Consider the following 56,523-nt stretch of genomic DNA (forward strand, 5'->3'; position numbering starts at 1 on the left):
TCTTAAAATTTCTCTAATAAATCCCAATTACAGTTGTATTCAGCATACCTTTTCATTATAATGCCGCTCCCGAATTGAGCCGAGTCAATAGCATTCAGGCCAATAGGGTCTCTTAATGGCACTAAATTTAAGAGATTTAGCGGCGGGCACAAGCACCAGCCACTACAACCGACCTAATTTTGGTCGAAAAGAATTTAAACCGCACTCCTGAGAAAGGTTAGGAGGGGCGGGTTTTATATGTTTAATTTTTAACTTTGGAGATTCTTTGCATGGCTAAGCAGCGAATCCGAATCCGCTTAAAGTCGTTTGATCACAAGTTGATTGATTTATCAACTGCAGAGATCGTTAACACAGCTAAGCGTACCGGTGCACAAGTTCGTGGTCCAATTCCATTACCGACACGCAAAGAGCGTTACACGGTTCTGATCTCTCCGCACGTAAACAAAGACGCGCGAGATCAATATGAAATTAGAACTCACAAGCGAATGGTAGATATTGAAGAGCCTACAGAAAAGACAGTAGATGCGTTAATGAAGCTGGATTTGGCTGCGGGTGTTGATGTTCAAATTAGCCTTTCATAAGGTAATTTGAGAATCGATTTAAGGTTGGTTTCAGCGAGTTAAACTGCTGAGGTTGACACAAAGAGTTTGTTACATAGTTAAACATGTAACGTTTTTAGAGGGTTTTTAAAATGGCAATCGGAATCGTTGGTCGCAAATGCGGCATGACCCGAGTGTTCGATGAGAACGGTGTATCAACACCGGTTACTGTCATTGAAGTAACGCCTAATCGAATTACTCAGGTTAAAACTGAAGAAAACGACGGTTATCAAGCGATCCAAGTGACTGCAGGCGAGCGCAAATCAAATCGCGTAACTAAGCCAGAAGCAGGTCACTTTAAGAAAGCTGGTGTTGAAGCTGGCCGTGGTCTGTGGGAATTCGCTACAGATTCGCTTGAAGGTTTTGAAGCTGGTGGTGAAATCAAAGTTGATATCTTTGAAGCAGGTCAAATCGTTGATGTGACTGGTACTTCGAAAGGTAAAGGTTTCCAAGGTGGTATCAAGCGCTGGAATTTCCGCACGCAAGATATGACTCACGGTAACTCATTGGCTCACCGTGCAAATGGTTCTATCGGTCAGAACCAATCGCCAGGTAAAGTTTTCAAAGGTAAGAAAATGTCTGGTCACATGGGTGCTGAGCGCACAACTACACAAAATCTTTCTGTAGTTCGCGTTGACGCTGAGCGCAATATTCTTCTAATTAAAGGCGCTGTACCTGGTGCTACTGGTGGCGACGTAATTGTTCGTCCAGCAGTTAAGGTTTAGGGGAGAATAGAGAATGGAAATTAATTTAGCTGTAACTGGCGAAAAGAAAGGTTCTGCATTGGAAGTTTCTGATGTAACTTTCGGCCGTGAATTCAACGAAGCTTTGGTTCACCAAGTTGTTGTTGCATACATGGCTGGCGCTCGTGCTGGTACTCGCGCTCAAAAGACTCGCAGTGATGTGAGTGGTGGCGGAGCTAAGCCTTGGCGTCAAAAAGGTACTGGTCGAGCACGTGCTGGTACAATCCGAAGCCCAATCTGGCGTACTGGTGGCGTAACTTTCGCTGCTCGTCCACAAGATCACTCACAGAAAGTTAATCGCAAAATGTATCGCGGTGCGATGCAATGCATTCTTTCTGAACTGATTCGTCAAGATCGTTTACTTGTTGTTGATTCATTCAACGTTGATGCACCAAAAACTAAAGGTTTGGTTGCTAAGCTAGCTGAGTACGGTTTAACTGACGCGCTTATCGTGTCTACTGAAGTTGAAGAGAATCTTTACTTAGCAGCACGTAACCTACACAAAGTTGACGTTCGTGATGTTAACGGATGCGATCCAGTTAGTCTTATCGCTTTCGACAAAGTCATCATGACAGTTGACGCTGTGAAAAAATTCGAGGAGATGTGGGGATGAACCAAGAAAGAATCATGAGCATCTTACTTGCTCCGCATATTTCTGAAAAAGCAAGTATCGCTGCTGATAAAGGCGAGTTTGTTTTTAAAGTTGCTAAAAACGCGACAAAGTTGGAAATCAAGAAAGCTGTAGAAGCGATGTTCGAGGTTAAAGTCGAAAAAGTGACTACTGCTGTTGCTAAAGGTAAAACTAAGCGTACCGGTATGATTTCTGGACGTCGTTCCGATTGGAAAAAAGCCTACGTGTCTCTGCAAGAAGGGCAGGACATCGATTTTGTAGGCGCCGAGTAAGCGAAGGGGTATTAAGATGGCTCTAATGAAAGCTAAACCAACTTCTGCAGGACGTCGCTTCGTCGTTAAGGTAGTTAATCCTGACCTGCATAAAGGTGCTCCACATGCGCCTTTGTTGGACAAAAAATCAAAAAGCGGTGGTCGTAACAACAATGGTCGAATTACAGTTCGTCACATTGGTGGTGGTCACAAGCAACACTACAGAATTGTAGATTTCAAGCGTAACAAAGACGGCATTCCAGCCAAAATTGAGCGTCTTGAATACGATCCAAATCGTAGTGCAAATATCGCATTAGTATTGTATGCCGATGGTGAGCGTCGTTACATTCTTGCTCCAAAAGGCATTCGTGCGGGTGATGCGATTCAATCAGGTGAAGATGCGCCAATTAAAGTTGGTAACACTTTACCGATGAGAAATATTCCAGTAGGTACTACTGTTCACGCGGTTGAATTGAAGCCTGGTAAAGGTGCTCAAATCGCGCGTAGTGCAGGGACTTACGTTCAACTAGTTGCTCGTGACGGCGCATACGTTACTTTACGTTTACGCTCTGGCGAAATGCGTAAAGTATTGGCCGAATGTCGTGCGACAGTTGGGGAAGTTGGTAACGCTGAACATATGCTACGTTCACTCGGTAAAGCGGGTGCAACAAGATGGCGTGGTGTACGACCTACTGTTCGAGGCGTTGCTATGAACCCAGTCGACCATCCACATGGTGGTGGTGAGGGACGTACCTCAGGTGGTAGACATCCTGTAACTCCATGGGGTGTACCAACTAAGGGCAAAAAGACTCGTAGTAACAAGCGCACAGACAAGTTAATTGTCCGTCGCCGTAACCGTAAATAGTCTTAAAGACTAGAACATAGAGGATAAAATCGTGCCACGTTCACTTAAAAAAGGCCCATTTATCGACCTTCATCTTTTAAAGAAAGTTGAAGATGCGGTGGCCTCAAATAACAGAAAGCCGATTAAAACCTGGTCACGTCGATCAATGATTTCTCCGGAAATGGTTGGATTGACTATTGCTGTCCATAACGGTCGTCAACATGTACCTGTCTTAGTTAACGAAGACATGGTTGGTCACAAGTTGGGTGAATTCGCTCCAACTCGTACCTACAAAGGTCATGTTGCAGACAAGAAAGCTAGACGATAGGAGATAATGATGGAAACTCAAGCTGTTTTACGTCACGCACGTATCTCTCCTCAGAAAGCTCGTTTGGTTGCTGATCAAGTTAGAGGTATGCCGGTAGAGAAAGCTTTGAATGTGCTGAAGTTCAGCAATAAGAAAGCTGCCGACATGATTAAGAAAGTTTTAGATTCTGCTATCGCTAATGCTGAGCATAATGATGGTGCAGATATCGATGAACTTAAAGTATCAACAATTTTTGTTGATGAAGGCCCAACGCTTAAGCGTATCAAAACGCGTGCGAAGGGTAGAGCGGATCGCATTTTCAAGCGGTCTTGTCATATCACCGTTAAAGTTTCGGATAACTAGGAGATAGATCCATGGGTCAAAAAGTACATCCAAATGGTATCCGTCTTGGCATCGTAAAAAAGCATAGCTCTATATGGTATGCAGAGAGCGGTGAATATGCGGATTTCTTGGCAAATGACATTCAGATTCGTGAATGGTTAATGAAAGAATTGTCTCGCGCGTCAGTTTCTAAAATTGACATCGAACGACCAGCCAAGGCGTTGCGCGTTACCATCCACACTGCCCGTCCAGGTATCGTGATTGGTAAAAAAGGCGAAGACATTGAGAAACTACGTAAGAAAGTTTCACAACTTGCTGGCGTTCAAACTCAAATCAATATTGAGCAAGTGCGCAAGCCTGAGTTAGATGCCCAATTGGTTGCTGACGGTATCGCACAGCAATTAGAGCGTCGTGTTATGTTCCGTCGCGCGATGAAGCGCGCAGTACAAAACACAATGCGCGTTGGCGCGGAAGGTATCAAGGTTCAAGTAAGTGGTCGTTTAGGCGGAGCGGACATCGCACGTGCTGAATGGTACCGCGAAGGTCGAGTGCCATTGCACACATTACGTGCTGACATCGACTATGCCACTGCAGAAGCAAGCACTACTTACGGAATTATTGGTGTTAAGGTCTGGATTTTCAAAGGTGAGGTATTTGGTGACCAACCAGCAGTAGCGGTTGAAGAGAAGCCAAAGAAAAAGCCTGCCCGAGCTAAGAAAAAGTAGGGGATAGACCATGTTACAACCAAAAAGAACGAAATTTCGTAAACAGCATACCGGTCGTAACCGCGGTGTTGTAAACCACAAAGTGAGCTTTGGTGAGTTTGGTCTTAAGGCAGCTGCACGCGGCCGAATGACTGCTCGTCAAATTGAAGCTGCTCGTCGTGCCATGACGCGTCACATGAAACGTCAAGGTAAGGTATACATCAGAGTATTCCCTGACAAGCCAATCACTAAGAAGCCTTTAGAAGTCCGTATGGGTAAAGGTAAAGGTTCTGTGGAATATTGGGTAGCACAAATTCAGCCAGGACGTATGTTGTTCGAAGTTGAAGGTGTGTCTGAAGATTTAGCGCGTGATGCATTTGCATTAGCTGCAGCTAAACTTCCTTTTAAAACAACTTTTGTTAAGCGGACGGTACTATAAATGAAAGCTTCAGAGTTGAGAGAGAAGAGCGTTGAAGAGCTTCAGGGCGAATTGCTTGAGCTTCGTAAGGAACAATTTAACTTACGCATGCAAAAAGCAACTGGTCAGTCTGAACAGACTCACACGCTAAGAAACGTACGCCGCGATATTGCACGCGTTAAAACGATTTTGAACCAGAAGGCGGATTCGTAAGATGAGTGAGCAAAAAGTAATCAAGCGTACTCTGACTGGTAAAGTCATCAGCGACAAGATGGATAAAACCATCACTGTCAAAGTTGAGCGTCAAGTTAAGCATCCTATCTATGGTAAGTTCATTAAACGTTCTACCAAGGTACATGCTCACGATGAAACCAATGAGTGCAAAATGGGCGACACTGTCACGGTTATTGAAAGCAGACCGCTTTCAAAAAGCAAGTCATGGCAGTTAGTTGAGGTAGTTGAAAGAGCTAAATAATCATTCGGCAAAAAAACCGAATATTTTAATTAGCTGATTCAATTGAATGATGGTATACTCCCGCTCCTTTTGCGCGGTGCCGGATAGATTTTGGCCCCAAATTAGAGCGGGAATGATTGGAGAAGACCAATGATCCAGATGCAAACTACACTTGACGTCGCTGATAACAGCGGTGCTCGTCGAGTACAGTGTATTAAGGTTCTTGGAGGTTCACACCGCCGTTATGCAAATATCGGTGATGTGATCAAAGTGAGTGTTAAAGAAGCAATCCCTCGCGGTAAAGCGAAAAAGGGTGATGTTCTTAATGCTGTAGTTGTAAGAACTCGTAAAGGCGTTCGTCGTCCTGACGGATCTTTGATCCGCTTTGACGGTAATGCTGCGGTTCTTCTTAATGCCAACTTGCAGCCTATCGGGACACGTATTTTCGGACCTGTAACTCGTGAATTACGCGGTGACAAGTTCATGAAGATCGTATCTTTGGCTCCAGAAGTACTTTAAGGAGTAACTGAACATGCAAAAGCTAAGAACTGGCGATGAAGTCATCGTCCTTACAGGTAAAAGCAACGGTCAACGTGGCAAGATCACTAAAATGATCACTGATAAAGGTCGCGTTGTTGTGGAAGGTTTGAACATGATGAAAAAGCACGTTCGTCCTAACCCACAAGCAGGTATTCAAGGCGGAATCCAAGAGAAGGAAGCCCCAATGGATATCTCTAATGTTGCGATTTTCAATCCTAAGACCGGCAAAGCTGATCGTGTAGGATTTAAAGTTGAAGACGGTAAGCGCGTTCGTATTTTTAAATCGAACGGCGAGCTAGTCGATTAATTTAATTACTAATTAATTGGTGTAACAAATGGCGAAACTGCAAGACCACTACAAAGACAATGTAGTATCAGCCTTAACTGAAAAGTTTGGCTACAAGTCAGTCATGCAAGTCCCTAAGATTACCAAGATCACATTAAACATGGGTCTGGGTGAAGCTGTTGGGGATAAGAAAGTTCTAGAGAACGCTTGCAATGACCTTACAGCAATCTCGGGCCAAAAGCCTGTTGTCACTAAAGCGCGCAAGTCAATTGCGGGCTTTAAAATTCGTGACGACTACCCAATTGGCGCGAAAGTCACATTACGTGGTGAGCGTATGTGGGAATTCATGGAGCGTTTGGTAGCGATTGCTATTCCTCGTATCCGTGACTTCCGTGGTTTGAATCCTAAGTCTTTTGACGGCCGTGGAAATTATTCTATGGGTGTTAAAGAGCAGATCATCTTCCCTGAAATTGATTATGACAAGGTTGATAAGATCCGCGGTATGGATATCACCATCACGACCACTGCGACTACAGATGAAGAAGGACGCGAGCTTTTGAACGCGTTTAACTTCCCGCTTAAGAGCTAAGGGGTAAACAATGGCTAAAGTATCAATGGTACAGCGCGAAGCAAAGCGCGCTCGCACAGTAGCAAAATACGCTGCAAAACGTGCCGAGTTAAAAGCAATTATTGCTGACCTCAACAAAAGCGACGACGAGCGATGGGAAGCTCAGGTAGCACTTCAAAAGTTACCTCGTGATGCAAGTCCTGTTCGTCAACGTAACCGTTGTCGTGTTACTGGTCGTCCTCACGCTTATCTCCGTAAGTTCGGTTTATGCCGCAACAAATTACGCGAGCAAGCAATGAAGGGTAATGTTCCAGGCTTAGTGAAAGCTAGCTGGTAATTGTTGGGAGAATCAATATGAGCATGCAAGATCCTATTGCAGATATGCTGACTCGCATCCGTAACGGGCAAGCAGCAGGCAAGAAAGCAGTATCCATGCCTTCATCTAAGCTAAAAATTTCGATTGCTGAAGTTTTAAAGCAAGAAGGTTTCATTTCTGATCACATGAAATCAGAAGAAGATGGTAAAGCTGAACTTTCTATCGAATTAAAGTACTACCAAGGTCGTCCGGTAATCGACACGCTAAAGCGTGTGAGCCGTCCCGGTCTTCGTATCTACAAAAAATCTACTGAGCTACCACGTGTACTCGACGGCTTAGGTGTCGCTATTGTGTCTACGTCTAAAGGCGTTATGACCGACAATGCAGCACGCAAAGCGGGTCACGGCGGCGAAGTTCTCTGTATCGTATCTTAAGGAGAACCGACAATGTCTAGAGTAGCAAATAATCCAGTTGCAATTCCTTCAGGCGTAACAGTTGACCTTAAAGGTCTTAACTTAACTGTTAAAGGTTCTAAAGGCGAATTGTCACAAGAATTACACCCAGCAGTTGATGTCAATGTAGCCGACGATCAAATCACTTTTGCAGGTCGCGAAGGTGTTGATGCTGGTAAAGCAATGTCAGGGACTATGCGTTCTATCGTGAACAATATGGTTACTGGTGTTTCTCAAGGTTTCGAAAAGAAGCTGTTATTGGTTGGTGTTGGTTACCGTGCTAAAGCGCAAGGTAAGACACTTGATTTAACGCTTGGTTTCTCTCACCCGGTTAATTATGAACTACCAGAAGGTATTACTGTTGAAACACCTTCTAATACAGAAATCGTAGTTAAGGGGATCGACAAGCAAGTTGTGGGTCAAGTAGCCGCTAACATCAGAGCTTACCGTCCGCCAGAGCCTTATAAAGGTAAAGGTGTGAAGTACGCGGATGAACATATCCGTCGTAAAGAAGCTAAGAAAAAGTAGGACAGCGTCATGAATAAGAAACAAGCTAGAATTCGTCGTGCGACTAAAGGTCGTATGAAAATGAAAGAGCTAGGTGCCGTTCGTTTAGTCGTTAATCGTACACCTCGCCATATTTATGCCCAGGTTATTTCTGCTGACGGCGGAAAAGTCTTGGCGGCTGCTTCAAGTGTTGAAAAAGACTTGAAAGCTGCTGGTAAAGCGACTGGCAATGTTGATACAGCAAAAGCTGTTGGTGCATTGGTCGCTGAAAGAGCAACTAAGGCTGGCGTTTCAAATGTTGCATTTGATCGCTCTGGGTTTAAATACCATGGTCGTGTAAAAGCGTTAGCTGACGCTGCTCGCGAAAATGGCCTCCAGTTTTAAGGGTAAGAAAAATGGCTAGACAAGAAGCAAACAATACCGACGGTATGGTGGAAAAGTTAGTCAACGTCAACCGCGTATCTAAAGTGGTAAAAGGTGGACGTATCTTCTCTTTCACAGCATTAACAGTAGTTGGTGACGGCAATGGCAAAATTGGTTTTGGTCGTGGTAAGGCACGTGAAGTACCTGCTGCTATCCAGAAAGCAATGGAGCAAGCTCGTCGCAACATGGTTCAAGTTGAACTAAAAGACGGTCACACGTTACAACATCCAATCAACGCACGTCACGGCGCATCTAAAGTTTACATGCAGCCTGCGTCGCCTGGTACAGGTATCATCGCCGGTGGTGCGATGCGTTCTGTATTTGAAGTTGTTGGGGTTGAGAACGTTTTGGCAAAAAGCATTGGTTCTACTAACCCGATCAACATTGTACGCGCGACTATCCGCGGCTTAAGCGAAATGTTCTCTCCGGAGTCTGTTGCAGCTAAGCGTGGCAAGTCAGTCGCTGAAATCATGGAGTAGTAAATCATGGCTAAGAAAAAAGTTATGAAAGTCACTCAAACTAAGTCAGCGATTGGTCGTTTAAAAAACCACAAAGCTTGCTTAATGGGTTTGGGTCTACGTCGCATTGGCCACACAGTTGAAGTTGAAGATACACCTTCAACTCGCGGTATGGTCAATACTGTCAATTACATGGTTCAAGTAGAGGAGTAATCATCATGCGTTTGAATACTCTTAGCCCTGCTGAGGGCGCAAAGAAAAAAGCTAAGCGAGTTGGTCGTGGTATCGGTTCTACTCTCGGTAAAACCTGTGGTCGTGGTCACAAAGGTTTAAAATCTCGCTCTGGCGGTAAAGTTAAAGCTGGTTTTGAAGGTGGTCAAATGCCTTTGAAACAGCGTCTACCTAAATTTGGTTTTACTTCACGCAAATCATTAGTATCGGCGGAAGTACGTTTGGGTGAATTAAATAAAGTTGAAGGTGATGCAATCGACCTATTGTCTTTGCGTGCTGCCGGCCTTATTAATAAGAACATCCAGCAAGTTAAGGTTATGTTATCTGGTTCCATCGACCGTGCAGTCAATGTCGGTGATGGTGTTAAGGTATCGAAAGGCGCTCAAGCAGCTATCGAAGCTGCTGGTGGATCAGTTCAAGCCTAATTTATTTAAGTAGGATTTGCAGAAAAGATGGCTAAAGCTCCAGTAGAAAAAAAATCAGGCGGTTTATCTGAGCTCAGACAACGATTGTTGTTTGTGCTCACTGCTATTGTCATTTTCCGTTTAGGTTCATTTGTCCCAGTACCAGGGGTTGATGCTCTGGTCTTGGATCAGTTAATGGACCAACAATCAGGAACGATTTTGGCGTTGTTTAACGTCTTTTCTGGTGGTGCTTTAGAACGTGCGAGTGTGTTTGCACTGGGTATTATGCCTTACATCACAGCATCGATCATCATTCAGGTCATGAGCTTTGTTGAACCAAAGCTTCAAGAGATCAAGAAAGAAGGCGAAGCTGGGCGTCGTAAGATCAACCAATACACTCGCTACTTAACCTTTATTCTGGCAACGGTTCAGGCGGTTGGTATCGCTACTAACTTCCCGAATCTAGCACCTGGTTTGGTGCCTAATCCTGGCTTTGCGTTCTACTTTGGCGCGATTGTTAGTTTGGTAACCGGTACAATGTTCTTGATGTGGCTCGGTGAGCAAATTAATGAACGCGGTATTGGTAACGGTATTTCGGTGTTAATCTTCATCGGTATCGTTGCAGGATTGCCAACAGCAATTGGTCAAACATTTGAGCAAGCCAGACAGGGTGAAATGAACATCCTGGCATTATTATTAATTCTTGCAGTTGTGTTGTTAGTTACTGCTTTCGTGGTATTCATGGAACGCGGTCAACGTCGAATCGTTGTCAACTACGCGCAAAAGCAACAAGGTCGCCGTATGTATCAGGCGCAGTCTTCACACTTACCTCTTAAAGTGAACATGGCGGGCGTTATCCCTGCGATCTTCGCTTCAAGTATCATTCTTTTCCCGGGCACTATTGCTCAGTGGGTAGGCGCAAGCCAGGGTGATGGTATGTTGTGGTTACAGAACATTGCTCAGCAAATGCAACCAGGAAATCCTTTATATATCCTGATTTATGGTGCTGGCATCATGTTCTTCTGCTTCTTCTACACTGCGTTGGTTTATAATCCTCGCGATACAGCAGACCAATTAAAGAAATCTGGAGCGTTTATCCCTGGGATCCGTCCTGGTGAGCAAACTTCCAAATACATCGATAAGGTTATGACGCGGCTTACTCTTGTAGGTGCTCTGTACATCACTGCAGTGTGCTTACTTCCTGAGTTCATGATCTTATTTTGGCAAGTGCCTTTCTACTTCGGTGGAACTTCATTATTGATTATCGTGGTTGTAATCATGGACTTCATGTCTCAGGTTCAAGCGCACTTAATCTCTCGAGATTATGAATCAGTATTGAAAAAGGCCAATTTTAAGAACTACGGTTCAACCGGTGGCATTCGGTAGTTCCGAAAAGTTTGGAGTAAGAAGATGAAAGTTCGAGCTTCTGTTAAAAAAATGTGCCGTGAATGCAAAGTTATTCGCAGAAACGGTAGTGTAAGAGTAATTTGTTCCGACCCGCGTCATAAACAGCGTCAGGGTTAGTATAAAGACTTCCTTTATATATCTCGATCAAGAGAGATTACAAATTACATTAACAGGTTGATTTTTAATCGTTTCAAGGCTATCATGTCGCGCCTTTTTATGGGTGCTAGCTTAAATGAAGAATGTGCTGGTACTTGGAACTGAAATTTGGGAGTTAGTTAGATGGCCCGTATCGCTGGTATTAACATTCCAGTTAATAAGCATTCGGTAATTGCATTAACTGCAATTTACGGAATCGGCCGCACTCGCGCACAGCAAATCTGTGCAAACGCGGGAGTTGCGGAAGATGCCAAGATCCGAGATCTTGCCGAATCAGAAATCGAATCATTGCGTAGCGAAGTAGCTAAATTCACCGTTGAAGGTGATCTACGTCGTGAAGTTTCAATGAATATTAAACGCTTAATGGATTTAGGTTGCTTCCGTGGCATTCGTCACAGAAGAAGTCTTCCTGTCCGTGGGCAGCGCACCAAAACCAATGCTCGTACTCGTAAGGGTCCGCGTAAACCAATTAAGAGATAGACAACTATGGCAAAGACACCTCGTTCTAGAAAAAAGGTCAAAAAGCACGTAGTTGACGGAATGGCTCATATCCATGCGTCATTCAATAACACTATCGTGACTGTCACTGACCGTCAAGGTAATGCTCTTGCTTGGGCCACAGCTGGTGGTTCTGGTTTTAGAGGTTCACGTAAAAGCACACCATTTGCAGCACAGGTAGCTGCTGATCGCGTCGCAGAAATGGTTAAAGAAATGGGTATGAAGAATATGGAAGTATTCGTCAAGGGCCCTGGACCAGGCCGTGAGTCTGCTGTTCGCGCATTAAACAATGCTGGATTTAAGATTACTAACATCACTGATGTTACGCCTATCCCGCATAATGGTTGTCGTCCGCCTAAAAAGCGACGCGTGTAACTTTAGGTACTGCTGGAGATAAGACAATGGCAAGATATATAGGACCTAAACTCAAGTTAGCACGACGCGAAGGCGTAGACTTGATGCTGAAAAGTGGCGTCCGTGCAATTGAAGATAAATGTAAGATTGATCAAGCCCCTGGTTTCCATGGTGGCCGTCGTGGTCGTTTGTCCGACTACGGTTTACAGTTACGTGAGAAGCAAAAAGTACGTCGTATTTACGGTGTATTAGAAAAGCAATTCCGTAACTACTACAAAGAAGCTGCTCGCCTTAAAGGCGCGACAGGCGAAAACTTGTTGCAACTTTTAGAGTCACGCTTAGATAACGTCGTTTACCGTATGGGCTTTGGCTCAACTCGCTCTGAAGCGCGTCAATTGGTAAGCCACAAAGCAGTTCTTGTTAATGGCAAGTCTGTTAATATTCCTTCTTATAAGGTAACTGCTGAAGACGTTATTTCTATTCGTGAAAAGTCAAAAACTCAAGCGCGTATCGTCGCAGCTTTAGAATTGGCTTCACAAAAAGATCGTCCAGTATGGATTGAAGTTGATGAAAAGAAAATGGAAGGCACTTTCAAGAACGTTCCAGAGCGTACTGATTTACCTTCAGACATCAACGAAAACCTGATCGTGGAATTGTACTCCAAGTAAAACTTGAAGAGGATTATATATGGGCAATGTCACTGAGCTTCTGACGCCACGTCAGATCAAAGTGGAAAATCAGGGCGAGCGAAAAGCTAAAGTTGTTTTAGAACCATTCGAACGTGGTTTTGGACATACTCTTGGTAACTCGCTTCGCAGAATTTTACTTTCGTCAATGCCTGGTTGTGCAGTAGTTGAAGTGGAAATCGACGGCGTACTTCACGAATACACTACTATCGAGAGTGTTAAAGAAGACGTAATCGATATTTTGTTAAACCTGAAAGGTTTAGCAATTAAGTTAGAAGATAAAGATGAAGCGACGTTGATCCTTCAAAGAGAAGGCGAAGGTCCTGTGACTGCAGCTGACATTGAAGAGCAAGCTGGTGTGGAAATCGTTAATCCTGACCATCACATCGCGACATTGACTAAAAAAGGTTCTCTCAGTATGCGTCTTATCGTTAAGAAAGGACGCGGATACGAGCCAGCTGCAATTCGTAAGAAAAACGAAGACGAAGATATGGCCATTGGTCGTCTCCAGTTAGATGCATCATTCAGCCCAATTCGCCGAGTTTCTTACGTAGTCGATTCTGCTCGTGTTGAACAACGTACTAACTTGGATAAGTTGGTAATCGATTTGGAAACTAATGGCACAATTGAGCCAGAAGAAGCTATTCGACGTTGTGCAACTATTTTGCAGCAGCAACTTGCGGCGTTCGTTGACTTGAAAGATGAAAAACAAGCAGAGCCAGAGAAAGAAGAACCAGAAGTTGATCCGATTCTTCTTCGTCCGGTTGATGATCTTGAACTGACTGTACGTAGTGCAAACTGTTTGAAAACTGAAAACATTCACTACATCGGTGATTTAATTCAGCGTACAGAAGTTGAGTTACTGAAAACACCTAACTTAGGTAAAAAGTCACTGACAGAGATCAAGGACGTACTAGCCTCGCGCGGTTTATCGCTGGGTATGCGTTTAGAAAACTGGCCACCGTCAAGTATTCTTGACGACGCTTAAGTTTTCACTTGAGCCTGAATAGTTGAAGCAACTCGTTCAGGTTCAATAGAAAAATCGAGTAAAACCCTGTTCCTTGTGAATAGGGTTTTATTATTTAGCAGTACTACAAGCCCGAGGTTTCCAATCAAAGGCTTGTCAATAACACAAACTAAACAATATCAGTACTATTGCAGGCTGATAGTCACTAAAGGTAATTGAAAATGCGTCATCGTCATAGCGGTCGTCAATTAAACCGAAACTCAAGCCATCGTCAGGCTATGTTTCGTAACATGTCTGTGTCTCTTATCGAGCACGAGCTTATCAAAACTACTGTTGCTAAAGCTAAAGAGCTTCGCCGTGTAGTAGAGCCATTAATCACTCTTGCTAAAGAAGATTCTGTAGCAAATCGCCGTTTAGCTTTCTCTCGTACTCGTAGCAAAGCTGCTGTAGGTAAGTTGTTTGACGAGCTTGGTCCACGTTACCAAGAACGCCCAGGCGGCTACTTACGTATCATCAAGGCGGGTTTCCGTGCTGGTGATAAAGCGCCTATCGCTTACGTTGAGTTAGTTGATCGTCCAATTATTGACGACGAAGAAGATATCGAAGAAACCGAAGAGTAAGTTCGAGTCTTAAAGATTTTATTTAGCCGGGTTTTACCCGGCTTTTTTTTGCCTTGAATTAAGTTGTTGTATAGCCAAATAACTTAGGCCCATAAGGAACATTAACAAAGCGCCGAACTGAGATCCGGACATACCCATTAGCTTGATTGGGTTGGCTGCAACGAACTCAACGAGGAACCGACAAATCCCCCAAGTTAACATTAGGTGCATGAACATGAAGTAAGGTTTCGGTGACTTAGATTGAAGTTTTGTGAGGTAAAACCAGATTAAAATTGAATAGCCTATTTCATATAGCGGTACAGGGTGCACTGTGTCATGGGTTACTTCGATGCCGTTGGGGAAGCTCATAGCCCAGGGGAGATCTGAAGGCTTGCCATAGCAGTCATCACCGGCTAAAAAGCAGCCTATTCTGGCAATGATATAGGCAATCACTGCAGGAATTGCTGCAGAGTCCAGGAGCTTATCAAGTGAGACTTTGTTAAAGTGGGAGAAAAGGTAAGTGACTAACATAGCACCTAAAAGCGCACCTTGGCTCGAAAAACCACTCCCAGAAGTTAAACTACTCCAATCGCTGAAAGACGCTCTTTCTGGATTCTTGAGGACGAACATTATTTTTGCCCCAACAACACCGAACACGAGAAGCAAAATAATCAGTAATTCCGTATTAATAGGCTTGGAGGTTACTGTTTCTAAGCGTTTTATATAAAGATGACGTCCGGTTAAGTAAGCGATTGCTAACATTACACCATAAGTCCCTATGGTGATTGAGCTAGATTGATAGGCGTATGGAAACATATGAAGTTCTTATTATTGATAAAGGCCCAGTTTAGTGGTTGCCTTGGTCGAAGTAAACATTCACTTTAAGAGCGAGTTATTTGGCTGAAAAATAATCGATAATATTCACGAAACGGTTAATCTAACTGAGAGATATGCTCTATAATGAAAAAGTCTTGTTGAATTTGCGACAGGGTCGATTGATAGCTAGTGTAGACTGAGCTATTTTGATACCCTATATCATTATAAGAATATTGACATAAAAATATGTTATTTAATAACTAATCGAGTTGTTAGAGTTTTGCAGACAGTGGTTTTTATTCTTGGAAAAAAATCACGCTAAGGAGGGTATAAGTGAAGGTTGTTGCAATTGATCGCATTAAAGAAGCACAACAGCGATATCCAGCTGCGCAGAATCATTTGATGGGCTGGTATCAAATTGTTAGTCAAGGCGATTTTAAGAATGAGCAAGAGTTGAGGTCAACATTTGGTGATGTCCGTGGTTTTAATCATGAGTTCAAATTTCCGGTCCCGGAAACGACGTTGTTAATTCACACCTTAATCAACTTTGAGTCACAAGTTGCATTAATCGAAGAAATTAAGCCTGGTAGCCACTAGGAGGATAAGGGATGCAAGAGGCACTAGAAAAAGCAGTACAACATTGGGGCATGGTAGCGCCAGTAGTTGATACACCAAAAACACCTGAAGATTATGAAACGTTATTAGCGAATTTAAGAGATGCAATGACTTTGGTTGAAAACAGACCCAACAGTCCTTTATCTGGCTTAATTAAAGCGATGACCCGAGCTGCTCAAGAGTATGAAAATACCAAAGTTCTGGAAGAGCAAGGTGGTGCATTATTGGCGCTTCGTTACCTGATCAAATTACATGGAATTAAACAATCTGAACTGAAGGAAGTAGGCAGCCAAGGCGTAGTATCTGAAATCTTAAGTGGCAAACGAACGCTTACCTTGAGACATGTAAAAGAGTTAGCCAAGAAATTCAAAGTTTCTCCAAACGTATTCATTGATGCTTAACACAATCAAGTTGAGGATTAAGCTTGGTTAGATTGTCACTTGGTGTGGTGATCAGTTTTCAAATCGAATTGTACATTAAGCCTAGAGCATTGCACTGTTCTAGGCTTGATAAAGTCTCGTCTATATCCTAAAGCCGATAACCTAATTGTTCCCCGTCTCGCTATCAAGTATGATGAGCGGAATACCATAAATTCAATAATGATATTGTGTCAGAACCATCTAATCCCGAATCAAGTCGCCACAGATTGATCGCGCAAAAGCACAAATACCCAGACGAAACTTATCAGTCGCCGCATCGAGAAAATTGCAGCAATTGTGGCGTCAGTCTCAATGGGCCATATTGTCATATCTGCGGGCAGTCATCGAGGAGTATGATTAAGTATTTCGGTGCTTTATTTAAAGAAATTCTCGATGACGTTATCGGTTACGATTCGCGATTGCGCCACACGATTTTTCCTTTGTTGTTTCAACCGGGAAAAATTACTAATGACTACATTAGAGACAAACGTTTTTATTATGTGCTACCGATTAGACTTTATTTAATTACCAGCGTCTTATTTATCTTGTTACTTCAGTTTAATACCGATACTAAGCCGTTCGTTTCCAGTCAAAATGGAATTACTCAAGTCACCGAACAAAATGACCTAAAGCAGAGCCTACCTAATCAAAAAAAGCTGACAACTGATTTACCTCAGGCTAAGACGGCTGACACTGACTCCGATAGGCAGGACCAATTATTGTCTAACCATGAAGTGAGCGGTGGTGTATCAGAATCAATCCCTCAGCAATCGCTTAAAGATAAAAAAAGTGATGAGGATGAAGCGGTGAAAAGTCAAGACTTTGGTATTCAGATCGAGGGCGAGGAAATAAAGTTTCAGGGCGCTGAATTTGAAAAAGAGGGATTTTTAAAAGACTACGCTAATACGATTCAGATTAAATGGGAAACTTGGAAGAAAGATCCTGAGCCTCTCGTCAAGCAAGTATTCGAACTTTTGCCTTATATGATGTTCATTTTATTGCCTATATTTGCAATATTTTTAAAGGTGTTTTATCTGTTTTCTAATCGTTTTTATATTGAGCATTTAATATTCCTGATTCACAATCACAGCTTTATTTATGTTGCACTCATGCTTGATGTAGGATTTGAGTTTTTTAGTGAAAATTTTTCACAAAGTGATCACTTGTTAGTCAAGTTATTTGCAGAATTGTGTGCGCTACTAAGCGTTGTTCTGTCGGTATGGATTATTGCGTATATATACTTATCCATGAAGCGAGTTTACAAACAAGGTTGGGGCATGACGCTTTTAAAAGGTAGCCTATTAGGTGTCTGTTACTTCACTTTGATTACCATCGGATTTATCAGCATCGTTTTAGTTGGTGCCTATTTAGCGTGAACAGATTCAATCTCAATAAGGTAGGTCAAAACCCCGTAGGTCAAAAAACTATAGGTCAAAAAACTATAGGTCAAAAACCTGTAGGCCAAAAACCAGTGAACAAAATTAATTGAGTTAAAGCAGCTAAATAAAATGAATGAATCTATCCTAACTTTTATTGAACAAAATGCGCAGTGGGCGGCACTCATCATTTTTATCATCGCCTTTATGGAATCGGTTGCCATTGTTGGTTTATTGATCCCTGGTTGGTTGTTACTAGTTGGTGTCGGAACTTTGGTTGGCGCTGACGTGTTGGATTTTTATTCCGTGGTAATCGCCGCGTACTTGGGGGCTGTTATCGGTGAATATTTAAGTTTCTTGGTGGGTTACCATTATCACGAAAAAGTATTGCGTTGGCGGTTCGTTGCCAAGCATCAAAAAATCATTGATAAGAGTCATGAGTTTTTTGCCAAACACGGAATCAGTGGTGTGTTTTTGGGGCGCTTTTTTGGTCCGACACGTGCGGTTGTTCCATTGTTGGCTGGGATATCAGAAATGCCACAAAAAACATTCTTTTGGGTTAATATAATTTCTGGGATTATTTGGGCACCCGTATATTTAACCCCGGGCATTTTAGTCGGTGCTGCTGTGACTTTAGATGATGATGCGCGAAACTTTTTACTGTTCGTGATTGGTATGATCACGATTTTTTCAATTGTTGCCTGGAACTATAGTCAGAGTCTAGTTAAACAAATTCGCGAAAATAAAACTGAAGTGGTTACGGCGATGAAAGCCGGGTTAGCTTGGGCGATTGTACTGACAATCGTTATTGTTCTGATAAACTCCAACTACTGGCCTTTGGTTGGCCAGATAGTCGATGTGGTGATTTCACGGTTTTAATTCTCAAACAAGTGTTTAGTAAGAAAAGGAGTGAATGTCTATTTGGAATATTAAAGCGCGCTCTTGCTTTTACTGCTGCTTGATTTAGACCAAGAATCCATATTCTGCTCCGCAATACTTTGCATCAGGGATACAGGATTGGCCCCTAAAATCGTATTCAGTGGGCTTTTTAGACCTGCCCGTCGTTGCATGAAGTGTTTAATGCTGTGCTCTAAAAAACGGCTCATCATCGCTTGCATTGAATCACCATAAAAACGCACAAACTCTTTGAGAATTTCAGATGTTAGTAGCGGCTGACCATTGGTTTCTTCTTCTGAAATGATTTGCATCAGTGTACAACGCGTTAAGTCGTCACCTGTCTTCGCGTCAATAACCTGAAAATCACTGTAAGACATCACCAAGTCTTTAATATCGTTGAGAGTTATGTAACTGCTTATTTTTGTATCGTAAAGTCGTCGGTTGGGGTACTTCTTGATAACTCGTGTTTCAGACATGGTATTTGATCCTTATTATTGTGGCCTACCTACTGTCAGGAAACAGCGCTGAAAGCTTGAGGCAGTATTATTATTTTGCTGTTTAATTTTTGTATTTTGCTCGTCGAGTGTAACAAGAACTATTGTTGCATTACAACAAGAAATGCAGCCACATGATATAGACACTTGTCAATACCCAAAAAAAAGAAAGCGTCAGATAAATAAAACTAATTGTTATAACAGTGGTTATTTTGACTTTTACCAAGATTTATCTAGACGAGTAACTCATTGTATCTTCACAATATTTCATCCCTTTTAGTGGCCCGAAAAAGACCCAATCGACACTTTTACTGCTCCATAGTGTGATTTTGTGCACAATTTGCATAAAGAAAAACATACTGCTACGCTTAATTGACTAAATTCTGATCACAAAAATAATCCTAAATCAGACAAACAAAAAAGATGGAGTAATAAAAAATGTCTAAGATTATCAAAACGCTACCTCAATATCTGTTAGCTGTCGCATTCTTGGGGCTTATGGGATGCGGCGAAATGTATGTTCCACCACCACCACCAGCACCGATGCAAGTGCTAGCACCGCAGCCAATTGAAGGCAATGGTGGCGAGTTTCTCAGTCCATTTACATCTGATGGTGTTACCGCGAAGTGGGTCGACAAAGCGCAGTCTGCAGAGACTGGCGCAGCAGTTGGTTCTGCCGCTGGTGCTTATGCCGGACAGAAGTTAGCTGAAAACATTCCTTTCTTTGGCAGTATGCTGGGTTCGGAAGTTGGCAATGCCGCTGGGCGAGAGATTGCTATCCAAGCATCAGGTGGATGGGAATATATCAAAGAAACCAGTGATTTATCCTTCAATTCTCTTCGAGATATGGCTATTTGGATGTATGCGAACCATTCATCAAACAAGCATTATGCTGAAGTTCTCACTGCAACTCAGGCTATTTATCCTGACTTGAAAGAGTCTTACTGGTCGTATATCCGCTCTGCGCCAGTTAAGCAACCTCAGTATTAGTTTTGTTGAATAAGGGACATACCATGAAAAACATTATCCAAACATTTTTGGCGGCTTCGTTCGTGACATTAATTGGCTGTGGCGGCGGTTCATCAGTGAATTATGAGAATGAGCGAGGACGTTCGACTGTCTATGAAGATGCAGGTACAACGGGTCGAGTTGCTGGTGTTGGCATCGAGTCACAAGATATCGTCAGTATGACTGACCAGATGATGCGTGACATGTTGCAAAACGAAATGCTCATGGGGCGGGATACGCCGCCACGAATTGTTATCGATGCGGAAAGTTTTGTTAACGAGTCAATGAATCGTATTAACCTCAATATGCTTACCGACCGGTTACGTATTCAACTAAACCGTGCCGCACGTGGTCGTTTGATTTTTATTAATAATCACGTGGCCGGACGAATTGCTAAGGAGCGAGAACTCAAACGAACGGGAATGACCGATGGCGGTACGATTCGTAAGACTCAAGCCATGGCAGGGGTTGATTTCTTTTTAAGCGGTCGAATTACTTCACAAAACGCTGTTGACTCCAATTCAGGAGAGACCAGTCGCTTCACACAGATTATCTTTGAGATGACGGATGCCGAAGCTGGATTTGGTATATGGGGTGGTATGTACGACTTCAAGAAAACAGCCCAAGATAATATTATTTATCGCTAGGCATTTCTTATGAAGTTGTTAATCATGAATATTGCGGCAGCATTGACTGTCGCATTGTCGATCATGGCGTGCGGTGGTCCCGGCATTCAACGAGTCAATCCAATATCGGCGAACGAACTTGGTGAGTTTGCGGATAAGCCAGCACCGCTTCGTCCCTATTATGTCAAGCTTAAACGTTCTGGGCGTCACAACGCAGTTCTGCATAGTATGGAGTTGGGGGTGGCAGCCATGTACCTCAATGAACTTGATATTGCTGAGCAAGCGTTTGACCAAGCGTTATCGGGCATCGAAACCATATACACCGATGATAAGTTCGCATTAGAGGCAAGATCCTTATGGCATAAAGAAGGCCGTAAAGATTTTAAAGGCGAGCCTTATGAACGTTCCATGGCCTACTATTATCGCGGTTTACTGTATTTAATGCGGGGTGATTATGGTAATGCGAGAGCATCATTTGAAGGCGGCATTATTCAAGATGCGTTTGCCGAAGAGGAGCAAAACCGAAGCGATTTTGCCTCGTTGATGTTTTTGAGTGCTTGGAGCGCTCAAAAAATGGGCTCGACTAATCTTGCTGAGCAGGCTTATCAAGAAGTCGAAAGAATTCGCCCTGATTTTGTTCGTCCGAACCCGGACGATAATCTATTGCTGATAGCCGAGACAGGCAAAGGTCCAAGAAAACTCGCTGATGGTGTCGGTCATTGGGAGCTCGTTTTCAGACGCGGCAAAAAGTTTAATGACAAGTATGCCAGTTTTACGGTTAATGGAAAACCAATCGAAGCGATTCCAACCGAAGATGTTTACTATCAAGCGACCACTCGCGGTGGTCGTCCTATCGATGGTATCGTGAAAGGTAAAGCTAATTTCAGGAAAACCTCTGGCAACATTGCGACCTCGACCGCGCAAATCTCCGAATCTGCTGTTCACTACAGTGCATTAACGGGGAGCGGTGGCGCTCATAATGTCGCAGGAGCATTTGCCGCTTTATCCGTTGTTTCACTCGCTTTGTCGAGTAATGTTGAGTCCGAAGCTGATACTCGGTATTGGTCGTCTCTACCCGATGTGGTGAGTTTTGCTACGACAAAAGTTGATCCAAGTAACGTTAATATCGATGTCAGTTTTATGGATATTAACAAGCAGCCCGTACAGTTACCTAAAGTAAACCCTATTACGGTTTTTGATAATAAACAGGTCGGGATTGTTTGGGCGCCTAGTCGCGTTCGTTCAAAATTGTAAGTTCAGGAGTTGTTATGCTGAAAAAAATTTTAATGCTTTTCGTGGCGGTTTGTGTAACCGCCATGACATCCTTATCCGCTGATGAGGTCAAAGTTAATGGTCGAGACTATGTTGAGCGTGACGCGCCAACGGGTATGAATACAGTCAAGTTTATTGACTTTAGTTTGCAGAGAACGAAAGAGAAAAAACGTCGTTGGTCAAAAAAAACGACAACCAAAAAATATATTCGTATTGGTGTTGAGTCCGAAGGTATTCGAATGAACCGCATCGGCAACCCTGAAGTTTGGACACTGCTTAGAAACTATACCGACTATGACTATTTCCTCGAAGCACGCGTGCAGTTTTTTGATGCACAACAAATCCCTTCGGAGCCACAATCAGCTTGGCGAAAAATATCGATCCCGAAAAATGCTATAGGAACTTATAAAGAGTTTGGTACTAATCCGGATAGTGTTTATTACGTGGTGGAAGTACGGGAGGTACGATAATGCCTTCTAAAACATTTCTGATCAAAAGTCTGCTCGCTGCCACCATGTTTTCATCCTGTTTCTCTGTCACTGCTGCGGAGCTTCCCGGTGGTGCCCCAATGATGGTGCAACCTAAAAACCAAAAAGATGTAAAGATGCCATCAGTCGACGAAGTTCGGTCGGTGATTGGTACTGAGTTTTCAATAGCTTATGAAAGGGCTGGTACGCCTAAAATCGCGATATTTTGGAACCGTAAATTTGATGATCAATTGAGCGAATGGGATGCGATTTTTCGTCGAAGTATCACTGGCGAACAAGCGGTAAAAGCGCAAGATAAGTTTGAACCTCAAGGTGGCGATGATCCCGCTTATGAGAGAAATGTGGTCGGTGGGCAGAAAATTGTTGCAGCAGAGTACATTGAAAGAAAAGCGCCGAAACAGCGTCGATCGGGAATGAACGAATCAAATTCTTTTGAGTTTTCCAGTGGTTATGTGGAGCCTTTTTTAACTAAGAAAGTCGCTATTATTGATCGCCAAGCTATTATGCGTTTGGTGCAAAGAGATAACTCGCGTGAAGCGGGCACCGAACTTATTTCTGATTTTCAGAAGATCGAAACGGATGCGTTGATCGGTTATGCTGACTATTTAGCTGAAATTCTTCTAACGCCAGATTCGTCGGCAGATACCGGTTGGAGCTTTATGGTGACAGTGAAAGCGGTTAGTAATGGGCAAGTGGTCGCGATGTTTAAATCGGATGGTAACAACCCAATGGATCCAAACGCCAAAGCGAAATGGGTTGCTGCTGCTGAAGGTTTTAGAAAAGTCACACCACAAAGACAAATAGGCACACCGACAGACGTTGGTCGCCAGTTAGCTTACGAGACTATGCAAAAGCTATCCGCGATTTGGTAGCGGATGAGTCTCATCAGTAATCCAAGAGCCAGTTATACGACTGGCTTTTGAGTTTTTAAAACATCGGTACAGTCGTTCCGCTATATGTTTTAGAAGAGAAAATAATTCTAATAAGGGTAGTATCAATGTATCGGTTGGGTATTGATTTAGGCACCACCAATACACTTGCAGCTTATGTGAACAATAACAATACGCCGGAGCTAATCCCCGATCCGCGTTTTAGCGATGTTTACATTACACCGAGTGTAGTCCATGTCTCTGCAAACGCTTGCGTTGCAGGGGAGTCTCTCGAACGTATTCTTGCTGCAAACAATCAACTCTCTGTTACGCGAAATATAAAGCTTTCTATGGGGCAAGATCGTTCTGTATTTACTCACACTGATCAGAGTAATTGGACACCCGAAGCAATATCTAGCCTGTTATTGAAGAAAGTCAAAAAAGATGCAGAGTTAAAATTAGGTACGCAAATATCTGAAGCGTTAGTGGCTATCCCCGCGAATTTTGATAGTAGTCAAAGATTAGCGACTCAAGCAGCGTCAAAAATGGCTGGCTTTTCAAAAGTAGAATTGGTTGAAGAACCGGTCGCAGCTGCGGCGAGTTATTGCTTTAGTTCCGATCAAAAAGAACAGACTATTTTTGTTTATGATTTAGGCGGTGGAACCTTCGATGCGACAGTGATCCACTCGTCGGCAGACGGACTATACACACTCTCTACGATCGGTTCAAAAACTATCGGTGGTAAATATTTCGATGAGTTAATTGTTAATGAGCTCATCCAATTATATAAAGCAACCTTTGGTACCTCTCGGTTTTCGACCGGTGCTCTTGAGGTCTTAAGGCAGTTTGCAGAGGAGTCAAAAGCGAAATTGTCTACTCGAAAAATGCCGACTATCAGACAAAGTTTATTAATCGATGGTAATGTTCTTGATGTATGTTTTACCTATCAGCATTTAAGTAAACTCGTTTACCCTCTACTTGATCAAACCATGGAGCTTTCTCATAAATGCGTTCAAGATGCCGGTTTGAATTGGCAACAGATTGACTCAATTCTCTTAGTCGGTGGTTCGTCACAATTGCAAGCAGTAACTGACAAGCTGCACAAGCTAACCGGTAAAGACAAAGAGTCATTAATCTTATATCAGCCTCACGAAGCGATTGCTTTTGGTGCAGCAATATTAGCGAACGGTGCTCACTCTGAAAGTGGACAACAATTTGAATTAAAACAGCAAATTGCTTCTAACTACCTCGGTCTAAGCACTTACAATCCTGAAACAAAAGAAACTGACATTGAATTTTTAATTGAACGGAATACGCCGCTTCCAACGACTGTGTCGAAAACCTTTTATACGAACCGGAGGCATCAAGAAAAAATGTCGATCGAATTGCTTCAAGCCAAACAAGGCAAAGAGGATGCGGAGCGATTGGGTGTTTTTTCTTTTGGCCCTTTTGCGAATGAACAGGACAATGTTCCCATAGACTTTGAGATCACCTATGGACGAGATGGAATAATAAAAGTTGAAGCGATTGAAAAAGAAAAGCAAGTTAAGCTATCTGGCATTGCTAATGTCGAAAACAACAAAAAGTTAGATACCGAACTAAATATTGAATCAATTGGGTTTATTTAGTTTCTATAAAAACTAGGAGTCTAATGTGGCTGGTAATACTTATTCAAACTCTAGTGAATTTAATCGTGGCCAAGAGCTATTTAATCTATGTCGAAATGGCCAGGTCGATGTCTCTCATCTTTCGCCTGAAGATCGTCAGTTAGTTAATGATTACCTAATAACGGCAAAACTATCCCAAGACCAGTACTCAAATGAAGCGATAAGAGCTGTCGATGATCGGGCAGATAAGTTAGCCAAAGACTCGGACACTGTAGGAGATTCGACATTTTTGAATCAGACTCAGTCTGATTTGGATCGCGATTTAAACTTAGACAACACCAAGGAAGGATTGGAAATAACGAAGAATGTTACTGATGGAATTTATACTGTAGCGAAAAATGCTGCTGGGCCTGCTGGAGACGCGGCCGATAAAGTTATTAGTAAAGGAAAAGATGCCGCTGAACTGGCTACTTCGGATGATCCTTTAGATAAAGCGATTGCAACTGCAAAACTCAGCGAAAATAAACCATTAGAGATGAGTCTGCGGACAGCAAAATTAAACCAACAAAAACAAAGTGGGGAAATATCCGACGAGAAATATAATCGTGAAATGATGCAGATAGGTATTGATTCGACCGGTAATGATACAGCGAAAGATGCTATGTCATTGACTAACAATACAATGAATATCAAAGACTCAGTGAATAATATTCGTGACAATGAAAATTATCGTGAACAACAAACTCAGCAGATTGATAAACAAAAAGAAAAAGATGCGGAGGTCAGTCAAAAGTTAGATGATAAATCTCAGCAATTACGAGGACAAACCGATTTTCAGCGAACTAAACAAGACCTTGAATCGGGTAATGATGAAAGAACAAATAAAATCGTTGAGCAGCTAGCCAATGATCCTGAGGTTAAATCAATTTCGCCGCAACGAGAAGCTGAACTCAGAGAGGATGCAAAAAGAGCGGATGAAAATTTCCGTAACACTGCTGAGAGAGAAACTCAGCAATCCATCCGGCCATTGCCAAAAGATTCAAACCCGAATGATTACCCTATGCAAAGTCCAACCGAGCAAAGCGAGCCTGTTGCAGCGCCATTGGCGATGGATGCAGAGACAAAGATGAACCTTTCTGAAGAAGGAATGGAGCACCATAAAAACTGGATTGAAAAACATGGAACTGATGCTCGATTGGCCAGCACTGACTCAAGCATGGATGAGGCGGCGCGCCAAGCCAGTGCTGCTGACAACGAACGCTATATGAATAGCCAAGAGTACCAAGACTTTAAAAACGAAAATTTAGAGAAATATGAAAACGATGCCAATGCTTCATTGGAAAAAATCAAACAGTCAGAGCAGGATGCTGAATCACAAGTTTCCGGTTTAAATAGCCAAAAAAACGAGTTCGATCAAAAAATAAATACGACTTTGGCTGAGTCGCAAGAAAGCCAACAAAAGCTTAATGAAAATGTATCACGATCTGAAGATGCCGTCACTGCTGCAGATAATGCAAAGGCTAAAGAGAGTGAAGCCATTGCTTCGGCAGATAATGCTAAAGCAAAAGAAGATGAATCGGTAACTTCAGCTGATGCTGCTAAGACGAAACAAGATGAAGCCACAGCTTCAGCGGATTTGGCAAAAGCAAAAGAAGACGAGGCAGTTACCTCAGCCGACTCAGCGAAAACGAAACAGGAAGAGACGATTGCTTCAGCAGATACCGCGAAAGCAAAAGAAGACGAAGCGATTACCTCAGCCGACTCAGCAAAAACAAAACAGGATGAGGCGGTTGCTTCAGCAGATACCGCGAAGGCAAAAGAAGACGAAGCGATTACCTCAGCCGATTCAGCAAAAACAAAACAGGATGAGGCGGTTGCTTCTGCAGATACCGCGAAGGCAAAAGAAGACGAAGCGATTACCTCAGCCGATTCAGCAAAAACGAAACAGGATGAGGCGGTTGCTTCAGCAGATACCGCGAAGGCAAAAGAAGACGAAGCGATTACCTCAGCCGATTCAGCAAAAACGAAACAGGATGAGGCGGTTGCTTCAGCAGATACCGCGAAGGCAAAAGAAGACGAAGCGATTACCTCAGCCGATTCAGCAAAAACGAAACAGGATGAGGCGGTTGCTTCTGCAGATACCGCGAAAGCTAAAGAAGACGAGGCGGTAGCTTCTGCTGATACCGCAAAAACTAAAGAAGACGAAGCCATTGTCTCAGCGGATACCGCAAAGACCAAAGAAGACGAAGCCATTGTCGCGGCGGATACAGCTAAGACTAAAGAAGACGAAGCCATTGTCTCGGCGGATACCGCAAAGACCAAAGAAGACGAAGCCATTGTCGCGGCGGATACGGCTAAGACCAAAGAAGACGAAGCCATTGTCTCGGCGGATACGGCTAAGACCAAAGAAGACGAAGCCATTGTCTCGGCAGATACGGCTAAGACTAAAGAAGACGAAGCCATTGTCTCGGCGGATACGGCTAAGACCAAAGAAGACGAAGCGATTGTCTCGGCTGATACGGCTAAGACCAAAGAAGACGAAGCCATCGTCTCGGCAGATACGGCTAAGACCAAAGAAGACGAAGCTGTCGTTTCAGCCGATACGGCGAAAACCAAGGAAGACGAAGCAGTAGTCTCAGCGGATACGGCTAAGACGAAAGAAGACGAGGCCATTGTCTCGGCAGATACGGCGAAAACCAAAGAAGATGAAGCTGTCGTTTCAGCCGATACCGCAAAGACAAAAGAAGATGAAGCTATCGCTTCAGCTGACACTGCGAAAACGAGTGAAGAAGAATCGGTTGCTTCGGCAGATACAGCGAAGACTAAGGAAGATGAAACGATAGTCTCTGCTGATACGGCTAAGACGAAAGAAGATGAAGCCATAGCTTCAGCGGATACCGCGCAAACCAAAGAAGACGAAGCGAAGAATTTTGCCGAACTTGCTCAAGAGTCAGAAAAAGAATCTTTAACGGCAAAAGAGTCATCGCAAAAGAATGCTTCGGAATCAGAGATATCTAGCGCAAACGCGCAAGGTTTTATGCAAACGGCTGAGACGAGTTCTTCGATAGCACTTGACCATAGTGATTTGGCTATGGACGGTTCAACTAAAGTTATGGCAGCTTTAGATGAGACATTAGGTATGAAAGATGAAGTAACCGATAACCTAGCGGATACTGATGATAAGAAAAATCTTACTAATGAAGCTCAACAAGAAACAGACCTTCTAAAAGGAAAAACAGAAGGTCTAATGGTTGATACAGAAATGCTGAACTCAGAAACAGAATCAATCAAGGATGAAACTGATGTATTAAAAACCGAAACCGCATCACTTAAAGATGAAACTTCAGGCTTAAAAACTGAAACTGCGGCGTTGAAAGATGAAACTTCTGGATTAAAAGATGAGACTGGCAAACTTAAAGATGAAACTCAAGGATTGAAAGACGAATCTGAAAGGTTAAAAGGCGAAGTCGCCGATCTTAAAGGTGAAGCGGAAACCCTTAAAGATGCCATCGAAGATCTCAAAAGAGAAGCGCAAGATGCTGTCGCAGAAGCAAAACAAGCGGCATCAGAAGCACGGTCTGCAGCAGATAGCTCTAAATATAGTTAATGGGAGAACATAATAATAATGTCCATTGCGCAACATATTGAGGGAACGCTTGGAGAGTTAGCTAAGATAACTACCATACTTGAAGAAGCGAAAGCGAAAACCCCGCTTTACGATCAAGTTGGAAAAATTTATGACTTTGCTACCGATAAAGTTCTTCCTGCGATCGTCATCACTTTTGATTCAGATAGTAGGCATTATTTTATTAATGCTTTTCTACCTAAATTTCCGCCAGAGCTCAATTGCTCATCGCTCAAAATAAATTGTGGGAGAAATCGTATAGCCAATGCGAGTCACTCGAAAAACTTTTCTAGCCATCAAGAATTAATCACCCACTTGTCTGAGAATTATCAGTCACTGAAAGCAATCACGCAGCTTGAAATCGAAGTCGATCAATTAGAAGGATTAGCGGCTAACTTTTTTAAGTTTGCTGATCTGAGTAAACTACTAGAACTTGATCTAATCGAATTTAATCGTCTGGTAGACAAGACTAATGTTGCCGTAGTTGCTGCTGCGATCAACTATAAATTGTCACCAGAAAATAGAGCAACGTTACTGCAAATATTAAAACAAGTTGATTACTTGCAAATTTGCGCCTTACCAAAAATCCCTCTGGATCCCAGTGGCCCATATTGGCATCAAGAACCGGTGCCTAGCCAACTAAAAGCATTGCCACCCTGTAAACTTGATTTCACTGACAGACCAAAATTATTTGAAAGTGCTGATTCACCGATTCGTGGCCAAGTTATCCAGTCTAATCTTTTTAATCAATTTACTCATACGGCGTCATTGGTCCAGGCACAAGTTGAAGCTAAATTACACTACTTGGATTGCTGCGAGGCAGCCGATGATTTTACCCTCACATTGATTGAAAATGATCCTAATTTAACGGCGAATATTGAGAATAATAGAGAAGCATTAGACTTATTAAGTGATACGCTGGAGCGTTTTAATAAACAGCAACAGGAAGAGTCGAAGGCCTCATTAGTTGGCAAAGGAGCCTTCTATTATATGGTTGAAACAGAACTAGAGAACCTGCAAGTCAACGATATAGAGAAAGAACAGGTACATAATGTCTTCCGGCTGACTATTGCGCAAGATGCTTTATCTAGTATTGCCGAAGGTCTAAAGCAACGGATATCCGCACAGTTTAAATCCGATAATCAAAAGCTGCTCGATAAGCTTGAAGAGGAGCTTACTGAAATCAACCAAAAATTCGATGGTTTAAACGAAAAAAAATCAACGGATATTTTTACCGCTGATTTTTTAAGTGCAGGGATTTCGAATTTAGATGACCATTTGGAGTTCAAGATCCGCTACAAAGGAGAAATACCCAAAAGGGGATTGCTAAAGCGTTTGGGAGAAGGGCGTCGAGCCATGTTCATGGTATTAATGATGTTCTCCATATTTGGCGGAATGCTTGGGTTTAATTATCGGAATTACGCTTTTATGAGTGTGTTTTTTATCTTGTTATTTATAGGTGGTACGATTTATACCTATTTTACATGGAAAAAAGATGATGAGTTTAAGCTTGGTAAAGAATTGGATAAAGCTCGTGATCAACTTCACTCTGAATATATGCGAGCGGTCACTGAAATAGAGCGTTGTCGAGTGAAGCAAATCTCAGAAAGCGTATCACAGTTGATGCGTAAATATCGCCAACAGTTTGATAATTGGCAAAAAGGAACCGTAGACAAACTAAAAGCTGAGCTTCACGAAGCAAAATCCAGAAACAAAAACAAAAAACAAATGTTAAAAACAGAAATAAAGCGCTTTTCCGATTTAAATATTGAACTTACTAAATTAATTGAAGGTGAGAAAAATTTAGAAGTAGCTTTAAGACAAGTTGACGAGAAACTAGGACTAAAATAATGATGAAATTATCCGATGCTATCGAATTGCTCGGCTTATCAAGCTCATTTTCCGAAACTGAACTTGATGCATCATATGAAACAACCAGAGAAAAATTAACCAGCAGGTTAGAAAGTGCACCTGACGCACTAAAACCTAAATTTGCTAATAACTTAACTCAGCTGGATGAAGCGAAAGCGCTACTTCAAAGGCACCTAGCCAATGACATTGAGGTCGAATCCGAAGACTTGCCGATGAGTGAGGCTTTTGTCAAAGAAAGCCATGATGATCCGATTATAGCTCAAATAAAGTCACGGTTTGACTCAGTCGAGCGAGTCAGCAAAAACAAGCAATACCAAATCTTAAATGGAAAAATGGCAGAGACCGGGGAGCTGGTGACGATAAAACTATACGAGCGTCAACTATCTAAAAGTGAACAAGATAAAGTTGACCAGCGTATGTTGTTTTTAAGTAGTCTACATTCGCACTTCGTCGAGGAAATTATCGATTACTCCGTCGAAGAAAATGGTGTCTGGTATGCGACCAAAAACTACCAAGTAGAACCTGTGCTTCGATTCTTCGAGGATAAATCTAGGACAGAGATTTTCAATTGGGTTAAACAAGCCGCTAAAGAGCTGGAGTATGCTTTTGGCGACCAGTCACACTTTAACATTAGCTTAGAGACACTTTCTGTATCCAATCAATCTGAGCCTCTGTTTTCCGATAGCTGGCTTGAATCACTAACGAAAACCGACAAAGCCAATAGTCATTATCGGGCACCAGAATCTAAACGATCGGGATTAGGCAATAAACGATCGGATAGCTATAGTCTATCTGTGATTCTACTAGAGTTACTGCTAGCGCGACGATTGAGTGATGCTTCGCTGCAAGATGCACTAAAAGATGGTGCGTTACCAGGAAAAGCACAAGCGTGTTTTCAAAAAGCGCTGAATAACAATCCAACGCGACGCTATGCTTCGATCGAAGAATTTGTAAGTGATTTAGAGGCCGCTTATGAGAGTCCAATCAAAAAAGTTGTGGTTAAGCCTTACTTTTGGGTTCCAGTGTCATTAATTATCTTGGCTGGAATTTTTTACCAATCTGTTTTTAAATTTTACGAAGAGACCAAGACTTCAATCGTCGATGAGAGTGTTGATTATCAATTGTTGGCAGTTAAATATCTTGCGGAAGCTAAGCAACTCACCGGTCAATTAGCCAGCTTTAAAAACACCTTGACTCAAAAGAAAACACGTGCCGATGATCTACTAAGACGAGTCGCTAGAAGTGATCGTTATTCTCGAGCTGAAAAAGTCGAGGCGCAGCAACAAGTCGACATCCTGGAAGAGCAGTTATTTATTTTTAATACATTGGTGTTCTCCGAAGCGTATTCGCTAAATGCTGGTTCAGAGATTGTGGTTGCCAACTCGATGATTACTTCAAAGGATTTTGAAGATGCGGTTAACTTATTGACGCCGATTCGTAACAAATTGCTAGTTGCAAAAAATTCTGCGGATAGGTTAGAAAAATTTGCGGCTTTGAAAATCGATGTCAAAGCAAAGAAGTTGCAAATCGATAAGGCAAGTTACATTCCGAATGAAGAAGCTTTTTTAGTCGAGCAAGATGCGTTACAAAGCAAGCTTGCAGAATTGGAGGCAGAACAAAATATTGCGAAATTAGTGGAGCAATATTATCAACCATTAGCGGCTTTGTATGATCAGCAGTTAACTGCGATTCAAGGATCGGCTAAGGCGAGCAATGCACAAGCCTTTTCAACCTTTCAATCGATAGTCGACGCAGATTTTGTCTCCATTCCAGCTGGCCGATATGACATGGGGATTGCTAAGGCCGGTTCAGTTGATACGCGGCCGGTTAGAAAAGTATCCATTGGCGCGCTTAAAATAAGTAAATATCCCGTGACAAACCAATTAATGCGACAATATGCGGCATTAACCGGCAAGCTTCCTGTCAGCCGGTTTGCAAACAATCGATTGCCAGCCACTAACTTGAATTGGACAGAAGCTAAAGCTTTTCTAGATTGGATGTCTCAGCAATCAAGACAAAGTTATCGCTTACCAACGGAAGCAGAGTGGGAGTATGTCGCTAAAGCGAATAAAAAAACCACTTACTATTGGGGTAATGGTATAGGAAGAAATAATGCCAATTGCGCCAAATGTGGCTCAAGCTGGGATGGCACAGGCGCTTCTCCAGTGGGACAATTTAAGCCTAACGACTTTGGCGTTTTTGATATGAGTGGAAACGTTTGGGAGTGGACTCAAGACTGCTATGTCGGCAATTACCGAGGAGCTCCCTCTAATGGTAGTGCGCGAGAGTTTGCGGATTGTAAGCGCCGCGTTTTAAGAGGTGGGGCATGGAATTCTAGCGCTAAAGAAATTACTCCGACTTTTCGAAGCGCAGCTTTGCCGGACCACAAGTCATCTACGATTGGTTTTAGAATTGTCAAAGACTGATAGAAACTCACTTAACAATTTCTAATGTTGCGTTTCCTCGTTAGATTGTCTCAACCTCTCCTAGCCCTCTCCTGATAGGAGAGGGGATGAAGTGATTGTGCGGTTGGGTTGGGCTGGATTGGATTGTCGCTAACTCTTGAACTCTAAGAACCGGTGTCAGCCCCCTTGCTTAATTAAGCAGCTTAAACGCATGCGTCCAATGGTTTTGGTTAAACCCTTTGATACACCAAAGCATGCAAAGTGGTTCGATGGCTCTTGCAGCTTCCACAGAGCCCATGTCTTCGATTTCCCATCCGAACTGATCGAGAATCTTACCAACTTGCTTTTTAGCATCGTTATTGTTGCCGCAAATAAACATGCTAGGCCGACCTTGTGAGTACTGCGGATTAACCATCATTGCACTGCCCACTGAGCTAAAGGCTTTAACAAAATTGGTTTCGGGAAAACGACTTTGCAATCTTTCCATGAGCGAGTCATTTTGCTCGGTAAAAAATTGCAAGACGCCATTAACTGGTGGTTCGTCTGAGATAGGATTGTTTGCATCGATTAATGTTTTTCCTGATAGATTTTCTGCTCCTGCCATCTCCAGCGCGGACTCAGCGACACTACCTTTTACCGCCAGCACTACTAACTCGGCATACTCCGCCGCGTCGGCAAAACTACCCACTTGAATGCTCGGGTTGTCTGTTACAAATTTATCTAATTGAGCCGGATTACGAGTCCCAAGTTTTACTTGATACCCGTGCTTTTCAAATCCAGCCGCTAGCGTTTGTGCGACAATTCCTGAGCCGATTATTCCAATATTCATTGTGTTTATCCTATGAGTTTTATCATTTCAGTTTTATTGGTTATGGCCCGTATTAAGGTTAAGTAAACCGTCGGTGCCGAAAGCGGTGTAGATCCCTTGGGTCAATTTTTCTAAATGCTCGTTGTAACCTTCGATGTGGTCTCCCATCCCCATTTTATCGACTACGGTTCTAAATGGTCGCTCACCAGCTGGTGTATTGATCAGGCTTACAATAGCCTCAGATACTAACTTGGGATCTTGAGCAGGATTTTCAGCGAGTGCTTGTTCAAATCCTTCTTGTGATTGCTGAGGTGCATGAATAAAATCACCGTATAATTCATCGCGGCTGTTATCACTCGGGCGAATCAATCGATCCATAAAAGAAGTTGGGAAGCCACCTGGTTCGACTAAACCAAAATCAATGCCAAACTGGGAAAGCTCTGTGCGATAGTTTTCGGTCAGTGCTTCTAATGCCCATTTTGAGGCATTGTAAGGACCGTAAAAAGGAATGGTCATTCTGCCGAGGATGCTCGAAACATTCAGTACGTATCCGGATTTTTTTTCGTGAAAGTGTTTTAACACGGCCCTGGTCATACGTTGTACACCGAATAGGTTAATTTCAAACAATTTTTGCATATCGTCAGTAGTGAAGTTTTCTGTCATTCCCATTACGCCAACGCCAGCATTGTTGATTAAAACATCGAGACCATCGGCGGCTTCGATCGCTGAAGCGACACCCAAATTAACACTATCTTCATTAGTAACATCGATTTCTACAACGTGAACACCTTTTGATCTCAGTGATTGAGCAATGTCTGAGTTTCTTCCCTCAGGATCGCGAATAGATGCCACAATGGTGTGACCTTCCGCTAGTAAAGCGTCAACAGCTAGTTGACCAAAACCACTGCTAGCGCCAGTAATAAGTATTTTTTTAGCCATTATTTTGTCCTCTAAAGGTTGGTTATTCGTAAAAACAGGGTTAGTATGCAGTGTAGTTAAAAGCTAAACAATACAGGGTTTAAGAACTCATGGTTCAGGATTTGAGAACGATAGGGTTTCAAGAGTTAATTGCTTTTGTTGAGGTTGTCAAGCAGGGCGGCATTACTGCCGCGGCTTCTGAGCTTGGCATAGCTAAGTCTGCGGTGAGCAACCAGGTGACTAAGTTAGAGCAACGGCTCAATGTCAAACTGCTAAATCGACATTCAAGAAGAGTCTCGTTAACCAAGCAGGGTGAGCATTTGTTACCGAGGATAGAGTCCATGTTAGCGGAAGGTGAAAGGCTCTTTCAGGAAGCGGAGTTAGAAGAGAACTTACCCAAAGGCGTTGTCAGAATTGCCGCGACACCAGAGTTTTCGCAATTTGTGCTGGTGCATTTTATTCCTCTAGTTCAACAAAAGTATCCTGACATTAATATCATTTTGAAAACAGCCTACAACTTCGAAGATATGCAAGATCCGGCTTTTGATTTTGCGTTTAGAATCAACCGCGTTAAAGACGAACGCTTAGTGGCGAAGGAAATCGGGCAGTTTCATCGGCGTTTTTATGCCAATCCTACTTTAGCCAACATTGAGCAGCTTAATCACCCTGCTGAGGTTACCCATTATCCTTGTCTTGGTTTTTCGAGTTCAACGACGAAACCTGTGTGGAGCACTAGAAATAAAAAAACTGATGAAACCCAAGAAATTGCTATCTCTGCCAATACTTCAGTCTTAAGTTTCAATATTTTGGCGGAACTTGCTGCTAGTGGCCAAGGTATTTGTTACATCCCCAGTTTTGTTGTGTCACACTACCGGGAAAATGGCAGCTTGATTCATTTGCTTCCAGATTGGCAGTCAAGTCCGGCTAAAGTATTTTTAGCTTATCGCTATGGATCTGATCGAATTGCCAGGGTGCGAGCTGTTTTAGATTTAGCCAAAGAATGTTTGCCCAAATTAATTGAGAGTAAATTCGCTTAGGATTTACTTTTAAATTGTTGAATAGTTACCGGATAGAAAATACGAGTATGCGTTATTTAGGAATGCCAGACAAAAGCCAACAAGATTGGCTGCAGCAATTAGCTAAGTCAGCTTATATTAATAATGAAATCGATTATTACAATGAAGGCGAGCTCGTACAGCAATTAGAAGCGCGAGTTGCAAAAATTCTCGGTAAGCCATCAGCATTATTTTTTACTAAAGGCATGGTCGCACAATTTAGTGCGTTTAAAGCGGTTGAAGAAATGACCGGTAGCAATAAACTTGCACTTCATCCTCTCTCACATTTAGCTTATGACGAAGCAGATAGTTATCAGGCGCTATTGGGCTTTAGTGGATTATCGCTGGGAAAAGATAAACCTTTTGGCCTCGATGAACTCAAGTCGTTAAAAGAAACTCCTTCGATTGTTTCTATCGAACTACCATTAAGAAGAGCAGGCTTCTTGTTGCCAGAATGGGATTCACTTTGCGCAATGAGCCAGTGGTGCGAGAAGAATAAAGTACATCGGCATATGGATGGTGCAAGGTTATGGGAGTCGGTTCATTATTATCAAAAAACTGAAAGTGAAGTCGCTGAGTTGTTCGACAGTGTTTATGTTTCCTTGTACAAAGGACTGGGTGCGATGGGGGGGGCTATTCTGGCTGGTGAGAATGATTTTATTGCGCAGTGTAAAGAGTGGCGAACTCGATTTGGTGGAAACTCCTATACCGTATTCCCGTTCGTTATCAGTGCACTAGATGGCTTGGATAATAATCATAAAAATATACCTAGCTATGTTTTACGAGCGAAACAACTCGCTGAGCGTTTAAGGGAATTTTCTCAACTTAAAGTTCCTGAACCCTTTACCAATGGCTTTTTCATATTTTTATCTGGCGATCAAGAGGCACTGAATCACAAAGCGCAGCAATTGAATGAGGCGATGGGGCTTAAGTTGTTCAATGCGGTTACGAAATTTCCAGGTAGTGAACAACTGATGATAGAAATACAAATTGGTGCCCGTCATAATGAAATTAGTGATGATGAGATTTGTGATTACTTCAGGCAATTACTGGAGTAGTGTGAGTGCTTTTGCCATATTGTTGCTGGTCTTAATTCGAACCTTCGAGGAGCTTGTTGTTTCCTCAAACCAGACATTCAAAAGAACCCGTCATCTCGACCGTAGTGGAGAGATCTCCCAAAGTTTTGCAAGTCCTCCCAAGTTGGATTAGCCGCATCTATCAATTTAATTTTCTTTACTCTTCGCCACTTCTTAATTTGTTTTTCTCTTTGGATAGCATCGAGACTGCTAAAATATTCCTCAAAATAAACTAGCTTATTTAGATTGTAGCGTCGGCAAAAACTATTGTATTTAGCGTTTGAATGCTCAAAAGCCTCCTCTCTAAGTTATTACTTACACCAACATAAAACACATTATTGTGAGTGTTAGTGAGAATATAGACAAAGTAATTCATTGATCAACAAGACTCCTTTGGCATAAATATAACGAAGTCTTCGGCAGCACTGATATAGTTGATATCTTCTATGTCTGTAGGAGAACTCTCCACTACGGTCGAGATGACAGAATAAAGTTGAGGTTTAGTAATTTTGACTGACTCGTTTGTGCTGTTCGGAGCCATTCAAACCTGATTGTATCCCTCAACATCTCAGATTCCAAAGTTTTCGTTCAAACATGCAGCCCACTGACAAATAACGAAGGAAAAAAGAAACTAAATGATAAAAATGCAGGTCCAGATAACAACAGGAAAACAGTACAAAATAAAATATTTACAGTAAATATCTTCGGCTTAACTAGAGCACTATCTAAAACAATTTCCTTCACAATTCTAAAATCTGTTTTAAGATTGTCTCTTATAATCCTAAGTCTTTCTAAAAGCGGTTTAAAATAAAACATTAAAAAACTAAACGCCAATTCAATTCCACCAACGTCGACTAGAATCATCAATTCAGGCGCAAAACTTGCCAATAAAACGATAGCAGCTCCGATAATTATTTTCTTAGACAGACTTAGCTCTTTCTAGTTATTCATTCAGCTCCCAGTTTACTTTTCTCGTCTGGACAAATACAAGCTCTTAAATCAGAACGCTTTACCACATTCTTGGCAAAATTTTGAGTCTTCTTCATTTAACTTGTTGCAGTAGGTACATTTGATCATCACAACTCTTTTAGGATTACTTGCAAGGTCAATTTCTGCTTCCTCCAGAGCATCTTTTAACATGCCACCTTTCATTCGGCTAAAAGGCTCGAGTTCTTCTCTACCTTTTTCTGGATCTAAAATAATGCCAGAACCTGATAAACCTTTCTCGCCTATGCTTCGAACAACTGAACCAATGTAAAGAATAGCAAAGCCTGCGAAAGACCATCCGAAACTTGAAGCTATATCAGATTCCACTACTGGATCACCTGTTATGGCAGAAATAATAGTCACAAACACAGATGCAAATAATATTATTCCTATTAACATCAATAGCATGCCCAGGTAATAGGTGATTTTTCTTGTTTGTGATAGCTTTCTAGACATACCTTTCCCTTTTATTAGTAATTATTTTGCTGGTGTGCTTCGTCAACCACTTTGTATCCGAACTTTCGTCTTAACGAATAATTAATTGTTTTATTTCAAAAATAATTAATACTAGAGTCAATGCGATGTTATGAGAGTCAGCTGTTACCTTTCAGATTCTAACTTTCTTCCGACTCATCCAGAGTAGCAGGGTCATATTACTTGCTCTGTTGAATGACTGCTTTTACTACAAAACATAGACAGGCACAATATCATGAATAACCTACAATACAAGTAGCAATACTCTCTATCTTAAATGGTATAGATGAGAAATATGCTCAGGTGAAGGTAAGAAATCACTTAATTTTGTCTTTCTTGAACTATTGGTGTCTTGATCTAATGTCGTTAAGATTGATTGGTATGAGTTACCTAATTACTCAATAAATCTGACTGCCCCAGAAATTCTAATCGACGATCCTGGGATATCTGAAAATTTGGCGTTTATTAACGAGCGCGAGCCCATATCTTCACCCTGTACGATATTTATTTCCCCAGAATGCGGCCACCTTATATCTCTCAGATAACCAGCAAATGCCGCGGATGCAGCGCCGGTAGCCGGATCTTCATAGACTCCTCCAGAAGCAAAAGGATTTCTAGTATGAAATAGTTGTTCATTTTCGCAGTAGACCAACATGATTGTCACAAGATCGAATTTACGCATAAAAGTTCGACCTTCATCTAGATCGTATTTCATTGCACTCAATAACGCGCGCGATTTGAGCGTAATTATTAGATGCTCTGCGCCACCATTGGCTCGGGCTGGCGGTATTGATTGATTTAAGTCTTCGGTTGAGTAACCAAATATATTTAGCGCTTCCGACAACATGCTTTCATCGGTCGATTGTGAAGTGGTTTCTGGAGACTGTAATGCCGCAGAATAGAGATCATTCTCCACAAAACCTTCTACGGTTATTTTTGCTTCGTTCAAGATAAGCGGGTAGACATCTTGACCTTGCTCTTTTGCGAGTGCAGCACCTAGTGCGATAGTTGCGTGCCCACAAAACGCAACTTCCGATTCGGGTGAGAAATAACGTACGCGCCAACCATCTTCAATTGGCGCAGCGAAAGCTGTTTCAGAATATCCTACTTGTGCTGCAATGGATTGCATTTCTGCTTCACTCGGAAGCGAATCGGAAATTAAAACCCCCGCAGGATTACCGCCACTAGCACCGTCTGAAAAAGCCGATAGCCTTTGTATGTTCATATTTCTATCCAATAAACAAATATAGACTGGCACAATATCATGACTAATTTACAACACAAGCAGCGCCAAACTATTCTATCTACTCATCAGCTAGAGCTGTTGGAGTCTTTGCTTTCACCCGCGCTGTCTTTGTTATTGATATGCTTTTTCATCAATTCCGAAAGTTCGCCAGCTTGTTTAATACAATCTCTCTTTTTCTGACCACTTAAATTATTGCATGAGGGCATTTTATCAAGTTTCTTTTGGTGTTGAACTTCGTCATAAATTGCTTCGCTCATTTTAATCATGCCAAAGAGAGTGGCTTGGTCTTGAGCGCAGCCTACTACGATTGATGAACAGCAGACAAAAATTATTAACTTTAAAAACCTCATTTTGGCGATTTTCCTAGATGCGATAAGTCATTCTAGCTGGCAGAGCAGATTCATGTTGAGCGTTTTAATAGACTTTAAAGCAAATGTTATTAAATCGACTTTAAAGGTTCAACAAAAAAAGCACTTCTTCAATTTGAGGATCTTTTTTTGTTGATATAGTTATAAACGACGATTTGCTCACAACATTCGGATTTATCCTAACTCCCTCTTTTTCATTAGCGTCACTATCATATACCCTATAGTTGGGCACCGTAAATATCCAGCCATTCGCCAGAGATTTAACCAAAGTGGGCGACCATGTTCCTCTACTTGGCTCACCAAATGTTTTTACTCTTTGGTCGGCAAGTAGGTTATGGGTTAAATACTCTGCGGCTGAAGCTGTTCGATGACTAATTAAAACCCATATCTCCTTAATATGTTGAAAGCGGTTTCGGTTTTGCGCTTCTACAACACCTAATGAAACTGGGGGGGTTACTTGTTGGCCGTAAACCATTGAGCCTGTGGTTCGTGCTATATCTTTCTTACTTGCGATAATCGCTGCCGCAATTTGATTGGCAAATTTGATTGAGCCGCCTTCGTTAAATCGTAGATCGATAATCAGTTTCTCTTGCTTTCGCGAATCTCGAGCGACTTGTCTTAAAACCGACTTTAATTCATTTTCTGAACGAGTTGAATAGTTGTCCAAAGGCGCAAAATTAATCAGTCGATTGATTTGAAAATAGTAAACGGACGAATTGATCTTCCCCGCATTGATCGCTTTATGCGCATATTCACGAATCTTTGATTTTGAATAGTTTTGGTTAATAAATTTAACTGTACCTTTTGCTGCGTCAACTAAGTCCTCGGAAGACAGTGAGTTATTATTCTGACCACTCTTATGCCACCAATTGTTAGCGATTGACGAAATAAATATATGCTGATCACTTAGTTCATCAATAAAATTAGTAAAAACCTTGAACAGTTCCTGTTCGATGGTTTCAATATTATTATTAGCGATGACGTTATTGGCCTCTGCCCGGTACTGCGCTAGTAATTTTTCTTTATCGAGCTTTCTCACTTTAAATCCAGCGTAATACTGTTCAAAGTTATAAAAGAAACCCTCTGCAATCGAGTGCCAAGATTCATCACCTTCCAACTGACAATTGCCTGGCAGTTGATTCACTCGAGTCATCTTTATCCGTTCAGGTGTAGAGAAACGTTCAATATGAATTCGATTAAAATTTCTTCGCTCGACATGAATCTTTGCGTAGGCAATTCGCTCTTGCCATATAGGGCCTACTGGGGGTAGGAGGGCACCGTTTGGTCTAAAGCATTGGTGTCCATCGATTTGATAACTCAAGTAGTAGTGCTGACGAATATCAAAAGCGATACCAACTTCTTCAGCGATCCAGAAACCTTTCCAAGGATGATTGTTTTCGCGATCTGCAGCGAAGGATGTACTGGGTAAGATATAAAAAAGAATTAAGCCTAAAAAGCTTAAGCAAATAGTGATTAACTTAATACTATTCGCTTTGTTCATCCGTTAAATTAACTTCCAAGTTATCGATGAGTCTCGGTTGGCCTAACCAAGCTGCAGCGGCGATTAAAAGATGATTGTCACTAGAACTTGCGCTTTCCAGATCACTTTGTCTTACGATTTCAAAATAGTCGACTTTAAAGCCTGCATCGCTGAGTAGCTTCACTGCGTTTTCTTTGAGCGGTTCAATCGGCGATCTTTGGTGAAGCTTTTCAGCAGTATTGAGAATTATTTTTCGTAAATAACTCGCTTCCTCAAGTTCTCGCTTTGTTAGGTAACCATTACGTGAGCTCATCGCTAAACCATTGTCTTCTCGAACGATATCGCCGCCGATGATTTCAATTGGCATCATCAGGTCATTCACCATTGTCTTAATGACTTGAAGTTGCTGGTAATCTTTCTTACCGAAGATAGCGACATTGGGTTGTACAATGTTGAACAAAATATTAACAACGGTTGTTACGCCTCGAAAGTGTCCCGGGCGACTTGCTCCGCAAAGTTTTTCTGTTAATCGATTGGCTTCTACACTGGTGTGGATGTCTTTTCCGAGTGGGTATACTTGGTCAATAGTTGGCGTAAAAACGAAGTCGGTTCCTTTTGCTTCAAGTTTACTAAGATCATCATCCATCGTTCGTGGATAATTCCCGAAATCTTCGTTAGGACCAAACTGCATTGGATTAACAAAAATACTTGCTACAACGATGTCAGCTTTGGTTTTCGCAATATCGATCAGTGATAAGTGACCTTGATGAAGGTTGCCCATGGTGGGAACAAAGCCAATAGTTTTCCCTGCTTGCTTAAGGCGAAGCATTGTTGACTGAAGCTGCTTAGGATCTTGAATAATTTCCACGGAACACCTTATTAATCAAAACAATGTTCTGCGGCAGGAAAAGATTTTTCTTTGACTGCTTTAACATATTGAATAATGGCATCTTCGACTGTTGCAGCGCTTTCATCAGCCATAAAATTTCGTACAAATTTAGGTTTAAAATTAGAATTTAGACCAAGCATATCTTGCAGTACGAGTACTTGACCGTCGGTATCTTTTCCGGCACCAATGCCGATCGTCGGAATAGTCAATGCTTCAGAAATCTCTTTTGCTAATTCCTGAGGGACACATTCCAGAACTAATAAGGTGGCACCGGCATCTTGCAATGCTATAGCGTCGCTAAGAATTTGTTTTGCAGATGCTTCATCCCGACCTTGAACTTTAAAGCCACCCAAGGAATCCACCGATTGTGGGGTTAATCCAAGATGAGCGCATACCGGAATACCTCTATCGGTAATTTTTTTGATAGTGGGTAATAACCATTCGCCACCTTCTAGCTTAACCATATTGGCGCCAGCTTGCATGAGTGCTGCAGCATTACTTAAAGCTTGCTCTTCTGTGGCATAAGCCATATAGGGCATATCAGCAATTAAAAATGCACTTTGATTACCTTTTGCGACACAGCGCATGTGATAACACATTTCCTCATTGGTAACAGGAACGGTAGAATCGTGCCCCTGGATTACCATGCCGAGTGAATCTCCCACCAAAATCACCTCCACGCCTGACTCGCTAACTAGCTTTGCGAAAGTTGCATCGTAGGCTGTTAAAACAGTAATAGGCTCTTTCTTTTCCTTTAAAGCAAACAAAGAGTGAAGGGTAAGTTTTTTCATTTCTGGTTCCGGTTATGCTTGATTAGGCGATGATAGGATTAAAATAATTGCGACCATTATTAGTTTCTTCAATGCGCTGCAAAAGCTGTTGATAATGCGCTTCATTGTTGACCAGATCAATTCCAGAAGCATTAACGATTAATAAAGGTGAAGCATCATAATAGTGGAAAAAATCAGTATAAGCATTGGTTAAATTTTGCAGGTAGTCTTCTGTAATTGAAAACTCCATATTTATCCCTCTTTTGCGAATTCGTTTTAGAAGGACATCGGTTGGTGCTTGTAAATAAATAACCAAATCTGGCTTAGGCGCGTCGATAGTTAAGTTTTGATAAACTTGCTCGTAAAGATTTAGTTCATCTTCATTCAATGTCACCCTCGCAAACAACCGATCTTTTTCCATTAAAAAATCAGCGATACGATTACTGATAAACATATCTGTTTGCACAATTTCTTTAAGTTGTTGAGTACGTTGAAATAGAAAAAACAGCTGAGCAGGAAGCGCGCCTGTCTTAGGGTCTTGATAAAACTTTTCTAGAAAGGGATTTTCTTGTGCGCCTTCCAGCAATAATTCGCCTCCCAATGATTGGGCGAGCTTCTTTGCAAGGGTTGTTTTACCGACACCAATCGGTCCTTCAATAGCAATGAAAGATTTGTTATTAGTTGAATCTGTCGATTGATTAGTCAAAGTCGTTTAATTCCTTGTTTATCAATATTGGATACTAATTGTTCAATGGAAGTTCCATCGGGAAGACTTAAGCTGTCACTAATTTCCGCGAGCGGTATAAGCACAAAGTTTCTTTCTTTGATGCCATAATGAGGGACCGTTAACCGGGGACTTTCGATAATTGTATTATTGTATAACAAAATGTCTAAATCTAGTGTTCTAGGGCCCCATCGTTCCGCTTTTCTGACCCTTCCGTGAAGATTTTCGATTTTTTGTAATTCATCGAGCAAAGCGAGCGGTTCTAGGTAAGTATCGATCGCTGCCACAGCGTTAATGTAATTATCTTGATTTTGGGGGCCCATAGGGGAGGTTTCATACAAACTTGACTGTTTGACAAGACTGGTACCAGGTATCTGTTTAATAGCGCGTAAAGCGGACTTAATCTGTTGTGCCGGGTTATTAAGGTTTGCGCCCAGGCCAATGAATGCACGCTGAATTATACCTGTAGAATTTTTGCAATTCCCTAAAGCGCTGTTAGTGCTTGTCATGGTCAACACGCGTTCTCGGTTTATTTCTTTGGCGATTCGGGCGTTTTTTGCTTCGGCCTTTTTTTCCCTGTTGGGGCGCACCAAGCTTTTTGACCATAATATTGCGTATTTCAGGTGACACTTCTTGATAATCGGTCCACCATTGCGCCAACTGTTTGAGTTCTTGATTGTCACCCGCTCTTAGGCATAAAAAGTCATACGCGGCTCTAAACCGAGGATGCTGTGAGACTCGTTCAACGGACCGTTTGCGTAGGTTAACCAGTTGAAATTGAAGTGCCCAAATCTCTTTGACGACCAACGAAAACCGCTTAGGTATCGCAATCGTTTCTCGCTGTTTCTCAATCACTTTACTGGCTGCTTTTTGACTCGCTTCGTATGGCGCCAACCCTTTGTTGGATAATTTTTTTGCGAGAACCTGTTGTGGTCGCCATAAAAACACCGCAAACAAGAATGCAGGTGTTACCGGTAATTCTTGATGAATTCTTTTGTCGGTATTGGCTAAAGCAGATTCGACGAATTGATTAAACTTACCCGACTCGTCATTTCTGAGGGACGCGCAAGTTTGCTTAAATATATGCAAAGCAACTTTGTAACCGCGCATAGCTCGCCACGTATCAAGTGCATGACCTGCAAGCAATAGTTTGTGGCTTTCATCCCATAAACGAGCCGGTGAAACATGCTCTAGCATTTCAGCCAGTTTTGGGATCGGTGCTTTGGTCGATTTTTCGATGCGTAAATCGAGTTTGCATGAGAGCCGAATGGCACGCAAGATCCTTACCGGATCTTCGCGATAACGCGCAACCGGATCGCCGATTAATCTGAGCTGTCGGGCTTCAAGATCTTTTAACCCGCCTACGTGGTCAAGCACGGTAAAATCTTTGGCCGAATAGTAAAGCGCGTTGATAGTGAAGTCGCGGCGAAATGCATCCTCTTCAAGGTTGCCGTAAACATTGTCTCTTACCAGAACGCCTTGTTCGCTCAACTTAGCATCTTGCGAACTCGAGTTTTCGTGGCTTGCTCTAAATGTTGCCACTTCAATGATCTCACGGCCAAATAAAATATGGGCCAGTCTAAAACGTCGGCCGATAAGGCGACAGTTTCTAAATTGTTTACTGACCTGTTCGGGCGTAGCGCTTGTGGCTATGTCAAAGTCTTTTGGTGATAATCCAAGAAGGATATCTCGCACTCCACCGCCAACCAGGTAAGCTTCATAGTCAGCACCGTAAAGACGATATAAAACTTTGAGCGCATTTTTGCTAATTTTTTTGCGGGATACGCTATGCTCAGCACGTTGCAAAATCTTGAGTTGGTGTTTAGGCAACTGAGGTGCAACGGTAACTTGTTCAGTTTGTTGCTCCTCAGGTTCAGCCGGAAACATTTTTTGCCAAAGTTTTTTTATCATTATTGTTTAGCAATTAATTAGAGTTGGTTTAAAAACGCTGCAACTGATCTGACACCTCTCCCAGTGGCACCGGCAGACCAAAGATTGTTTGCAGAGTCTTTATAACAAGCGGCTAAATCTAAGTGAAGCCATCCTTTTTCGGGGTTAGTCAAAAAACGCGATAGAAATCCAGCGGCGTTACTTGCACCACCGGCACCACCACCAGGGATTGGTCGGCTATTTGCAGTGTCAGCATAGGCCGACGGACAATAGTTTTGATGATCGAGTGTCAGCGGTAATCGCCAAGTTAAATCATGTTCAGATTGTGCAACACTGGCAAAATCTTCCGCAAGCTGGTCATCTAAGGAAAATAATGCGTTGTATTTGTCGCCAACAGCAACGACCGCAGCACCAGTCAAGGTGGCTGCATCAATAATGACGGGGGCATCGGTTTTCGCGGCATCGATTAAACCGTCAGCGAGGACTAAACGGCCTTCGGCGTCAGTATTGACGACCTCAACACTGACACCATTACGATACTCTAAGATGTCTGCAAGCTTATAGGCTTGACCGCTGACTAAGTTTTCAGCACAACACAAAAACAATTTGACTCGCTTATTAAGACCATTCGCAATGGCCAAGCCGAGTGCGCCCGCAACAGTCGCTGCGCCGCCCATATCGGATTTCATGTGCAACATGCCTAAGGTTGATTTCATGCTATAGCCGCCACTATCAAAGGTAATCCCCTTTCCAACAAGCGCGGCAGCCGGCGCTTGGTCTTGCCAACCATCTGGACAATAATCGAGAGTCAATAATACGGGCGGTCGCGTACTACCACGACCGACGCCGTGAATACCAACATATTCTTTTTCAACTAATTCTTGGTCGGCGATAAGCTGGTAACTGATTGATTCTGGCGCGAGTTCGCTTAAAAATTCGGCGGCTTGCGTCGCTAGATTGATTGGCGATAGGTCTTCCGGCGTCTGGTTGATGATCGAACGAACCCATGATAAGACCTTGATTCTGTTATCAAGAATTTGTTTTTCCGATTCACCTAGCTCAGCAAAAGTAATAGCGGGCAGCTTTTTGGGACTGAAAGCGCCTTGCCAGAAGTGCCACTGCGCTTCCAGTGACCAATGACCAACCAAGACAAAACTTGGAATTTTCATGCTCGCTAATTGACGACCCGCCTTTTGAACCATTTCCAGGTTACTTAAAACATCCTCTAGAGAAGGCAAATGTATGGTTGCGCCTTCCGTTGTAAATGAGAGATTATTTTTGTCGCCCCATTGTGATTCGATTCGATCGTCAGATAGTGCAATTTGAAAAGTTTGCTGCATCAAATTTTCCTGTTAATTGGTCAAAAGGCTAGAAGACTTATCGTTTTTATTCTGATATTTGTCTGGCAAAAGCCGCCGTTGTTTTTGTTATTGTGGTTGCCGAACATATTACTAATCAAGAAAGTGACCGAGTTTACCATGTTTAGTCGACAGGTAGCTTTCATTATGTGGGTTACGTCCATACTTCATCGGCACTCGCTCAACCACATCAATGTTTTCGGCTTTCAACGCGGCAACTTTGCGTGGGTTATTGGTCATTAACTTGATTGAGGATATGTTTAATGAGTCGAGTATTTCACCAGCGACTTCAAAAGTTCGTTGGTCGGCTTCAAAGCCGAGATTAAGATTGGCCTCAACGGTATCCATGCCTTCATCCTGCAGTGCATAGGCTTTGATTTTGTTAATCAACCCAATCCCTCGACCTTCCTGGCGCAAGTAAATTATCATTCCGCGCCCAAGTTCAGCGATTTTTTGCATCGCTGCTTCAAGTTGCGGACCACAATCACAGCGCAAGCTCGAAAAAGCATCGCCAGTAAGACATTCAGAGTGCACCCTGACAAGCATTGGCTCTCTGGAGTCCAAGTCACCCATTACCAGGGCGACATGTTCCTTACCATCAGAAGCTTTTTCGAGGGCGTATATTGTAAAGTCACCCCATTTGGTTGGCAGTTTTGCGGCGACTGTGGTTGGTTTACTCATTGGGATTGTATAAATCTTAACCTAAATCAAGGTGTTAGTTTTGCATTAAGGTCCATTTTAGCTTAACTTTCAATGGATTAATACGTCCTCATTAGCCCTTTATGGCCTGAGATTCGTTAAATAGTAGAAAGATATACGTATATACGCATGACAAGATCGCAACGACTACTGACTTCTTTGTTGATCCTGCTAACCATGGCAGGCTGTGCTTCATTGGCGCCTCAACAAGAGGAAACGATCCAAATTACAGGAAGCCGGGCGGTGCCGGAAGCGCTCGCGACCACTCAGATTAGCCCTGAATTGTTAAAGGCGGATTTAGCCATCTTTCGAGAGCGGTTAACGGCTATTCACCCGGACCCTTTTGCTCGCTTTCCCGCAACTGATTTTGAAGCTGCCTATGCACAACTCAGAGAGACGCTTAATTACCCACTTTCGCGGTCAGAGTTTTTTCTCCAATTAGCGCCTTTGGTGGCCCAGTTAAGGGATGTCCATAGCTTCATCGATTTACCGACTGACCAAAATGGCGAGTTGGCCAATCGAGACGAAACAATGTTTCCCTTAGCAGTGATAGTTCACGAGGGCAAACTCTGGGTAGCTGCAGATTTATCCGCAGAAAATAAAGTGCCTACTGGTGCCCAGATTACGGAAATCAATAATGCTCCGGTGGAGTTTTTGTTACGAAAAATGAGAAGCCTAACGGCCATGGAAACCGATACGGGCCAGAATCGAAAAATTCAATTAGATTTCTCTCGGCTTTTAGCGGCGATGGGCTATGCGGCGATGAATTACCAAGTAGCGTTCCAGTGGCAAAATGAAACCTTAGCGGTCGACCTACCTGGGTTGGTCATTAGAAAATCTAGTAATGAGCCGAAAAAGGCATCTTTTTATGGCTATTCACGCCTATCCCCGACAACGTCACTCATTTGGCTCAACGACTTTAATGAAACGCCCGAGAAGTTTAGTGAGTTTTTAGCCGAGAAATTCACTCAAATGTCTGAATATCGAGTACAAAATCTCATCATTGATGTTCGATACAACCAGGGGGGATTATCTGAAAACCTCAAGAACTTGATTGCATTTATCGCGAGTAAACCGGTTTATTGGGCCAATCAAGGTACCATTAAAGTTAGTGAGAATTTAAAGCAAAATCATGTTGAGAGAACCAAGCAGCGTCGCGAGAATAAATATAGTTGGGGGCTACAATGGTTACCCCTGGAGTGGACCGACAGTTTACAACACTCAATTTGGTGGGCTGATTTGGGCGAAACCATTACTTTGCAGCTAGACTCGGTCCAACCACAGCAAAATTACAAACCCAATAAGGTTTGGGTGTTGACCAATGGATTCTGTTATTCCGCGTGCAGCCTTTTTGTTGCCAGCGTGAATCATTATGGCTTAGCGAAAACAATGGGAGAAAAGGTCGGTTCGCTGGCAGACAGTCAATTTGTTTATCCGGTTTCCATAAAATTGCCGCATTCTGGATTGATATTGAGCCTACCAACGATGCGCCTGGAGTTTGACGCCGCGAGTGAACAACCGTTAATTGAGCCACAAGAAACGGTCAAACGCAGCATTGAAGATATTAAAAATCGCAATGACCCGGTGTTAAACAAAGCGCTGAGAGAAGCTGAAGAGAGCGTTTTCTATAAATTGGGCAAAAAACCGTAACTCGGGCTAAACTTATAGCGTGACTAGCCGAAAAGGTTTATATGGTCGATAAACACTGTTTGGTGCCATTATTCTATTTTGGTATAAAAAACTTCTTTATAGTTTAATCGAATTTTCAAAGTTTTAGTGAGGCGAGACTGATGGCAAAATGGGTAACTGAGAAATTGGAAGAGCTACTCCACCAAATCAATGAAGTCCCATTTACCGATGATCGCGACAAAAAACAGCTGTCGATCTTGATGAACGGTTTTATGCAACTCAATAATCAAGCGATGGATAATGCTGCAGTGAAAACAAAATCCCAACTCCGCAATTGGGACTTGGCTTCCAGTATCAAAGCTAAGCAGGAAGAAAAAGCGGTTAAAGAAGACAAAGCGGATGAAGAATTAACCCGATTACGACCCATTAAATAAGTTAGATTCCCCCCGAAAAGCATTTCCAATATCTGGTGTTTACCTTTTGACCAGTGGTATAATCCGCGCCCTTTATTTTCCTTTTGAGACCCAAGTGAGCAAATATCTTTGCCTCTGACGGGCTCATAGTTAGTAATTACTTTATTAAATTGTAGATTATGACCAAGAAGCTGTTTATCAAGACCTGGGGTTGCCAGATGAACGAATACGATTCATCAAGAATGGCGGACCTTTTGAATAAAACTCATGAGTTGGAAATGACCGATGTCGCCGAAGAGGCTGATGTGTTGGTACTTAACACTTGTTCGATTCGCGAAAAAGCGCAAGAGAAAGTTTTTTCTCAGCTAGGTCAGTGGAAGAATTTTAAACAGGATAAGCCTGATCTGCTCATCGCAGTAGGTGGCTGTGTCGCAAGCCAAGAAGGTGAGCTTATCCGTAAACGTGCCCCTTTTGTCGACATGGTTTTTGGTCCCCAAACTTTGCATCGCCTACCGAATATGATCAACGAAGTGCGGTCGGATAAATCACCGGTGGTTGATGTGACCTTTCCTGAAATCGAAAAGTTTGACGTGTTACCAGAGCAGTCCGTCGAAGGGGTGACCGCATTTGTTTCGATTATGGAAGGCTGTAGTAAATATTGTACATTCTGTGTTGTTCCCTATACCCGCGGCGAAGAGGTCAGTCGTCCCTTCGACGACGTGATTGCTGAAGTAGTCTCTTTAGCCGAAAAGGGAGTCCGTGAAGTCAATTTATTGGGCCAAAACGTTAATGCCTACCGCGGTAAAACCCATGATGGAGGCGAGGCTGACTTGGCTGATTTAATTGAGTTGATTGCCGCAATTGAGGGGATCGACAGAATCCGTTTTACGACTTCTCATCCTGTTGAGTTTTCACAGCGGTTAATCGATGTTTATGCAAAAGTACCTGAGTTAGTCAGCCATTTACATTTGCCGGTTCAGTCTGGCTCTGATCGCATTTTAAATATGATGAAGCGCGGCCACACTGTATTGGAATACAAGTCGAAAATTCGCAAGTTACGCAAGATTCGTCCTAATTTAAGTATGTCTTCAGATTTTATTATTGGTTTCCCTGGAGAGACTGATAAAGACTTCGAAGATACGATGGATTTAATTGCTGATATTGATTATGACTTGAGTTTCAGCTTTATCTACAGTGCAAGGCCCGGTACACCAGCATCAGATTTGGTTGATGATACTGATTTGCCGGTGAAAAAGGAGCGACTGGCACTGCTGCAACAACGATTAAACCAGCAAGCCCAAGGGCACGCTCGACGAATGTTGAATACCACACAGCGTATCTTAGTAGAGGGCCCTTCCAAGAAAGACCCAATGAAATTAAGTGGCCGAACTGAAAATAACCGGATAGTTAACTTTGACGGTCAGCCGGCGATGATCGGTCAGTTTGTTGACGTTGTGATTACCGAAGTCTTACCCAATTCGTTGCGCGGCGAACTGGTTAACTAAATACAAATATCGCCGCGAGGAATCGACGTATTATGGCAACACTGGAATTTGTCCTCGACCCTTATGAAAATGAGCATTTAGCGATGCTAGGGGGACATTTGGATGAAAACTACCGGTTACTTGAAAAACGATTTGGTGTCGAGATTAATAATCGCGCTAATGTTTTTAAAATCATTGGTGAAGATAGCCATATCCAGTCGGTTGTGGATGTGCTCGAGGCGCTATACCAAGAAATTGAGTCGAATGGACAGCTGACCGCGGAAAAACTCCACGTGATCGTCCAAGCGGGCTGCCAAGAACTCTCAGATTCGAGTGCTGACAAAAATAGCAACATTGTTATCAATACCAAGCGTGGGCAAATTAGACCGAGAGGCAAGAACCAGCAAGTATATGTTGAAAATATGCTGGCAAATGATGTTACCTTTGGTATCGGGCCCGCCGGAACCGGTAAAACTTATTTAGCCGTTGCAGCTGCTGTTGATGCGCTTGAAAGGCAAGAAGTGAGACGGATTTTATTAACTCGTCCGGCAGTAGAGGCGGGCGAAAAACTGGGTTTTTTACCGGGTGACCTGAATCAAAAAGTTGATCCCTATTTAAGGCCTCTCTATGACGCGTTGTACGAAATGCTGGGATTTGAAAGAGTCGCTAAATTAATCGAAAGAAATGTTATCGAAATCGCGCCACTCGCCTATATGCGTGGACGAACCTTGAATGAAGCCTTCATTATTATGGATGAGAGCCAAAACACGACGATCGAACAGATGAAAATGTTTTTAACCCGGATCGGATTTAATTCTCGGGCAGTCATTACTGGTGACATTACTCAGGTGGATTTACCGAGAGGCAAAACATCTGGCCTGAGACAAGCGATTGATATATTGAATGACGTGAAAGGGGTTGCGTTTTCGTTTTTTCAGGCGGGTGACGTTGTGCGCCATCCAGTGGTGCAGCGAATCGTAATGGCTTACGAAAATGCTGACAATAACAATCCTCGGCGCGATCGACAGTCACCGGCGGAAGAGGTCTGAAGAGCGAGTGACGCATGCATTTAGTGGTTGATATTCAAAACATCATTGAAGACGAAAACGTCCCCAAAACCGCCGATGTAGAGGGTTGGGTTGCCGAAGCGCTTGCACAGGGTGGCTACACGCAAGAGTCTGGAGAACTTACCATTCGAGTCGTTGGTCTTGAGGAAAGTCAGCAGCTTAACGACACATATCGCGGTAAAAACAAACCGACCAATGTACTGTCTTTTCCATTTGAAGCACCGCCAGGAATTCCGTGCGACCTGCTAGGCGATCTTGTCATCTGCCATGCAATTGTGGAAGCCGAAGCGAAAGCCCAGTCTAAAAACACCATCGCTCATTGGGCGCACATGGTGATTCATGGCACTCTCCATCTGTTGGGTTATGATCATCTCGAACCGGCTGAAGCAGAAAAAATGGAGTCTATTGAAGTGAATATCTTAGCGAAGTTTAAAATCGCCAATCCCTACGAACTCCCATAACCTCAGTGTTTGCCCCCTGCAACCCATTAATCTCTTACAGAGATTAATGCTTGATGCTGCTGTGCAGCAATAAATATTTTCTCATATTTTCGACGATTGATACTCCCAACGGCCCTACAAGCTCCTATTTAGCGCTTTGTTACCAGTTATCGCCCATCAGTATTTACATTTTATAGGTATCTGTTTTATAAGGGAGTAGCTAAAGGAATCTGAGCGGTATCCTAGCTGAATAATAAAGAAATTAATTTCTCTAAAAAGGAATAAAGTATGGCTAACAACTTCAGAAAAAGAAGCTTGGTTCTTGCTATGGGAGTAGCGTTGAGCGTACCAAGTGTTTATGCAGCAGAGGACTCGGCCGAAACCGCCGATGACGAAGCGCAAAGAATGGTCATCGTTGGTTCTCGTGCCGCACCCCGCTCTGTGGGTGATTCACCAGTTCCGGTCGATGTTATTACAGCCGATGAAATGATGAAAAATGGGGCAACCGACATGACATCATTGCTGGCAGCTGTTTCACCGTCATTTAACGTTAATGAACAACCGATTTCAGATGCGGCTACCTTAGTTCGACCAGCTAACTTACGGGGCCTTCCACCTGATTCAACGCTAATCTTGGTCAACAACAAGCGTCGTCATCGCGCATCAGTTATTTCCTTTCTTGGTGGCGGTATTTCTGATGGTTCTCAAGGCCCAGATATCTCGGTAATTCCTGCAATTGCACTCAAGCAAGTTGAGGTACTGCGTGATGGTGCTTCAGCGCAATACGGTTCTGATGCAATTGCTGGGGTCATTAACTTCGTATTGAAAGACAACTCTTCAGGCGGCAGTGCAGAGGTTCGCTGGGGTGAGTATGCAGAAGGCGATGGGGATACCCTGGTTTATGCGGTTAATGTGGGTACTGAGTTAAGTGAGCGTGGATTTGCTAACTTCAGTTTCGAAATGAAAAATGCGGACCCGACTAGCCGTTCTATTCAGCGGGCTGATGCCGCTGCATTGATTGCTGGTGGAAATACCGATGTTGCAAATCCTGCACAAATTTGGGGTTCACCAGAAATTTCTGACGACATGAAATTCTTCGTCAATATGGGCCTTGATTTAGGTGATAATGCCGAAGCTTATCTTTTTGGTAACCTCGCACAACGTGACGTTGATGGTGGATTCTTCTTCCGTAACCCTCACACACGGGGTGGCATTTATTCTGCTGATGGTGGCGCTACGCTACTCATCGGTGACCTCGATCCCAATGATGGTATTGACTGTTCTTCTTTTGTTGTACCGATTCCCGCTGACGGTTCCAATGTCCGCGATTCAGCGGCTTATCAAGCGGTGCCTTTCGCGACCTATGGGGATCCGAGTAGCGGCGCTTGTTGGGCATTCAACGAATTGTTCCCAGGTGGTTTTACGCCGACTTTTGGTGGCCAGGTTGTTGACTCGTCAATTACCATGGGAACAAAAGGTGAGTTTGATAGCGGAATGCGTTACGACGCGAGCATCAGCTTAGGCCGCAACGCGGTAGACTTTAGAATTGTTAACACGGTTAACGGTTCGTTAGGACCTGCTTCGCCGACTGAGTTTGAGCCTGGTTCTTATATTCAGTTAGAAAAAGCAGCAAACTTCGATATCTCTAAAGACTTCGAGCCGGAAGGTTTATACGGTATGACCTTGTCTGCTGGTATCGAGCGTCGCTGGGAATCATTTGAAGTGAAAGCCGGCGATCCCGCCTCTTTCGAAGTTGGTCCACTTGGTTTTGATCCGGCAACTGGAACGTCGCAAGGATTTGGTATTGGCTCGAATGGTTTCCCTGGATTCCAACCGCGTGCACAGGGTGTATTTGATCGCCAATCAACCGGTCTCTACTTAGACTTGGAAACCTATTTCTCTGAAAACTTCATGATGGATTTTGCGATTCGCTATGAAGACTTCAGTGATTTTGGAGATACCACAGATTGGAAATTATCAGGTCTCTACAATGTAACTGATGAGTTCGCGCTTCGTGGTTCGATTAGTACAGGTTTCCGAGCACCGACTACCGGTCAATCAAATGTTGTTAATGTTACGACTGCATTCGGTGCTAATGGTCTTGAAGATCAGGCAACTTTACCACCAACCAATCCAATTTCTGTTCAGTTAGGTGCAACTCCGTTGAAACCAGAAGAGTCAGAAAGTTGGACTTTTGGTGGGGTATATGAAGATGGTGACTGGTTCGTTACTTTCGATTTCTACAACATCGAAGTTACCGATCGTATCGCGCAAAACTCGCCGCAAGCTTTATCTCAAGCAGATATTGATGCGCTTGTTGCACAAGGTATTACCGATGCATCGAGTTTCTCAAGCGTAATTTGGTTTACTAATGACTTTGATACCACAACTGAAGGTTTCGATTTAGTTGTTAGTTATAGCGCTGATATGTGGGGCGGAGAGTCTGACTTCAACTTCGCATATAACCATACTGAAACAACCGTCGATAGTTTTAACGCGGCGATTATTAGTGAAACACGAATTCGTCAGTTAGAGGAAAACCTACCTCAAGACCGATTTACATTCACCATGAATCATACGCAAGAAAACTGGAACTTGTTGACTCGAATTAACTACTTCGGTGATTACTTCGAGGCTCATCTAGATGTTGGTTCATTACCAATCGACGCGAGTGCTGAGTACACAGTTGATGCTGAATTTGGTTACGACATTGCAGAGTCGTTCCGTTTAGCGGTTGGTGCGAAAAACTTGTTTGATGAGTACCCTGATGAGAATCCATGGGCGACTATCGTTGGTGCGCAATATCCTGTGACATCACCGATGGGCTTTAATGGACGCTTTATGTACTTGAGAGGTATTTATACCTTCGATTAAGTCTCAAGGTGATCGAACTGAAAACCGGCGTATTTACGCCGGTTTTTTTATCTCAAATTATCATGAAATGTTAATAATCTGGGTGGATAATAGTTGCTAAACCAGCAGTCTTTGTTAGACTAATCCAGTTAACAGCTAAGAGAGCCTATATTTGAATGAGCGACGATAAACCTCCCTCGCGAAATTGGTTTGAAAAAATTACCCACATTTTTCAAGATACCCCTCAAGACAGAGACGAACTCGTTGAAGTCCTGAAAAGTGCCGAAGAAAACACCCTTATAAACCCAGAGCTTTTATCGATGATGGTTGGCGTCATGCATATTTCTGAAATGCAGGTACGCGACATTATGATTCCACGACCGGAAATGGTTGTCATTGATGAAGAGATGGACTTTTCTCAAATGTTGCACACCGCTATTGATTCGGGGCATTCTCGATTTCCCGTCACTGGCGACAATCGTGATGATATTGAAGGGATCATACTTGCCAAAGACTTGTTGCAATTCATTGCCCAACGAGACGAGAATCCAGAAAGTAAGTTTACTTTAAAAGACTATTTGCGGCCGGCAGCGATTATTCCCGAGAGCAAGCGTTTAGATGTGCTGTTAAAAGAGTTTCGTGCGAACCGAAATCATATGGCTTTGGTTGTGGATGAATACGGCGGTGTTGCCGGGTTAGTGACTATCGAAGATGTGCTCGAGCAAATTGTTGGTGACATCGAAGATGAATTTGATATCGACGATGAAGACGATAATATTCACCGAATTTCGTCACTAACTTTTAACGTTAAAGCACGGACTGAGATAGACGAGTTTAATGAGTATTTTAAGACTGACATCAGCGACGAAGAGTACGACACGATTGGCGGTATTTTAATGCAAGCCTTCGGTCATATGCCGGCTCGTGGCGAGACGATTTTGCTCGAAGAGTTAAGATTTGAAATCGTCGCTGCTGATACTCGGCGAATTAAGCTCGTTAGGGTGACAAAGCAAAACTGATACTGGCAGCGGCCTGCATTGATCAACAACTGATCTTAAACGCGTCTCACTAAAACAAAAAAAAGCAGCAGATATTTATGACTCAAGCGGATGTGGCTGAAAGTGGATTGCAAAAACTAATCGCCAACCTATTGCTCAGCAAATGGCAATTACGGTTGACCATGTTGTTAGCTGGCGCGATTTACCCACTTGCCTTCGCACCGTTTGGTTTTTGGCCTATTGCCTTTTTTTCATTTCTACCACTTCTGTATGTGACAGTCACTCCGGCTGTTTTGTCGCCATTTAAGTGCGGCTTTTATTGGGGAGTTGGCGCTTTTGGTATTGGCGCGAGTTGGGTCTATG

At 42.8% G+C, this 56,523-nt stretch carries 67 protein-coding genes (1 of these 67 only partly in view); 51 read left to right on the forward strand and 16 right to left on the reverse strand.

The features are described 5' to 3' along the window. Positions 1–269: 269 nt before the first annotated feature. The 28 genes from rpsJ (at position 270) to rplQ (ending at position 14,166) form a co-directional block, all read left to right on the forward strand. Positions 270–581, forward strand: a complete 312-nt coding sequence (gene rpsJ / locus FLL45_RS07245) for a 30S ribosomal protein S10 (protein ID WP_142941368.1) — start codon at positions 270–272, stop codon at positions 579–581. Between the two features lie 110 nt (positions 582–691). Beyond that, complete coding sequence (gene rplC / locus FLL45_RS07250) at positions 692–1,324, forward strand: 50S ribosomal protein L3 (RefSeq protein ID WP_142941369.1); 633 nt, start codon at positions 692–694, stop codon at positions 1,322–1,324. Between the two features lie 13 nt (positions 1,325–1,337). Continuing rightward, entirely contained in the window at positions 1,338–1,955 is a 618-nt protein-coding gene (gene rplD / locus FLL45_RS07255) for a 50S ribosomal protein L4 (RefSeq protein ID WP_142941370.1), read from the forward strand. Beyond that, complete coding sequence (rplW, locus tag FLL45_RS07260) at positions 1,952–2,245, forward strand: 50S ribosomal protein L23 (protein WP_142941371.1); 294 nt, start codon at positions 1,952–1,954, stop codon at positions 2,243–2,245. The genes rplD and rplW overlap by 4 nt, the downstream gene beginning before the upstream one ends. 16 nt (positions 2,246–2,261) lie before the next feature. Beyond that, positions 2,262–3,089: a 50S ribosomal protein L2 gene (gene rplB, locus FLL45_RS07265; protein WP_142941372.1), complete on the forward strand. Its 828-nt coding sequence runs from the start codon at positions 2,262–2,264 to the stop codon at positions 3,087–3,089. 31 nt (positions 3,090–3,120) lie between these two features. After that, positions 3,121–3,396, forward strand: a complete 276-nt coding sequence (gene rpsS, locus FLL45_RS07270) for a 30S ribosomal protein S19 (RefSeq protein WP_142941373.1) — start codon at positions 3,121–3,123, stop codon at positions 3,394–3,396. 9 nt (positions 3,397–3,405) lie between these two features. Beyond that, a complete protein-coding gene (rplV, locus tag FLL45_RS07275; protein ID WP_142942230.1) occupies positions 3,406–3,738 on the forward strand; it encodes a 50S ribosomal protein L22 in 333 nt (110 codons plus the stop codon). Between the two features lie 11 nt (positions 3,739–3,749). Then, entirely contained in the window at positions 3,750–4,442 is a 693-nt protein-coding gene (rpsC, locus tag FLL45_RS07280) for a 30S ribosomal protein S3 (RefSeq protein ID WP_142941374.1), read from the forward strand. Between the two features lie 10 nt (positions 4,443–4,452). Then, positions 4,453–4,860: a 50S ribosomal protein L16 gene (rplP, locus tag FLL45_RS07285; protein ID WP_142941375.1), complete on the forward strand. Its 408-nt coding sequence runs from the start codon at positions 4,453–4,455 to the stop codon at positions 4,858–4,860. Then, complete coding sequence (gene rpmC, locus FLL45_RS07290; RefSeq protein WP_142941376.1) at positions 4,861–5,052, forward strand: 50S ribosomal protein L29; 192 nt, start codon at positions 4,861–4,863, stop codon at positions 5,050–5,052. It abuts the gene before it with no gap. Between the two features lies 1 nt (position 5,053). Further along, positions 5,054–5,314, forward strand: a complete 261-nt coding sequence (gene rpsQ, locus FLL45_RS07295; RefSeq protein WP_142941377.1) for a 30S ribosomal protein S17 — start codon at positions 5,054–5,056, stop codon at positions 5,312–5,314. Between the two features lie 129 nt (positions 5,315–5,443). After that, positions 5,444–5,812 carry a 50S ribosomal protein L14 gene (rplN, locus tag FLL45_RS07300; protein WP_142941378.1) on the forward strand — a complete coding sequence of 123 codons (369 nt, stop codon included), beginning with the start codon at positions 5,444–5,446 and terminating at the stop codon, positions 5,810–5,812. Positions 5,813–5,825: 13 nt separating this feature from the next. Next, positions 5,826–6,140: a 50S ribosomal protein L24 gene (gene rplX / locus FLL45_RS07305; protein ID WP_142941379.1), complete on the forward strand. Its 315-nt coding sequence runs from the start codon at positions 5,826–5,828 to the stop codon at positions 6,138–6,140. Positions 6,141–6,168: 28 nt separating this feature from the next. Continuing rightward, the gene (gene rplE / locus FLL45_RS07310) at positions 6,169–6,708 is read left to right on the forward strand and encodes a 50S ribosomal protein L5 (protein WP_142941380.1); all 540 of its coding nucleotides are present in this window, start codon (positions 6,169–6,171) and stop codon (positions 6,706–6,708) included. 10 nt (positions 6,709–6,718) lie between these two features. Next, positions 6,719–7,024: a 30S ribosomal protein S14 gene (gene rpsN, locus FLL45_RS07315; protein WP_142941381.1), complete on the forward strand. Its 306-nt coding sequence runs from the start codon at positions 6,719–6,721 to the stop codon at positions 7,022–7,024. Between the two features lie 17 nt (positions 7,025–7,041). Beyond that, complete coding sequence (rpsH, locus tag FLL45_RS07320) at positions 7,042–7,437, forward strand: 30S ribosomal protein S8 (RefSeq protein WP_142941382.1); 396 nt, start codon at positions 7,042–7,044, stop codon at positions 7,435–7,437. 12 nt (positions 7,438–7,449) lie between these two features. After that, the gene (gene rplF / locus FLL45_RS07325) at positions 7,450–7,983 is read left to right on the forward strand and encodes a 50S ribosomal protein L6 (RefSeq protein ID WP_142941383.1); all 534 of its coding nucleotides are present in this window, start codon (positions 7,450–7,452) and stop codon (positions 7,981–7,983) included. Positions 7,984–7,992: 9 nt separating this feature from the next. Next, positions 7,993–8,346 carry a 50S ribosomal protein L18 gene (gene rplR, locus FLL45_RS07330; RefSeq protein ID WP_142941384.1) on the forward strand — a complete coding sequence of 118 codons (354 nt, stop codon included), beginning with the start codon at positions 7,993–7,995 and terminating at the stop codon, positions 8,344–8,346. A gap of 11 nt (positions 8,347–8,357) precedes the next feature. Then, positions 8,358–8,864, forward strand: a complete 507-nt coding sequence (gene rpsE / locus FLL45_RS07335) for a 30S ribosomal protein S5 (protein WP_142941385.1) — start codon at positions 8,358–8,360, stop codon at positions 8,862–8,864. Between the two features lie 6 nt (positions 8,865–8,870). Further along, entirely contained in the window at positions 8,871–9,056 is a 186-nt protein-coding gene (gene rpmD / locus FLL45_RS07340; protein WP_142941386.1) for a 50S ribosomal protein L30, read from the forward strand. Positions 9,057–9,061: 5 nt separating this feature from the next. Then, positions 9,062–9,499 (forward strand): 50S ribosomal protein L15, encoded by a 438-nt coding sequence (gene rplO, locus FLL45_RS07345; protein ID WP_142941387.1) that lies wholly within the window; start codon positions 9,062–9,064, stop codon positions 9,497–9,499. A 27-nt stretch (positions 9,500–9,526) separates the two neighbouring features. Further along, positions 9,527–10,864, forward strand: coding sequence for a preprotein translocase subunit SecY (gene secY, locus FLL45_RS07350; RefSeq protein ID WP_142941388.1), 1,338 nt, complete (start codon positions 9,527–9,529; stop codon positions 10,862–10,864). Between the two features lie 24 nt (positions 10,865–10,888). Next, positions 10,889–11,002, forward strand: a complete 114-nt coding sequence (gene rpmJ / locus FLL45_RS07355; protein WP_142941389.1) for a 50S ribosomal protein L36 — start codon at positions 10,889–10,891, stop codon at positions 11,000–11,002. Between the two features lie 162 nt (positions 11,003–11,164). Next, positions 11,165–11,521 carry a 30S ribosomal protein S13 gene (gene rpsM, locus FLL45_RS07360; protein ID WP_142941390.1) on the forward strand — a complete coding sequence of 119 codons (357 nt, stop codon included), beginning with the start codon at positions 11,165–11,167 and terminating at the stop codon, positions 11,519–11,521. Positions 11,522–11,527: 6 nt separating this feature from the next. Further along, on the forward strand, positions 11,528–11,914 hold the full coding sequence (gene rpsK, locus FLL45_RS07365) for a 30S ribosomal protein S11 (protein WP_142941391.1): 387 nt from the start codon (positions 11,528–11,530) through the stop codon (positions 11,912–11,914). Positions 11,915–11,940: 26 nt separating this feature from the next. Continuing rightward, positions 11,941–12,561, forward strand: coding sequence for a 30S ribosomal protein S4 (gene rpsD, locus FLL45_RS07370; RefSeq protein WP_142941392.1), 621 nt, complete (start codon positions 11,941–11,943; stop codon positions 12,559–12,561). Between the two features lie 19 nt (positions 12,562–12,580). After that, entirely contained in the window at positions 12,581–13,567 is a 987-nt protein-coding gene (locus FLL45_RS07375) for a DNA-directed RNA polymerase subunit alpha (protein ID WP_142941393.1), read from the forward strand. 200 nt (positions 13,568–13,767) lie between these two features. After that, the gene (gene rplQ / locus FLL45_RS07380) at positions 13,768–14,166 is read left to right on the forward strand and encodes a 50S ribosomal protein L17 (protein ID WP_142941394.1); all 399 of its coding nucleotides are present in this window, start codon (positions 13,768–13,770) and stop codon (positions 14,164–14,166) included. 33 nt (positions 14,167–14,199) lie between these two features. Here rplQ and FLL45_RS07385 read toward each other — a convergent pair whose 3' ends face one another. Beyond that, entirely contained in the window at positions 14,200–14,961 is a 762-nt protein-coding gene (locus FLL45_RS07385) for a prolipoprotein diacylglyceryl transferase (protein WP_142941395.1), read from the reverse strand. A 333-nt stretch (positions 14,962–15,294) separates the two neighbouring features. On the opposite strand from FLL45_RS07385, the gene FLL45_RS07390 reads away from it, so the two are divergent. The 4 genes from FLL45_RS07390 (at position 15,295) to FLL45_RS07405 (ending at position 18,250) form a co-directional block, all read left to right on the forward strand. Further along, positions 15,295–15,558 carry a type II toxin-antitoxin system HigB family toxin gene (locus tag FLL45_RS07390; protein WP_142941396.1) on the forward strand — a complete coding sequence of 88 codons (264 nt, stop codon included), beginning with the start codon at positions 15,295–15,297 and terminating at the stop codon, positions 15,556–15,558. Between the two features lie 11 nt (positions 15,559–15,569). Then, a complete protein-coding gene (locus tag FLL45_RS07395) occupies positions 15,570–15,977 on the forward strand; it encodes a helix-turn-helix domain-containing protein (RefSeq protein WP_142941397.1) in 408 nt (135 codons plus the stop codon). 371 nt (positions 15,978–16,348) lie between these two features. Then, positions 16,349–17,371 (forward strand): DUF3667 domain-containing protein, encoded by a 1,023-nt coding sequence (locus FLL45_RS07400; RefSeq protein ID WP_142941398.1) that lies wholly within the window; start codon positions 16,349–16,351, stop codon positions 17,369–17,371. A gap of 132 nt (positions 17,372–17,503) precedes the next feature. Then, the gene (locus FLL45_RS07405) at positions 17,504–18,250 is read left to right on the forward strand and encodes a DedA family protein (RefSeq protein ID WP_142941399.1); all 747 of its coding nucleotides are present in this window, start codon (positions 17,504–17,506) and stop codon (positions 18,248–18,250) included. A 50-nt stretch (positions 18,251–18,300) separates the two neighbouring features. Here FLL45_RS07405 and phaR read toward each other — a convergent pair whose 3' ends face one another. After that, the gene (gene phaR / locus FLL45_RS07410; RefSeq protein ID WP_142941400.1) at positions 18,301–18,744 is read right to left on the reverse strand and encodes a polyhydroxyalkanoate synthesis repressor PhaR; all 444 of its coding nucleotides are present in this window, start codon (positions 18,742–18,744) and stop codon (positions 18,301–18,303) included. Between the two features lie 456 nt (positions 18,745–19,200). Here phaR and FLL45_RS07415 point away from each other — a divergent pair, with 456 nt between their 5' ends. From FLL45_RS07415 to FLL45_RS07455, 9 genes are all read left to right on the forward strand, one after another. After that, a complete protein-coding gene (locus tag FLL45_RS07415; RefSeq protein ID WP_142941401.1) occupies positions 19,201–19,752 on the forward strand; it encodes a hypothetical protein in 552 nt (183 codons plus the stop codon). Between the two features lie 23 nt (positions 19,753–19,775). Further along, positions 19,776–20,417 carry a penicillin-binding protein activator LpoB gene (locus FLL45_RS07420; protein WP_142941402.1) on the forward strand — a complete coding sequence of 214 codons (642 nt, stop codon included), beginning with the start codon at positions 19,776–19,778 and terminating at the stop codon, positions 20,415–20,417. Between the two features lie 9 nt (positions 20,418–20,426). Then, positions 20,427–21,650, forward strand: coding sequence for a COG3014 family protein (locus tag FLL45_RS07425; RefSeq protein ID WP_142941403.1), 1,224 nt, complete (start codon positions 20,427–20,429; stop codon positions 21,648–21,650). 14 nt (positions 21,651–21,664) lie between these two features. Then, positions 21,665–22,138, forward strand: a complete 474-nt coding sequence (locus FLL45_RS07430; RefSeq protein WP_142941404.1) for a putative periplasmic lipoprotein — start codon at positions 21,665–21,667, stop codon at positions 22,136–22,138. After that, complete coding sequence (locus tag FLL45_RS07435) at positions 22,138–23,028, forward strand: hypothetical protein (RefSeq protein WP_142941405.1); 891 nt, start codon at positions 22,138–22,140, stop codon at positions 23,026–23,028. Before FLL45_RS07430 ends, FLL45_RS07435 begins: the two co-directional genes overlap by 1 nt. Before the next feature lie 125 nt (positions 23,029–23,153). Beyond that, entirely contained in the window at positions 23,154–24,653 is a 1,500-nt protein-coding gene (locus tag FLL45_RS07440; RefSeq protein ID WP_142941406.1) for an Hsp70 family protein, read from the forward strand. Between the two features lie 25 nt (positions 24,654–24,678). Continuing rightward, on the forward strand, positions 24,679–28,239 hold the full coding sequence (locus FLL45_RS07445; RefSeq protein WP_142941407.1) for a hypothetical protein: 3,561 nt from the start codon (positions 24,679–24,681) through the stop codon (positions 28,237–28,239). A gap of 18 nt (positions 28,240–28,257) precedes the next feature. After that, positions 28,258–30,108 carry a hypothetical protein gene (locus tag FLL45_RS07450; RefSeq protein WP_142941408.1) on the forward strand — a complete coding sequence of 617 codons (1,851 nt, stop codon included), beginning with the start codon at positions 28,258–28,260 and terminating at the stop codon, positions 30,106–30,108. Then, on the forward strand, positions 30,108–32,555 hold the full coding sequence (locus tag FLL45_RS07455) for an SUMF1/EgtB/PvdO family nonheme iron enzyme (protein ID WP_142941409.1): 2,448 nt from the start codon (positions 30,108–30,110) through the stop codon (positions 32,553–32,555). Before FLL45_RS07450 ends, FLL45_RS07455 begins: the two co-directional genes overlap by 1 nt. A gap of 169 nt (positions 32,556–32,724) precedes the next feature. Here the strand turns inward: FLL45_RS07455 and FLL45_RS07460 are convergent, their stop codons facing one another. Then, positions 32,725–33,363: an NADPH-dependent F420 reductase gene (locus FLL45_RS07460; RefSeq protein ID WP_142941410.1), complete on the reverse strand. Its 639-nt coding sequence runs from the start codon at positions 33,361–33,363 to the stop codon at positions 32,725–32,727. A gap of 33 nt (positions 33,364–33,396) precedes the next feature. Beyond that, positions 33,397–34,281, reverse strand: a complete 885-nt coding sequence (locus FLL45_RS07465) for an SDR family oxidoreductase (RefSeq protein ID WP_142941411.1) — start codon at positions 34,279–34,281, stop codon at positions 33,397–33,399. An 89-nt stretch (positions 34,282–34,370) separates the two neighbouring features. Between FLL45_RS07465 and FLL45_RS07470 the strand changes: the two genes are divergently transcribed. Both FLL45_RS07470 and FLL45_RS07475 read left to right on the forward strand, forming a co-directional pair. Then, entirely contained in the window at positions 34,371–35,297 is a 927-nt protein-coding gene (locus FLL45_RS07470) for a LysR family transcriptional regulator (protein WP_142941412.1), read from the forward strand. Between the two features lie 14 nt (positions 35,298–35,311). After that, positions 35,312–36,373, forward strand: a complete 1,062-nt coding sequence (locus FLL45_RS07475; RefSeq protein WP_142941413.1) for a threonine aldolase family protein — start codon at positions 35,312–35,314, stop codon at positions 36,371–36,373. A 259-nt stretch (positions 36,374–36,632) separates the two neighbouring features. Here FLL45_RS07475 and FLL45_RS23205 read toward each other — a convergent pair whose 3' ends face one another. From FLL45_RS23205 to ribA, 12 genes are all read right to left on the reverse strand, one after another. Beyond that, positions 36,633–36,767: a GIY-YIG nuclease family protein gene (locus tag FLL45_RS23205; RefSeq protein ID WP_210247138.1), complete on the reverse strand. Its 135-nt coding sequence runs from the start codon at positions 36,765–36,767 to the stop codon at positions 36,633–36,635. A 623-nt stretch (positions 36,768–37,390) separates the two neighbouring features. Next, complete coding sequence (locus tag FLL45_RS07485) at positions 37,391–37,834, reverse strand: zinc ribbon domain-containing protein (protein ID WP_142941414.1); 444 nt, start codon at positions 37,832–37,834, stop codon at positions 37,391–37,393. Positions 37,835–38,246: 412 nt separating this feature from the next. Continuing rightward, a complete protein-coding gene (locus FLL45_RS07490) occupies positions 38,247–39,077 on the reverse strand; it encodes a PhzF family phenazine biosynthesis protein (RefSeq protein ID WP_142941415.1) in 831 nt (276 codons plus the stop codon). An 86-nt stretch (positions 39,078–39,163) separates the two neighbouring features. After that, the gene (locus FLL45_RS07495) at positions 39,164–39,355 is read right to left on the reverse strand and encodes a hypothetical protein (protein WP_142941416.1); all 192 of its coding nucleotides are present in this window, start codon (positions 39,353–39,355) and stop codon (positions 39,164–39,166) included. A gap of 193 nt (positions 39,356–39,548) precedes the next feature. Beyond that, a complete protein-coding gene (locus tag FLL45_RS07500) occupies positions 39,549–40,967 on the reverse strand; it encodes a S41 family peptidase (RefSeq protein WP_142941417.1) in 1,419 nt (472 codons plus the stop codon). Continuing rightward, entirely contained in the window at positions 40,951–41,814 is an 864-nt protein-coding gene (gene panC, locus FLL45_RS07505) for a pantoate--beta-alanine ligase (RefSeq protein WP_142941418.1), read from the reverse strand. Before panC ends, FLL45_RS07500 begins: the two co-directional genes overlap by 17 nt. Before the next feature lie 11 nt (positions 41,815–41,825). Beyond that, entirely contained in the window at positions 41,826–42,626 is an 801-nt protein-coding gene (gene panB / locus FLL45_RS07510; protein ID WP_142941419.1) for a 3-methyl-2-oxobutanoate hydroxymethyltransferase, read from the reverse strand. A gap of 22 nt (positions 42,627–42,648) precedes the next feature. Then, entirely contained in the window at positions 42,649–43,311 is a 663-nt protein-coding gene (locus FLL45_RS07515) for a deoxynucleoside kinase (protein WP_142941420.1), read from the reverse strand. Further along, the gene (gene folK / locus FLL45_RS07520) at positions 43,308–43,838 is read right to left on the reverse strand and encodes a 2-amino-4-hydroxy-6-hydroxymethyldihydropteridine diphosphokinase (RefSeq protein WP_210247139.1); all 531 of its coding nucleotides are present in this window, start codon (positions 43,836–43,838) and stop codon (positions 43,308–43,310) included. Before folK ends, FLL45_RS07515 begins: the two co-directional genes overlap by 4 nt. After that, positions 43,825–45,240, reverse strand: coding sequence for a polynucleotide adenylyltransferase PcnB (gene pcnB, locus FLL45_RS07525; protein ID WP_246075800.1), 1,416 nt, complete (start codon positions 45,238–45,240; stop codon positions 43,825–43,827). Before pcnB ends, folK begins: the two co-directional genes overlap by 14 nt. Before the next feature lie 17 nt (positions 45,241–45,257). Further along, a complete protein-coding gene (pepB, locus tag FLL45_RS07530) occupies positions 45,258–46,559 on the reverse strand; it encodes an aminopeptidase PepB (RefSeq protein WP_142941421.1) in 1,302 nt (433 codons plus the stop codon). 111 nt (positions 46,560–46,670) lie between these two features. Then, the gene (gene ribA, locus FLL45_RS07535; protein ID WP_142941422.1) at positions 46,671–47,258 is read right to left on the reverse strand and encodes a GTP cyclohydrolase II; all 588 of its coding nucleotides are present in this window, start codon (positions 47,256–47,258) and stop codon (positions 46,671–46,673) included. A gap of 147 nt (positions 47,259–47,405) precedes the next feature. Between ribA and FLL45_RS07540 the strand changes: the two genes are divergently transcribed. From FLL45_RS07540 to lnt, 8 genes are all read left to right on the forward strand, one after another. Continuing rightward, on the forward strand, positions 47,406–48,926 hold the full coding sequence (locus FLL45_RS07540; RefSeq protein WP_142941423.1) for a S41 family peptidase: 1,521 nt from the start codon (positions 47,406–47,408) through the stop codon (positions 48,924–48,926). Between the two features lie 140 nt (positions 48,927–49,066). Further along, positions 49,067–49,339: a hypothetical protein gene (locus tag FLL45_RS07545; protein WP_142941424.1), complete on the forward strand. Its 273-nt coding sequence runs from the start codon at positions 49,067–49,069 to the stop codon at positions 49,337–49,339. Between the two features lie 158 nt (positions 49,340–49,497). Next, positions 49,498–50,823: a tRNA (N6-isopentenyl adenosine(37)-C2)-methylthiotransferase MiaB gene (miaB, locus tag FLL45_RS07550; RefSeq protein WP_142941425.1), complete on the forward strand. Its 1,326-nt coding sequence runs from the start codon at positions 49,498–49,500 to the stop codon at positions 50,821–50,823. Positions 50,824–50,855: 32 nt separating this feature from the next. Then, on the forward strand, positions 50,856–51,851 hold the full coding sequence (locus FLL45_RS07555; protein ID WP_142941426.1) for a PhoH family protein: 996 nt from the start codon (positions 50,856–50,858) through the stop codon (positions 51,849–51,851). 14 nt (positions 51,852–51,865) lie between these two features. After that, complete coding sequence (gene ybeY, locus FLL45_RS07560) at positions 51,866–52,330, forward strand: rRNA maturation RNase YbeY (protein ID WP_142941427.1); 465 nt, start codon at positions 51,866–51,868, stop codon at positions 52,328–52,330. A 267-nt stretch (positions 52,331–52,597) separates the two neighbouring features. Then, the gene (locus FLL45_RS07565; RefSeq protein ID WP_142941428.1) at positions 52,598–55,183 is read left to right on the forward strand and encodes a TonB-dependent receptor plug domain-containing protein; all 2,586 of its coding nucleotides are present in this window, start codon (positions 52,598–52,600) and stop codon (positions 55,181–55,183) included. Positions 55,184–55,338: 155 nt separating this feature from the next. Continuing rightward, positions 55,339–56,181, forward strand: coding sequence for a CorC family transporter (locus tag FLL45_RS07570; protein ID WP_142941429.1), 843 nt, complete (start codon positions 55,339–55,341; stop codon positions 56,179–56,181). A gap of 77 nt (positions 56,182–56,258) precedes the next feature. Then, positions 56,259–56,523 carry the start of an apolipoprotein N-acyltransferase gene (lnt, locus tag FLL45_RS07575; protein ID WP_142941430.1) on the forward strand. It continues 1,298 nt past the right edge of the window, so the window shows 265 of its 1,563 coding nt (coding positions 1–265); its start codon is at positions 56,259–56,261; its stop codon lies off the right edge, out of view.

Source organism: Aliikangiella marina, assembly GCF_007004765.1.
Classification (GTDB): Bacteria; Pseudomonadota; Gammaproteobacteria; order Enterobacterales; family Kangiellaceae; genus Aliikangiella; species Aliikangiella marina.

Bases quoted from the DNA above. Each gene is read 5' to 3' on its own strand.
- rpsJ (WP_142941368.1), top strand. From the start codon at position 270: ATGGCTAAGCAGCGAATCCGAATCCGCTTAAAGTCGTTTGATCACAAG.
- rplC (WP_142941369.1), top strand. From the start codon at position 692: ATGGCAATCGGAATCGTTGGTCGCAAATGCGGCATGACCCGAGTGTTC.
- rplD (WP_142941370.1), top strand. From the start codon at position 1,338: ATGGAAATTAATTTAGCTGTAACTGGCGAAAAGAAAGGTTCTGCATTG.
- rplW (WP_142941371.1), top strand. From the start codon at position 1,952: ATGAACCAAGAAAGAATCATGAGCATCTTACTTGCTCCGCATATTTCT.
- rplB (WP_142941372.1), top strand. From the start codon at position 2,262: ATGGCTCTAATGAAAGCTAAACCAACTTCTGCAGGACGTCGCTTCGTC.
- rplV (WP_142942230.1), top strand. From the start codon at position 3,406: ATGGAAACTCAAGCTGTTTTACGTCACGCACGTATCTCTCCTCAGAAA.
- rpsC (WP_142941374.1), top strand. From the start codon at position 3,750: ATGGGTCAAAAAGTACATCCAAATGGTATCCGTCTTGGCATCGTAAAA.
- rplP (WP_142941375.1), top strand. From the start codon at position 4,453: ATGTTACAACCAAAAAGAACGAAATTTCGTAAACAGCATACCGGTCGT.
- rpmC (WP_142941376.1), top strand. From the start codon at position 4,861: ATGAAAGCTTCAGAGTTGAGAGAGAAGAGCGTTGAAGAGCTTCAGGGC.
- rpsQ (WP_142941377.1), top strand. From the start codon at position 5,054: ATGAGTGAGCAAAAAGTAATCAAGCGTACTCTGACTGGTAAAGTCATC.
- rplN (WP_142941378.1), top strand. From the start codon at position 5,444: ATGATCCAGATGCAAACTACACTTGACGTCGCTGATAACAGCGGTGCT.
- rplX (WP_142941379.1), top strand. From the start codon at position 5,826: ATGCAAAAGCTAAGAACTGGCGATGAAGTCATCGTCCTTACAGGTAAA.
- rplE (WP_142941380.1), top strand. From the start codon at position 6,169: ATGGCGAAACTGCAAGACCACTACAAAGACAATGTAGTATCAGCCTTA.
- rpsN (WP_142941381.1), top strand. From the start codon at position 6,719: ATGGCTAAAGTATCAATGGTACAGCGCGAAGCAAAGCGCGCTCGCACA.
- rpsH (WP_142941382.1), top strand. From the start codon at position 7,042: ATGAGCATGCAAGATCCTATTGCAGATATGCTGACTCGCATCCGTAAC.
- rplF (WP_142941383.1), top strand. From the start codon at position 7,450: ATGTCTAGAGTAGCAAATAATCCAGTTGCAATTCCTTCAGGCGTAACA.
- rplR (WP_142941384.1), top strand. From the start codon at position 7,993: ATGAATAAGAAACAAGCTAGAATTCGTCGTGCGACTAAAGGTCGTATG.
- rpsE (WP_142941385.1), top strand. From the start codon at position 8,358: ATGGCTAGACAAGAAGCAAACAATACCGACGGTATGGTGGAAAAGTTA.
- rpmD (WP_142941386.1), top strand. From the start codon at position 8,871: ATGGCTAAGAAAAAAGTTATGAAAGTCACTCAAACTAAGTCAGCGATT.
- rplO (WP_142941387.1), top strand. From the start codon at position 9,062: ATGCGTTTGAATACTCTTAGCCCTGCTGAGGGCGCAAAGAAAAAAGCT.
- secY (WP_142941388.1), top strand. From the start codon at position 9,527: ATGGCTAAAGCTCCAGTAGAAAAAAAATCAGGCGGTTTATCTGAGCTC.
- rpmJ (WP_142941389.1), top strand. From the start codon at position 10,889: ATGAAAGTTCGAGCTTCTGTTAAAAAAATGTGCCGTGAATGCAAAGTT.
- rpsM (WP_142941390.1), top strand. From the start codon at position 11,165: ATGGCCCGTATCGCTGGTATTAACATTCCAGTTAATAAGCATTCGGTA.
- rpsK (WP_142941391.1), top strand. From the start codon at position 11,528: ATGGCAAAGACACCTCGTTCTAGAAAAAAGGTCAAAAAGCACGTAGTT.
- rpsD (WP_142941392.1), top strand. From the start codon at position 11,941: ATGGCAAGATATATAGGACCTAAACTCAAGTTAGCACGACGCGAAGGC.
- FLL45_RS07375 (WP_142941393.1), top strand. From the start codon at position 12,581: ATGGGCAATGTCACTGAGCTTCTGACGCCACGTCAGATCAAAGTGGAA.
- rplQ (WP_142941394.1), top strand. From the start codon at position 13,768: ATGCGTCATCGTCATAGCGGTCGTCAATTAAACCGAAACTCAAGCCAT.
- FLL45_RS07385 (WP_142941395.1), bottom strand. From the start codon at position 14,961: ATGTTTCCATACGCCTATCAATCTAGCTCAATCACCATAGGGACTTAT.
- FLL45_RS07395 (WP_142941397.1), top strand. From the start codon at position 15,570: ATGCAAGAGGCACTAGAAAAAGCAGTACAACATTGGGGCATGGTAGCG.
- FLL45_RS07400 (WP_142941398.1), top strand. From the start codon at position 16,349: ATGATTAAGTATTTCGGTGCTTTATTTAAAGAAATTCTCGATGACGTT.
- FLL45_RS07405 (WP_142941399.1), top strand. From the start codon at position 17,504: ATGAATGAATCTATCCTAACTTTTATTGAACAAAATGCGCAGTGGGCG.
- phaR (WP_142941400.1), bottom strand. From the start codon at position 18,744: ATGTCTGAAACACGAGTTATCAAGAAGTACCCCAACCGACGACTTTAC.
- FLL45_RS07415 (WP_142941401.1), top strand. From the start codon at position 19,201: ATGTCTAAGATTATCAAAACGCTACCTCAATATCTGTTAGCTGTCGCA.
- FLL45_RS07420 (WP_142941402.1), top strand. From the start codon at position 19,776: ATGAAAAACATTATCCAAACATTTTTGGCGGCTTCGTTCGTGACATTA.
- FLL45_RS07425 (WP_142941403.1), top strand. From the start codon at position 20,427: ATGAAGTTGTTAATCATGAATATTGCGGCAGCATTGACTGTCGCATTG.
- FLL45_RS07430 (WP_142941404.1), top strand. From the start codon at position 21,665: ATGCTGAAAAAAATTTTAATGCTTTTCGTGGCGGTTTGTGTAACCGCC.
- FLL45_RS07435 (WP_142941405.1), top strand. From the start codon at position 22,138: ATGCCTTCTAAAACATTTCTGATCAAAAGTCTGCTCGCTGCCACCATG.
- FLL45_RS07440 (WP_142941406.1), top strand. From the start codon at position 23,154: ATGTATCGGTTGGGTATTGATTTAGGCACCACCAATACACTTGCAGCT.
- FLL45_RS07450 (WP_142941408.1), top strand. From the start codon at position 28,258: ATGTCCATTGCGCAACATATTGAGGGAACGCTTGGAGAGTTAGCTAAG.
- FLL45_RS07455 (WP_142941409.1), top strand. From the start codon at position 30,108: ATGATGAAATTATCCGATGCTATCGAATTGCTCGGCTTATCAAGCTCA.
- FLL45_RS07460 (WP_142941410.1), bottom strand. From the start codon at position 33,363: ATGAATATTGGAATAATCGGCTCAGGAATTGTCGCACAAACGCTAGCG.
- FLL45_RS07465 (WP_142941411.1), bottom strand. From the start codon at position 34,281: ATGGCTAAAAAAATACTTATTACTGGCGCTAGCAGTGGTTTTGGTCAA.
- FLL45_RS07470 (WP_142941412.1), top strand. From the start codon at position 34,371: ATGGTTCAGGATTTGAGAACGATAGGGTTTCAAGAGTTAATTGCTTTT.
- FLL45_RS23205 (WP_210247138.1), bottom strand. From the start codon at position 36,767: ATGAATTACTTTGTCTATATTCTCACTAACACTCACAATAATGTGTTT.
- FLL45_RS07485 (WP_142941414.1), bottom strand. From the start codon at position 37,834: ATGTCTAGAAAGCTATCACAAACAAGAAAAATCACCTATTACCTGGGC.
- FLL45_RS07490 (WP_142941415.1), bottom strand. From the start codon at position 39,077: ATGAACATACAAAGGCTATCGGCTTTTTCAGACGGTGCTAGTGGCGGT.
- FLL45_RS07495 (WP_142941416.1), bottom strand. From the start codon at position 39,355: ATGAGCGAAGCAATTTATGACGAAGTTCAACACCAAAAGAAACTTGAT.
- FLL45_RS07500 (WP_142941417.1), bottom strand. From the start codon at position 40,967: ATGAACAAAGCGAATAGTATTAAGTTAATCACTATTTGCTTAAGCTTT.
- panB (WP_142941419.1), bottom strand. From the start codon at position 42,626: ATGAAAAAACTTACCCTTCACTCTTTGTTTGCTTTAAAGGAAAAGAAA.
- folK (WP_210247139.1), bottom strand. From the start codon at position 43,838: ATGACAAGCACTAACAGCGCTTTAGGGAATTGCAAAAATTCTACAGGT.
- pcnB (WP_246075800.1), bottom strand. From the start codon at position 45,240: ATGATAAAAAAACTTTGGCAAAAAATGTTTCCGGCTGAACCTGAGGAG.
- pepB (WP_142941421.1), bottom strand. From the start codon at position 46,559: ATGCAGCAAACTTTTCAAATTGCACTATCTGACGATCGAATCGAATCA.
- ribA (WP_142941422.1), bottom strand. From the start codon at position 47,258: ATGAGTAAACCAACCACAGTCGCCGCAAAACTGCCAACCAAATGGGGT.
- FLL45_RS07540 (WP_142941423.1), top strand. From the start codon at position 47,406: ATGACAAGATCGCAACGACTACTGACTTCTTTGTTGATCCTGCTAACC.
- FLL45_RS07545 (WP_142941424.1), top strand. From the start codon at position 49,067: ATGGCAAAATGGGTAACTGAGAAATTGGAAGAGCTACTCCACCAAATC.
- miaB (WP_142941425.1), top strand. From the start codon at position 49,498: ATGACCAAGAAGCTGTTTATCAAGACCTGGGGTTGCCAGATGAACGAA.
- FLL45_RS07555 (WP_142941426.1), top strand. From the start codon at position 50,856: ATGGCAACACTGGAATTTGTCCTCGACCCTTATGAAAATGAGCATTTA.
- ybeY (WP_142941427.1), top strand. From the start codon at position 51,866: ATGCATTTAGTGGTTGATATTCAAAACATCATTGAAGACGAAAACGTC.
- FLL45_RS07565 (WP_142941428.1), top strand. From the start codon at position 52,598: ATGGCTAACAACTTCAGAAAAAGAAGCTTGGTTCTTGCTATGGGAGTA.
- FLL45_RS07570 (WP_142941429.1), top strand. From the start codon at position 55,339: ATGAGCGACGATAAACCTCCCTCGCGAAATTGGTTTGAAAAAATTACC.